This is a genomic window from Modestobacter sp. SYSU DS0657 (genome assembly GCF_054050925.1).
Window position 1 is genome coordinate 1 of sequence record NZ_JBJHAG010000002.1, and the last position, 57671, is coordinate 57671.

General features: G+C 74.4%; 52 protein-coding genes and 1 rRNA gene (1 of these 53 running past the window's edge). 27 read left to right on the plus strand and 26 right to left on the minus strand.

Going from position 1 to position 57671, the window contains the following annotated elements:
* The first annotated feature begins 167 nt into the window (after positions 1-167).
* Positions 168-284: ribosomal RNA gene (gene rrf / locus ACI79A_RS01525) — 5S ribosomal RNA — on the plus strand.
* A 619-nt stretch (positions 285-903) separates the two neighbouring features.
* Here rrf and ACI79A_RS01530 read toward each other — a convergent pair.
* From ACI79A_RS01530 to ACI79A_RS01540, 3 genes are read right to left on the minus strand one after another with little or no spacing between them, the layout of a single operon-like run.
* The gene (locus ACI79A_RS01530) at positions 904-1605 is read right to left on the minus strand and encodes a hypothetical protein (protein WP_457079196.1); all 702 of its coding nucleotides are present in this window, start codon (positions 1603-1605) and stop codon (positions 904-906) included.
* Positions 1602-2519 carry an ABC transporter ATP-binding protein gene (locus tag ACI79A_RS01535; RefSeq protein WP_457079198.1) on the minus strand — a complete coding sequence of 306 codons (918 nt, stop codon included), beginning with the start codon at positions 2517-2519 and terminating at the stop codon, positions 1602-1604. The genes ACI79A_RS01530 and ACI79A_RS01535 overlap by 4 nt, the downstream gene beginning before the upstream one ends.
* Positions 2516-2878, minus strand: a complete 363-nt coding sequence (locus tag ACI79A_RS01540; RefSeq protein ID WP_457079200.1) for a GntR family transcriptional regulator — start codon at positions 2876-2878, stop codon at positions 2516-2518. The genes ACI79A_RS01535 and ACI79A_RS01540 overlap by 4 nt, the downstream gene beginning before the upstream one ends.
* A 396-nt stretch (positions 2879-3274) precedes the next feature.
* Here ACI79A_RS01540 and ACI79A_RS01545 point away from each other — a divergent pair, with 396 nt between their 5' ends.
* Positions 3275-4873 carry a methyl-accepting chemotaxis protein gene (locus ACI79A_RS01545; RefSeq protein WP_457079202.1) on the plus strand — a complete coding sequence of 533 codons (1599 nt, stop codon included), beginning with the start codon at positions 3275-3277 and terminating at the stop codon, positions 4871-4873.
* A gap of 146 nt (positions 4874-5019) precedes the next feature.
* Here ACI79A_RS01545 and egtE read toward each other — a convergent pair whose 3' ends face one another.
* The 5 genes from egtE to egtA form a co-directional block, all read right to left on the minus strand.
* The gene (egtE, locus tag ACI79A_RS01550; RefSeq protein WP_457079204.1) at positions 5020-6174 is read right to left on the minus strand and encodes an ergothioneine biosynthesis PLP-dependent enzyme EgtE; all 1155 of its coding nucleotides are present in this window, start codon (positions 6172-6174) and stop codon (positions 5020-5022) included.
* Positions 6175-6284: 110 nt separating this feature from the next.
* Positions 6285-7253 (minus strand): L-histidine N(alpha)-methyltransferase, encoded by a 969-nt coding sequence (egtD, locus tag ACI79A_RS01555; RefSeq protein WP_457079206.1) that lies wholly within the window; start codon positions 7251-7253, stop codon positions 6285-6287.
* The gene (egtC, locus tag ACI79A_RS01560; protein ID WP_457079208.1) at positions 7238-7957 is read right to left on the minus strand and encodes an ergothioneine biosynthesis protein EgtC; all 720 of its coding nucleotides are present in this window, start codon (positions 7955-7957) and stop codon (positions 7238-7240) included. The genes egtD and egtC overlap by 16 nt, the downstream gene beginning before the upstream one ends.
* 13 nt (positions 7958-7970) lie before the next feature.
* A complete protein-coding gene (gene egtB / locus ACI79A_RS01565) occupies positions 7971-9248 on the minus strand; it encodes an ergothioneine biosynthesis protein EgtB (protein WP_457079210.1) in 1278 nt (425 codons plus the stop codon).
* A complete protein-coding gene (gene egtA, locus ACI79A_RS01570) occupies positions 9245-10540 on the minus strand; it encodes an ergothioneine biosynthesis glutamate--cysteine ligase EgtA (RefSeq protein WP_457079212.1) in 1296 nt (431 codons plus the stop codon). The genes egtB and egtA overlap by 4 nt, the downstream gene beginning before the upstream one ends.
* Before the next feature lie 280 nt (positions 10541-10820).
* Here egtA and ACI79A_RS01575 point away from each other — a divergent pair, with 280 nt between their 5' ends.
* From ACI79A_RS01575 to ACI79A_RS01595, 5 genes are all read left to right on the plus strand, one after another.
* Positions 10821-11792: an anti-sigma factor RsbA family regulatory protein gene (locus tag ACI79A_RS01575; RefSeq protein ID WP_457079214.1), complete on the plus strand. Its 972-nt coding sequence runs from the start codon at positions 10821-10823 to the stop codon at positions 11790-11792.
* Positions 11789-12271 carry a DUF309 domain-containing protein gene (locus ACI79A_RS01580; RefSeq protein ID WP_457079216.1) on the plus strand — a complete coding sequence of 161 codons (483 nt, stop codon included), beginning with the start codon at positions 11789-11791 and terminating at the stop codon, positions 12269-12271. Before ACI79A_RS01575 ends, ACI79A_RS01580 begins: the two co-directional genes overlap by 4 nt.
* A 10-nt stretch (positions 12272-12281) precedes the next feature.
* A complete protein-coding gene (locus tag ACI79A_RS01585) occupies positions 12282-13493 on the plus strand; it encodes a MalY/PatB family protein (RefSeq protein WP_457079218.1) in 1212 nt (403 codons plus the stop codon).
* Between the two features lie 107 nt (positions 13494-13600).
* A complete protein-coding gene (locus tag ACI79A_RS01590) occupies positions 13601-14455 on the plus strand; it encodes an Fpg/Nei family DNA glycosylase (protein WP_457079220.1) in 855 nt (284 codons plus the stop codon).
* A gap of 78 nt (positions 14456-14533) precedes the next feature.
* Positions 14534-15193 (plus strand): haloacid dehalogenase, encoded by a 660-nt coding sequence (locus ACI79A_RS01595; RefSeq protein ID WP_457079222.1) that lies wholly within the window; start codon positions 14534-14536, stop codon positions 15191-15193.
* Here the strand turns inward: ACI79A_RS01595 and ACI79A_RS01600 are convergent.
* The 9 genes from ACI79A_RS01600 to ACI79A_RS01640 form a co-directional block, all read right to left on the minus strand.
* Positions 15177-16379: an MBL fold metallo-hydrolase gene (locus ACI79A_RS01600; protein WP_457079224.1), complete on the minus strand. Its 1203-nt coding sequence runs from the start codon at positions 16377-16379 to the stop codon at positions 15177-15179. The genes ACI79A_RS01595 and ACI79A_RS01600 overlap by 17 nt on opposite strands.
* A gap of 155 nt (positions 16380-16534) precedes the next feature.
* On the minus strand, positions 16535-18997 hold the full coding sequence (locus ACI79A_RS01605) for an FtsX-like permease family protein (RefSeq protein ID WP_457079226.1): 2463 nt from the start codon (positions 18995-18997) through the stop codon (positions 16535-16537).
* A gap of 19 nt (positions 18998-19016) precedes the next feature.
* The gene (locus ACI79A_RS01610; protein WP_457079228.1) at positions 19017-19790 is read right to left on the minus strand and encodes an ABC transporter ATP-binding protein; all 774 of its coding nucleotides are present in this window, start codon (positions 19788-19790) and stop codon (positions 19017-19019) included.
* 194 nt (positions 19791-19984) lie between these two features.
* Complete coding sequence (locus tag ACI79A_RS01615; protein WP_457079230.1) at positions 19985-20707, minus strand: response regulator; 723 nt, start codon at positions 20705-20707, stop codon at positions 19985-19987.
* Complete coding sequence (locus ACI79A_RS01620) at positions 20704-21885, minus strand: sensor histidine kinase (protein WP_457079232.1); 1182 nt, start codon at positions 21883-21885, stop codon at positions 20704-20706. The genes ACI79A_RS01615 and ACI79A_RS01620 overlap by 4 nt, the downstream gene beginning before the upstream one ends.
* 82 nt (positions 21886-21967) lie before the next feature.
* Positions 21968-22657: an HAD-IA family hydrolase gene (locus tag ACI79A_RS01625; protein ID WP_457079234.1), complete on the minus strand. Its 690-nt coding sequence runs from the start codon at positions 22655-22657 to the stop codon at positions 21968-21970.
* Positions 22658-22749: 92 nt separating this feature from the next.
* On the minus strand, positions 22750-24033 hold the full coding sequence (locus ACI79A_RS01630; RefSeq protein WP_457079236.1) for a DUF222 domain-containing protein: 1284 nt from the start codon (positions 24031-24033) through the stop codon (positions 22750-22752).
* A gap of 410 nt (positions 24034-24443) precedes the next feature.
* Positions 24444-24899: a universal stress protein gene (locus tag ACI79A_RS01635; protein ID WP_457079239.1), complete on the minus strand. Its 456-nt coding sequence runs from the start codon at positions 24897-24899 to the stop codon at positions 24444-24446.
* Positions 24900-24936: 37 nt separating this feature from the next.
* The gene (locus tag ACI79A_RS01640; RefSeq protein WP_457079241.1) at positions 24937-26193 is read right to left on the minus strand and encodes a Rieske 2Fe-2S domain-containing protein; all 1257 of its coding nucleotides are present in this window, start codon (positions 26191-26193) and stop codon (positions 24937-24939) included.
* Positions 26194-26460: 267 nt separating this feature from the next.
* Between ACI79A_RS01640 and ACI79A_RS01645 the strand changes: the two genes are divergently transcribed.
* Together ACI79A_RS01645 and ACI79A_RS01650 are read left to right on the plus strand one after the other, a co-directional pair.
* Complete coding sequence (locus ACI79A_RS01645; RefSeq protein WP_457079243.1) at positions 26461-26835, plus strand: DUF485 domain-containing protein; 375 nt, start codon at positions 26461-26463, stop codon at positions 26833-26835.
* On the plus strand, positions 26828-28441 hold the full coding sequence (locus ACI79A_RS01650; protein ID WP_457079245.1) for a solute symporter family protein: 1614 nt from the start codon (positions 26828-26830) through the stop codon (positions 28439-28441). The genes ACI79A_RS01645 and ACI79A_RS01650 overlap by 8 nt, the downstream gene beginning before the upstream one ends.
* A 113-nt stretch (positions 28442-28554) precedes the next feature.
* On the opposite strand, the gene ACI79A_RS01655 is transcribed toward ACI79A_RS01650, so the two are convergent.
* The 3 genes from ACI79A_RS01655 to ACI79A_RS01665 form a co-directional block, all read right to left on the minus strand.
* Positions 28555-28875 (minus strand): hypothetical protein, encoded by a 321-nt coding sequence (locus ACI79A_RS01655; RefSeq protein WP_457079247.1) that lies wholly within the window; start codon positions 28873-28875, stop codon positions 28555-28557.
* A gap of 127 nt (positions 28876-29002) precedes the next feature.
* Positions 29003-29866, minus strand: a complete 864-nt coding sequence (locus ACI79A_RS01660; RefSeq protein WP_457079249.1) for a manganese catalase family protein — start codon at positions 29864-29866, stop codon at positions 29003-29005.
* A 116-nt stretch (positions 29867-29982) separates the two neighbouring features.
* Entirely contained in the window at positions 29983-30699 is a 717-nt protein-coding gene (locus ACI79A_RS01665) for an ATP-binding protein (protein WP_457079251.1), read from the minus strand.
* A gap of 100 nt (positions 30700-30799) precedes the next feature.
* Between ACI79A_RS01665 and ACI79A_RS01670 the strand changes: the two genes are divergently transcribed.
* The 3 genes from ACI79A_RS01670 to ACI79A_RS01680 all read left to right on the plus strand — a co-directional run bounded on the left by ACI79A_RS01670 (position 30800) and on the right by ACI79A_RS01680 (position 33984).
* Positions 30800-31447 carry a response regulator gene (locus tag ACI79A_RS01670; protein WP_457079253.1) on the plus strand — a complete coding sequence of 216 codons (648 nt, stop codon included), beginning with the start codon at positions 30800-30802 and terminating at the stop codon, positions 31445-31447.
* A 129-nt stretch (positions 31448-31576) separates the two neighbouring features.
* Complete coding sequence (locus ACI79A_RS01675) at positions 31577-32683, plus strand: saccharopine dehydrogenase family protein (RefSeq protein ID WP_457079255.1); 1107 nt, start codon at positions 31577-31579, stop codon at positions 32681-32683.
* Positions 32680-33984, plus strand: coding sequence for a glutamate mutase L (locus tag ACI79A_RS01680; protein WP_457079257.1), 1305 nt, complete (start codon positions 32680-32682; stop codon positions 33982-33984). Before ACI79A_RS01675 ends, ACI79A_RS01680 begins: the two co-directional genes overlap by 4 nt.
* Positions 33985-33991: 7 nt before the next feature.
* Here ACI79A_RS01680 and ACI79A_RS01685 read toward each other — a convergent pair whose 3' ends face one another.
* On the minus strand, positions 33992-35479 hold the full coding sequence (locus ACI79A_RS01685; RefSeq protein WP_457079259.1) for a PH domain-containing protein: 1488 nt from the start codon (positions 35477-35479) through the stop codon (positions 33992-33994).
* Positions 35476-35985, minus strand: a complete 510-nt coding sequence (locus ACI79A_RS01690; RefSeq protein WP_457079261.1) for a PH domain-containing protein — start codon at positions 35983-35985, stop codon at positions 35476-35478. Before ACI79A_RS01690 ends, ACI79A_RS01685 begins: the two co-directional genes overlap by 4 nt.
* A gap of 96 nt (positions 35986-36081) precedes the next feature.
* Here ACI79A_RS01690 and ACI79A_RS01695 point away from each other — a divergent pair, with 96 nt between their 5' ends.
* A complete protein-coding gene (locus tag ACI79A_RS01695) occupies positions 36082-36411 on the plus strand; it encodes a rhodanese-like domain-containing protein (RefSeq protein WP_457079263.1) in 330 nt (109 codons plus the stop codon).
* 153 nt (positions 36412-36564) lie between these two features.
* On the opposite strand, the gene ACI79A_RS01700 is transcribed toward ACI79A_RS01695, so the two are convergent.
* A complete protein-coding gene (locus tag ACI79A_RS01700) occupies positions 36565-38181 on the minus strand; it encodes a long-chain fatty acid--CoA ligase (RefSeq protein ID WP_457079265.1) in 1617 nt (538 codons plus the stop codon).
* 53 nt (positions 38182-38234) lie between these two features.
* Between ACI79A_RS01700 and ACI79A_RS01705 the strand changes: the two genes are divergently transcribed.
* From ACI79A_RS01705 to ACI79A_RS01745, 9 genes are all read left to right on the plus strand, one after another.
* Complete coding sequence (locus ACI79A_RS01705) at positions 38235-39623, plus strand: glycoside hydrolase family 5 protein (protein ID WP_457079267.1); 1389 nt, start codon at positions 38235-38237, stop codon at positions 39621-39623.
* 197 nt (positions 39624-39820) lie between these two features.
* The gene (gene chvE / locus ACI79A_RS01710; RefSeq protein WP_457079269.1) at positions 39821-40972 is read left to right on the plus strand and encodes a multiple monosaccharide ABC transporter substrate-binding protein; all 1152 of its coding nucleotides are present in this window, start codon (positions 39821-39823) and stop codon (positions 40970-40972) included.
* 165 nt (positions 40973-41137) lie between these two features.
* Positions 41138-42697 (plus strand): multiple monosaccharide ABC transporter ATP-binding protein, encoded by a 1560-nt coding sequence (gene mmsA / locus ACI79A_RS01715; RefSeq protein WP_457079271.1) that lies wholly within the window; start codon positions 41138-41140, stop codon positions 42695-42697.
* Positions 42694-43959, plus strand: coding sequence for a multiple monosaccharide ABC transporter permease (mmsB, locus tag ACI79A_RS01720; RefSeq protein WP_457079273.1), 1266 nt, complete (start codon positions 42694-42696; stop codon positions 43957-43959). Before mmsA ends, mmsB begins: the two co-directional genes overlap by 4 nt.
* 120 nt (positions 43960-44079) lie before the next feature.
* A complete protein-coding gene (locus ACI79A_RS01725; RefSeq protein ID WP_457079275.1) occupies positions 44080-45075 on the plus strand; it encodes a LacI family DNA-binding transcriptional regulator in 996 nt (331 codons plus the stop codon).
* A 169-nt stretch (positions 45076-45244) separates the two neighbouring features.
* Positions 45245-46909, plus strand: a complete 1665-nt coding sequence (locus ACI79A_RS01730; protein ID WP_457079277.1) for a xylulokinase — start codon at positions 45245-45247, stop codon at positions 46907-46909.
* Positions 46906-47598, plus strand: coding sequence for an L-ribulose-5-phosphate 4-epimerase (locus ACI79A_RS01735; protein ID WP_457076124.1), 693 nt, complete (start codon positions 46906-46908; stop codon positions 47596-47598). Before ACI79A_RS01730 ends, ACI79A_RS01735 begins: the two co-directional genes overlap by 4 nt.
* Before the next feature lie 29 nt (positions 47599-47627).
* On the plus strand, positions 47628-49130 hold the full coding sequence (araA, locus tag ACI79A_RS01740) for an L-arabinose isomerase (RefSeq protein WP_457079279.1): 1503 nt from the start codon (positions 47628-47630) through the stop codon (positions 49128-49130).
* Positions 49131-49412: 282 nt separating this feature from the next.
* Positions 49413-50630 (plus strand): DUF3500 domain-containing protein, encoded by a 1218-nt coding sequence (locus ACI79A_RS01745; protein WP_457079281.1) that lies wholly within the window; start codon positions 49413-49415, stop codon positions 50628-50630.
* A 266-nt stretch (positions 50631-50896) separates the two neighbouring features.
* On the opposite strand, the gene ACI79A_RS01750 is transcribed toward ACI79A_RS01745, so the two are convergent.
* Complete coding sequence (locus ACI79A_RS01750) at positions 50897-51166, minus strand: helix-turn-helix domain-containing protein (protein ID WP_457079641.1); 270 nt, start codon at positions 51164-51166, stop codon at positions 50897-50899.
* 200 nt (positions 51167-51366) lie between these two features.
* On the opposite strand from ACI79A_RS01750, the gene ACI79A_RS01755 reads away from it, so the two are divergent.
* Positions 51367-52290 carry an SDR family NAD(P)-dependent oxidoreductase gene (locus ACI79A_RS01755; RefSeq protein ID WP_457079283.1) on the plus strand — a complete coding sequence of 308 codons (924 nt, stop codon included), beginning with the start codon at positions 51367-51369 and terminating at the stop codon, positions 52288-52290.
* A gap of 115 nt (positions 52291-52405) precedes the next feature.
* On the opposite strand, the gene ACI79A_RS01760 is transcribed toward ACI79A_RS01755, so the two are convergent.
* The gene (locus tag ACI79A_RS01760) at positions 52406-53617 is read right to left on the minus strand and encodes a cytochrome P450 (RefSeq protein WP_457079285.1); all 1212 of its coding nucleotides are present in this window, start codon (positions 53615-53617) and stop codon (positions 52406-52408) included.
* Positions 53618-53667: 50 nt separating this feature from the next.
* Between ACI79A_RS01760 and ACI79A_RS01765 the strand changes: the two genes are divergently transcribed.
* A complete protein-coding gene (locus tag ACI79A_RS01765; protein ID WP_457079287.1) occupies positions 53668-54603 on the plus strand; it encodes a DUF5926 family protein in 936 nt (311 codons plus the stop codon).
* A gap of 85 nt (positions 54604-54688) precedes the next feature.
* Complete coding sequence (locus ACI79A_RS01770; protein ID WP_457079289.1) at positions 54689-55666, plus strand: cytochrome c oxidase assembly protein; 978 nt, start codon at positions 54689-54691, stop codon at positions 55664-55666.
* A gap of 71 nt (positions 55667-55737) precedes the next feature.
* Here ACI79A_RS01770 and ACI79A_RS01775 read toward each other — a convergent pair whose 3' ends face one another.
* Positions 55738-56292: a sigma-70 family RNA polymerase sigma factor gene (locus tag ACI79A_RS01775; RefSeq protein WP_457079292.1), complete on the minus strand. Its 555-nt coding sequence runs from the start codon at positions 56290-56292 to the stop codon at positions 55738-55740.
* Positions 56293-56331: 39 nt separating this feature from the next.
* On the opposite strand from ACI79A_RS01775, the gene ACI79A_RS01780 reads away from it, so the two are divergent.
* Both ACI79A_RS01780 and ACI79A_RS01785 read left to right on the plus strand, forming a co-directional pair.
* Positions 56332-57063 (plus strand): zf-HC2 domain-containing protein, encoded by a 732-nt coding sequence (locus tag ACI79A_RS01780; RefSeq protein WP_457079294.1) that lies wholly within the window; start codon positions 56332-56334, stop codon positions 57061-57063.
* Between the two features lie 119 nt (positions 57064-57182).
* Positions 57183-57671, plus strand: the start of a protein-coding gene (locus ACI79A_RS01785; RefSeq protein ID WP_457079296.1) for an APC family permease. 795 nt of this gene lie beyond the right edge of the window; the window shows 489 of its 1284 coding nt (coding positions 1-489); it begins with the start codon at positions 57183-57185; its stop codon lies off the right edge, out of view.

Sequence of the window (57671 nt, forward strand, 5' to 3'; positions counted from 1 at the left end):
CCGGAAGTGGAAGCGGCGTGAGTCGTGGAGCTGACCGGTACTAATAGGCCGAGGGCTTGATCACACACACCATCCAGCCTTCTAGCAAGTGATGTGTCGCGTCCACTGTGCAGCTCTGAAACGACGAGCACCCCCTGTTGGTGGGGGTGTCGACGGTTTCACAGTGTTACGGCGGTCATGGCGAAAGGGAAACGCCCGGTCTCATTCCGAACCCGGAAGCTAAGCCTTTCAGCGCCGATGGTACTGCCCGGGGGACCGGGTGGGAGAGTAGGACGCCGCCGGACAATCTTTCCCGGAACGGGGTCGCAGCCACAGGCTGCGGCCCCGTTCCGGCGTTTCCGGGGTCGGTCACCGGCCGCACGGACTCCCGGGTTGGTCCCGGCCGCGCGAGGCCCGGCGTCCGCGCCAGGAGCACAGCCAGGATCACAGCGCGGCGGTGGGGCTCACGCGCCTTCCACGCGGCAGCCCGGGCCCCGGCGTCGACGGTGGAGTCCACGCGGACAGCCCCCGCCCGCGTTCGGCGCCGAGAAGGGGGCGCGACGGTCCCGGGCCCGCGGGCACCCGCTGATCGGCGTCACGTGACGGAAGAACCCCCGGACACGCGGTGGCGCCGCATCCCTCAACGGCGACGATCCGGTGGCGCCGGCGGGCGGGCTCGTGAACGTGGTTCACGGGTGGGGTCCCGTTGACGACCGGCAGGGCATCGGCGCGACTGGCGCGTCGGCGATGTTCTCTCGGTGGCTCTGTTCTCTCGGTGGCTCTGGTGTCTCCGCACTGGAAGGACCGGCACCCCGCTGCAGGGAGCCCGATGCGCGTCGCGTGACGTTGATCGGGCGTCGCCCCCCGGGCAGCCGAGTGGCCGGCCACCTCGGGTGACCGGCCACTCGCCTCGCCGTCCTCAGGTCAGGGCACTGCGCGGCGCAACCCGGCCCAGGACAAGCCGGCGAGCACCACCCCGGCAACGGTGGGCAGCAGCAACGTGTAGGTGTGCACGGTCTGGTCGCCCAGCCAGCGGCCGACGGTCGCCCACGCGTCCAAGCCGGTGATGAGGATGGTCAGTCCGCCGAACAGGAGGAGCGCGCCGATGCCCAGCGCCCACATGCCGGCCGTCCCCCACCTCTTGTAGACGACGCCTATCGCCATGCCGAGGAACGCGCAGGCGAGCATGGGGAGGCCGTACACCAGGGCCTGCAGCGCCGGATTGCCCACGTTCAGCGGGCCAGGGGCCCAGAAGCGCAGTCCGACGCCCCAACCACCGGTGGCGCTCTCGACGGCCTGCAGCACCGTCAGGGCGATGCCGTACCCCAGGGACTGGACGGCGGCGACCAGGGCGGTCCCCAGGTAGAACGTCCGCCGGCTGAGGCTCACGCCCATGGCGAAGGGGAACATCTGGGTCACCGCCTGGATGAAGACGATGAGCACGGTGATGTAGAGCGAGGCGAGCCCGCCGGTGGTCCCGCCGCCGGGCTCCCGCGCGGCGACGTCGCCCAGTCCCCAGATGCCCAGGTTGATCACGAAGCTGATGGTGACGACCATCCACGGAACGCCCAGGATCACCAGCGGGTGCGCCAGGTGCATGCGGGCGGTGGCCAGGACGCGGTTCATCGGGAGACCTCCTCGAGGGCCCGGTCGCCGGGGGCTCCCGGCCCGCCGGTCGCGGCCTGGCTCAGCGCGACCACCAGTTGCTGGATCGGCGTCGGTTCGACGGTGAGGCCTGCTCGGGTGGCGGCTTCGCGGTCGGCGAGCGAGCCGGCCCGGACGATCGCGCGTGCGTGCCCGGCCAGGGACTCGGTGCGCAGCACCTGGTGTCCGGCGCCGAACGCGGCCACCGCGGGTGCGGAGCCGGACACCGTGAGCGCGGTGGCCCGCAGGGTCTCCGCGTCCGAGTCGAGCAGTACCCGGCCCCGGTCGATCAGGACGACGTGCTCGAGCAGGTCGCTGATCTCCTCGATCAGGTGCGTGGAGAGCACGACGGTCCGCGGGTGCTCGGCATAGTCGGCCAGCAGGCGGTCGTAGAACAGCTGCCGGGCGACGGCGTCCAGTCCGAGGTACGGCTCGTCGAAGAGGGTCAGCGGCGCGCGTGAAGCCAGTCCGAGCACGACGCCGACGGCGGAGGTCATGCCGCGGGAGAGCTTCTTGATCGCCCGCTTGCGGGGGAGGTCGAAGTCGTCCAGCAGCTGCTCGGCCAGGTCCCGGTCCCAGCGGGGGTACAGCGTCGCGGCCACGTTGACGGCGTCCCGCACCCGGAAGTGGTCGGGATAGCGCTGGCTCTCCTTGATGAAGCAGACCTGGCTGAGCACGGAGTCGTTCTCGTAGGGGCGACCGCCCAGCACCTCGACCCGACCGGACGTCGGCACGCGGTGCCCGGTGAGCAGCTGCATCAGGGTCGTCTTGCCCGCGCCGTTGCGCCCGAGCAGCCCGGTGATGGTGTCGGCCTGGAATCCGACGGAGACGTCGGTCAGGGCGGTGTGGCCCCGGAACCGCATGGTGACCCGGTCGAGGGTGGCGGCGGTGCTCATGGCCGGCCCGTCCGTTCCCGGAGCATGGCGGCGATCTCGGGCACGCTGATCCCGACCTTCTCGGCCTCGACCAGCAACGGCGTCAGGTACTGGTCGGCGAACTCGCTGCGCCGCCGCTTCAGCAGCTGCTCGCGGGCGCCGGTGGCGACGAACATCCCCACTCCTCGTCTCTTGTAGAGGACCCCGTCCGCGACCAGTTGGTTCAGGCCCTTGGCGGCGGTTGCGGGGTTGATGCGGTGGAACGCGGCCAGCTCGTTGGACGAGGGGGCCTGGCTCTCCTCCGGGAGGGAGCCGTCGACGATCGCGTCCTCGAGCTGGGTCGCGACCTGCCGGAAGATCGGGCCGGCGTCCTCGTTCACGTCGCCCCGGCACCAACGAGACGAGCCTGGCGGCCCGTTGGTTCACTACTCATGTAATGAACCATAGATCTCGCCGTGCCGCGGGCACAAGGGACCTGCGCCGGCGGCCGGCGCGGAGGGGCGCCCCTCGGCCGCGGTGGACCGAGGGGGCGGAGTGGGTCGGCTCTGCTGCTCGTCCTCGTTGCCGGCGGCCTGGTCGAGCACCTGGGGGTCGTCGTCGGGACTGGTCGTGCGGACCTCCTGGACGGTGGGCGTTGCGAGCGGGCCCTGCCCGGCAGTGTCCCGGTGACCCCTTCGGTGGAGATCACACGGTCGTAGTCGCAGCTCGACTCCAGTCCGGTACGAGATCGGCCGATGACGGGAGGACCAACTGATCTCATCTCGGGAGCCACCTCGGTGTCGTCGCTCACCCCCTCCTTCCTGCGCCGCAGCGTGCGCACGAAGCTCATCGCCGCCTTCCTCGGCGTCGCTGCCCTGTTGGTCGCGCTCGGTCTGACCAACGTCGGTCAGATGAACTCCATCCACGGGCAGGTGGAGGACCTCTCGGCCCGGGACGTCACCCCGCTGGCGCACCTCCAGCAGCTGACCGACGACTACCAGTCCTACTCGGTGCACGGCCTGGTCGCCGGTCTGAGCGCCGCCACGGGCGACCTGGCCACCGCCCAGCTGCAGGGCGGGCTGCAGGTCGAGTCGAAGGCCGCCACCGACGCCTCGGTCGCCGCCGTCGTCGACACGGTCCCCGCGGAGTTCCGGGCGCAGGCCGAGGCGCTGCGCGACCAGTGGGTCGAGATGGTCGACACCGACGTCGCCTACCAGGCCGGGCTGCAGGCCGGGCTCCCCAACGCCAAGGAGCTCGGCGACATCGCCACGGCGGCGTACCTGGACCTGCAGCAGCAGGTCGGCGAGCTCGCCGACGCGCTGGTCGCCGACGAGGAGGCCAGCCGGGAGACGATCGGCGACAGCTTCTCCTCCGCGGAGACCCTCACCCTGATCCTGCTGGCCGCCGGCGTCCTGCTCGCGGTCGGACTGGGCTGGTTCATCGCCCGCGACATCCGCAGCCGCATCGAGCCGGTCCGCGCGGCCGCCGACGCCCTGGCTCGCGGCGACCTGACCTACCAGATCGACCGCACGTCCGAGGACGAGCTCGGTCAGCTGAGCGGTGCGCTGTCCCAGGGCGTGTCCCGGATCCGCGAGATGGTCGCCGACGTGATCGGCTCGGCCGGCTCGATGACCGGCCTGGTCCACGAGCTCACGACCGCCACCGCGGACGTCGTCGATGCCTCCCGCACCGGCGTCGACCACGCGCACACGGTCTCCGGGACCGCTCAGTCGGTCTCCGGCAACGTCGCGCAGCTGGCCACCGGCGCCGAGGAGATGACCGCCTCCATCCGCGACATCTCCCGCTCCGCCCAGCAGGCCGCGGCCGTCGCCGACGACGCCGTCCGGATCGTCGCCAGCACCAACGACACGCTCAACCAGCTCGGCAACTCCTCCGCCGAGATCGGCAACGTCATCAAGGTGATCACCGGCATCGCCGAGCAGACCAACCTGCTGGCGCTCAACGCCACCATCGAGGCGGCTCGCGCCGGGGAGCTCGGCAAGGGCTTCGCCGTCGTCGCCACCGAGGTCAAGGAGCTGGCCCAGGAGACCGCGAAGGCCACCGAGGACGTCTCGATGCGGATCCAGGCGATCCAGGCCGACTCCGGTCAGGCGGTGCAGGCGATCGCCCAGATCGGTGAGACCGTCGGGCAAATCAACGAGCTGCAGGCGACCATCGCCGCGGCGGTGGAGCAGCAGACCGCCGCGGCGGCGGAGATCGACCGGAACATCGGCGTCGCAGCCGAGGGCAGCCGGGACATCGCCTCGGGCGCGGAGGCGGTCACCGGTTCGGCCGAGACCAGCGCCGAGCGCGTCGAGGCCACCCGCAGCATCGCCGACCAGCTGGCCGGCCGGGCCGCGGACCTGGAGAGCCGGGTCGCGCAGTTCGTCGTCTGACGCTCCGCCCGGCACGGGGTCCCGGCGCTGCCGGGATCCCGTGCCGCGGCCGTCAGCGGCTCAGCTCACCCCGGGCGACGGAGACGCCGGAGTGGGTTCTTCCGGCCCAACCCCGGTCCTGGATGCAGCGCTGGTCGGATCCGGGTTCAGCCGGCCAGCGCGCGGGCCAGCACCTCGAGATCCGCCGGTGCCGCGTCCAGGTGCGGTGACACCCGCAGCACCGGGCCGCTCAGCTCCGCCCGGGCCCGCTCCCGGCCGACGGCGGTGACGACGACGCCGTGCTCGACCCGCAGCCGCTGCACGGTCCCGCGGACGTCGACACCGGCCGGTGGGCGCAGGGTGGTGATCGCCGTCGGCTCCTCGGGTGGCTCGACCACCGCCCAGCCGCCGCACCCGTCCAGCAGGTCGCGGGTGGCGCGGCCCAACGCGGCCAGCCGGGCCCGCACCCGGTCCGGCCCGGCGGCCAGGTGCTCACCGACGGCCAGCACCAGCCCGACCCGGCCGGCGATGTGCGCCTCCCGGGCCTCGTACCAGCGGGCGTGGTCGACGCCCGCGCCGCCGTCGTCGTACAGCCCCGGGTCGGTCTGCGGTGCCATCCGCGCGGTGACCGACGGCCGCACCGCCAGGAACCCCACGCCCCGGGGGCCGGCCAGCCACTTGCGCGAGGTGCCGTACGCGGCGTCGGCGGGCAGGTCGCAGTCGACCTGGCCCAGCGCCTGTGCCAGGTCGAGCACCACCGGGACGCCGAGGGCCCGGCAGACCGCCGCGACCTCCCGGGCCGGCTGGACGACGCCCCGGTGGCTGGCCACGACGGTGAGGTGCACCAGCGCGGGTGGGTCCGCGCGGAGCGCCCGCTCGACCCCCTCGACGTCGGCCCGGCCCAGGTCGTCGGTGGGCAGCAGCACCGGGGTCAGGCCGGCCGCGGTGAACGCGGTGACGTTGTGCCAGTACTCGTTGGGGAGCAGCGCGACGGTGCTGCCGGCGGGCAGCCGCCACCCGGCGAGCAGCGTGCGCAGCGAGTCCTGCGCACTGGTGGTGAAGGCGACGTCGGCGGCGGCCATCCCGACCAGCCCGCCGATGACCGACCGGCCCTGCTGCAGCAGCCCCTCGGCGGCGGCCTCGGCGACGTAGCCGCCGAGCTCCGCCTCGTGCCGGGCGTGCCGGGCCACCGCGTCCAGCACCGCGGTGCTCTGCCGGCTGCACGCCGCGGTGTCCAGGTGGGTGCCGGCCGCGCGGGGGCGGGCCGCGCGCCAGGAGTCGCCCAGGTCGTCGTGGGGGAGGCGGGAGGGGTGGTCGCTCACCCGCACGACGCTAGGTCAGCGGGGTCCGCGGGCGACCGGTCCACCGCAAGGCCACTCCCCGACGGGAGCCGGCGGCGCACGCCTCCGCGGGAGGAGCAGGGCGGACCGGGTCAGGCGGGGGTGGCGAGGGAGAGGGCGAAGTCGCCGGCGGGGTCGGTCCACCAGTGCGTGACCCGCAGACCCGCGGCGGTGAGCTCGGACTCCACCCGCTCGCGGCGGAACTTCGCCGAGATCTCGGTGCGCAGCTCCTCCCCGGCGACGAAGGGCACCTCCAGGTCGAGGGCGGCCACGCGCACCACCTGGTCCCGCACCGAGCGCAGCCGCATCTCGATCCACTCCCGCTCGGCGTCCCAGACCGCGACATGGGCGAACGCGTCGAGGTCGAAGTCGGCCCCGAGCTCCCGGTCGAGCACCGCCAGCACGTTGCGGTTGAACGCGGCGGTGACCCCGGTCGCGTCGTCGTAGGCGCGCACCAGCCGGTCGGGGTCCTTGACCAGGTCGGTGCCGAGCAGGAAGGCGTCGCCGGGCTGCAGGGTGGCGGCGAGCGCGCGCAGGAAGGCGGCGCGGTCGGCCGGCTCCAGGTTGCCGATGGTGGAGCCGAGGAACGCGACCAGCCGGCGGCCCTGCCGCGGCAGCTCGGCCAGGCCGGTGGTGAAGTCGGCGACGACGGCATCCACGGCCAGCCCTGGGCGTTCGGCGGCCAGCGCCGTGCCGGCCGCCCGCAGCACCGACGGGTCGACGTCGACCGGCACGAACCGGCGCAGGGTGCCCGCCCGAGCCAGGGCGTCGAGCAGCAGCCGGGTCTTCTCCGACGTCCCGCTGCCCAGCTCGACCAGCGTGTCGGCGCCGGTGGCCGTGGCGATCTCCCCGGCGTGGTCCGCCAGCAGCGCCCGTTCGGTGCGGGTCGGGTAGTACTCGGGCAGCCGGGTGATCTCGTCGAACAGCTCGCTGCCGCGCTCGTCGTAGAACCACCGCGGCGGCAGCGTCCTCGGCGTCGAGGTGAGGCCGGCCAGCGCGTCGGCGCGCAGCGCGGCGCCGGTGTCGACCGGGCCGAGGTGGTCGGTCAGCGAGAAGGGCACGGGGCGGGCTCCGATCCGTCCAGCGGGGTGAGCGTGAGGCCGTCGGGGGTGACCTCGACGAGGGTCCGGTCGGGGACGCACGCCCACCGGGGGTCGTCGTCCCAGGGTTCGCTGGCCAGGGCCGTCCCCTCGTCGGTGACCAGGACCGACAGGGTGTCGCCCCAGGTGGTGGCCAGCAGCCGGGCGCCGTCGGCGGCGAGCAGGTTCAGCCGGGCGCCGGGGTCGGCGGCGCCGACCTCGCGGACGGTGTCGGCGAGGGCGGCCAGGCCCCGGCGGAACACCAGCGCGGCCAGCAGCGCGCTGTCCACGGTGGACTCGGCGTCGGCCGTGGGCGGCAGCACGGCGCGGTCGACCCGGCCGTTGTGCGACAGCAGCCACCGGCCGTCGGTGAACGGCGCGACCGCGCTCTCCTCGATCGGCATGCCCACCGTCGCGGACCGGACGGCGGCCAGCACGCAGCCGGCGGAGACGGCCGGGGCGACCGAGGCGAACGACGCGTCGCCCCACAGGGGGCGGGCCGAACGCCAGCGGGCCGGCTCTACCCGGCCCGGCGCCCAGAAGCCCACGCCCCAGCCGTCGGCGTTGACCGTGCCGTACCGCTGCCGGCGTGGGGCGTAGGACTGCACCAGCAGCGACGACGGCGGCTCCAGCGTGAGCGACGCCAGCGTCCGCGGACGACCCAGCCAGGCGAGGTGACGGCACATCAGGCGGCTCCGGTCATGCGTCGAAGGCCAGCCGGAACCCGCTGAACACCTGCCGCCGCACCGGGTGGTCCCAGTTGCGGAAGCTCGGCCGCACGACCGAGGGGCCCACGGCCCAGGAGCCACCGCGCAGCACCTTGTAGTCACCGCCGAAGAAGGGAGCCGAGTAGTCGGCGTACAGCATCGGGGTGAAACCGGGCCACGGGGTGAAGTCGGAGGAGGTCCACTCCCACACGTCGCCCATCAGCTGCTCCGCGCCGTAGGCCGAGGCGCCGGCGGGGTAGGCCCCCACCGGCGCCGGGCGCAGCGCCTGCCCGCCGAGGTTGGCCAGCCCCGGGGTGGGGTCGGTGTCGCCCCACGGGAAGCGGCGGCGCCGGTGGCGCACCGGGTCCCAGACCGCGGCCTTCTCCCACTCCACCTCCGTCGGCAGCCGGCCGCCGGCCCAGGCGGCGTAGGCCTCCGCCTCGAAGAAGGTGACGTGCTGGACCGGTTCGTCCGCGGGCACCTCCTCGACCAGCCCGAACCGGGTGCGGGTGCCGTCGCGCCCCCAGAACTGCGGTGCGCTCAGCCCGGCCGCGCACCGGTGCTCCCAGCCGCGGGCCGACCACCAGCGCGGCTGCTCGTACCCGCCGTCGGCGACGAACGCGGCGAACTCGGCGTTGGTCACCGGCACCCGCCCGATCCGGAAGGCCGGGACCTCGACCGGGTGCGCGGGCCGCTCGTTGTCCAGCGAGAACGGCTCGGTGGCGCCGTCCACCCCGAGGGTGAACTCCCCGCCGGGCACCAGCACCGTCGTCCCGGCCAGGCCCGGCCGGCCCGGTGGCAGCGGGGTGCCCGGGCCGAGCGCCGCCGGGCCGGTGCGCAGCTGCAGCGTCTGCAGCATGGTCTCGTCGTGCTGCTGCTCGTGGCTGACCACCATCGCCACGTCGAACGGGTCGTCCTCGGCGGTGAACCGGTCGAGCCGGTCCAGCACCCGCCCGCGGACCTCCCGGCAGAAGGCGCGGGCCTCCACCGGCGGCAGCAGCGGCAGCCGGTCCCGGGTCGCCCGCGGGTGGGTGAACGCGTCGTAGAGCTGCTCGACGTCGGGCGGCAGCAGGCCGCGGCACGCGGCGTCGCCGCCGCGCAGCAGCCACAGGTCCTCCTGCTGGCCGACGTGGGCGAGGTCCCAGACCAGCGGGCTCATCAGCGGGGAGTGCTGACGCAGCAGCTCCGGCTCGTCGAGGTCGGTCAGGTGCAGGGTGCGGTCCCGGGCAGCGGTGAGCTCCCGGGCCAGCTGCTCGCGCAGGTCGGTCACGTCTCCTCCTCGGAGGTGTCGTCGGCGGCCGCCCGGAGCGCGGCCGCCGGGCCGCGGGCTCGGGCGGTGGACAGCAGGGCGTCGCCGGGGGAGCCGTGCTCGTCGACGAGGTCGGCCAGCGCCTCCACCTCGCGGCGCAGGTCGAGCGGGGCCCGCCCGGCCGCGGCGGCCAGGCAGGCCCGGGCGGCGCGGTGCAACGCGGGATCGGCCAGCCCGAGCCGGGCCGCCCGGGTCCAGGCACCGGCCACCGGCTCGGTCGCGGCGGCGGCCGTGGCGGCGGCGACCGGGTCGTCCAGCAGGACCGCGGTCACCGCGGCCAGCGCCGGCCACCAGCGGGCCGGGGCGGCGTCCAGGTAGCGGATCTCCAGGAACCCGCGCAGCCGGACCGGCGGGAAGAGCGTGGTCAGGTGGTAGTCGAGGTCATCGGCCGTCGGGGCCCGGCGGTCGAGCGGCGCGCCGGCCAGCCAGTCGGCGAACGGCACCCGGGCGCGCACCGGGACCGCCCCGCCGCCGGCGTCACGGACCAGCATCACCGGCGCGGCCATCGCGTACGCGGCCCACTCGGCCGACGGGTCGGTGCGGCCCAGCAGCGGACCGCAGCGCGCCTGGTCGAGGTCGCCCCAGACCTGCTGCCGGCCGGAACGCCATCCGGTCTCCCGCCCGGCCAGCAGCGGCGAGCACGCCGAGACCGCCACCAGCACCGGACCGAGCGCGTGCGCCAGCCGCACCCGGTCGGCCCATCCCCGTTCCGGCCCGGCCTCCAGGTTGACCTGCAGCGAGGCGGTCGCCGTCATCATCGCCAGGCCGGCCCGGCCGCAGCCGACAGCGCCGAAGTGCTTGGCCATCGCGACGTAGCGGGGCCCCGGGGACACCCGCCCGGGCGGCCGGCAGGGATCGGCGCCCAGCGCCGCCAGCCCGAGTCCGGCCCGGCGCAGTCCCGCCCGGACGACGGCGTGGTCGCGGCGCAGCGCGCCGATCGCGGCGGAGACGTCCGGGAGCGGCGGACCGGACAGCTCGACCTGGCCGCCCGGTTCGAGGGTGACCAGGCTGGCACCCGGCAGCGGGGGCAGGTCCGCGACGGCGCGGCGCACCCGCGCCCAGGGCACCCGGCGGGCCGGCTCGGCCAGGTCGACGGCGTGGGCCTCCAGCTCCAGCCCGACCCGGCCGGGAGGGGAGGCCCGCAGGGCGGTACCGGCGATCCGGGCCCGCGCAGCGTCGGCGTCGAGCGCGTACCCGCTGTGCGGCGCCGCGGACGCTCGTGCCGGTGGAGCCGGCTGTGCTGGTGCGGCCACGGCCACCCCCTCCAGGTCCGGACCGGTCGCTGACGACCGCGGGTCTTTGCGGGGGCGGGTCGCCGGGATGGCGCCGTCCTCGTCGTCCATCTTGCACGGACGACTCCGATCCGCAACCCGTTCCGGGGCCGGCGTCCCAGGGGGTGGCGGGCCCCCTGGCCACCCGTCCGGGGGCGTGGCCGGGCCGAGGACTGGCTGCGCCGCGGCCGGGTAGGGAGCCCGGGGACACGCTGCCGATACACGGGGTGGCAGACGATCGGCAGGACGGAGAACCGCACGCATGGACGAGGCAGCAGGGCCCGGGGTGCACCGTGCGCTCGTCGCCTCCTCCGATGCCCAGCTGGTCGACGGTGCGGTCGCCTTCGTCGACGCCGGGCTGGCGGCCGGGCAGCCGGTCGTGGTGGTCAGCACCGAGCCCACCGCGGCGCTGCTGCGGGAGCGGCTCGGCGACCGGCCGGAGATCACCTGGGCCGCCTGGGCCGACGTGTACGGGAACGGGCCTGCCGCGGCCATCACCGCCGTCCGCCGGCTCGGTGAGCAGCACCGCGGCGACAGCGGCGTCGTCCGGGTGGTGCTCGAGCCGCGGCCCGGTCCCGACCCGGACACCTGGCGGGAGTGGCAGCGCTACGACGCGGTGCTCGACCACTCGCTGACCGAGGCCGCCGAGCTGGGCGAGGACGCGCTGGTCGTGCTCTGCCTGGTCGACACCCGGCGGGTGCCCGAGCCGCTCGTGGTCGCCGCCGTCGCGACCCACCCGTTCGTCGTCGTCGACGGCGAGCTCCGGCCCAACCCCGACCACGTCGACCCCGCCGAGTACCTGACCGCGCTGCCGATCCCGCCCGAGCCGCTGGAGCAGACCGAGCCGCTGGTTCGCGCCGACGGCGTGCGCGACCTGCGTGGACTGCGTCGCGACCTGGCCGCCCGCGCCGCCGCGGTCGGCCTGCCGCCGGGGTCGGCGCCGGCGCTGGAGGACTTCCTGCTCGCCGTCGACGAGATGACCACCAACGCGCTGCGGCACGGGCGCCCACCGGTCGACCTGCGGCTGTGGATCGACGCCGACCGCCTGGTGTGCACCGTCACCGACCGCGGCGCCGGGCTGCAGGACCCGTTCATCGGCTACGGGCCGGCGCACGGCGACGACCTCTCCCTCGGCGGCATGGGGCTGTGGCTGGCCCGGCAGCTCTGCGACCACGTCGACATCACCCCCACCGACGAGGGTGTGCGGGTCCGGCTGACCACCGTCCTGCGATGAGCACCGGCCGGGACCGCGACGCGGCGGGCCGGGCGCGCAACGCCCGGCCCCGGGACGCCCTCGGCCGGCCGCTGCCCCACGGCGCGGTCGGGGAGCCGCGGGCTCCGGAGGGCGTCGTCCGGGAGCCGGCGGAGTCGCTGGCCGAGGCCCAGCAGCTGCTGGACGCCGGCCGCCCCTTCCACGCCCACGAGGTGCTGGAGGACGCCTGGAAGTCCGGCCCGGACGACGAGCGCGACCTGTGGCGCGGGCTGGCCCAGCTGGCCGTCGGGCTGACCCACGCCGCCCGGGGCAACGCCGCCGGCGCGGCCGCCCTGCTCGCCCGGGGGGTGCGCTCGCTGTCCACCGCTGGGGTGGCGGCGCGCCGGCACGGGGTGGACGACACCGGTCTGGCCGCCTGGGGCAGCCGGCTCGCGGACGACGCCGCGACCGGCCGCCCCCTGGACCTCACCCCGCCCCGGCTCCGCGTGGGCCCGGGGTGAGACTGGCCCGGTGACCGACGACCTCGCTGGTTCCTTCGACGCTGGTTCCTTCGACGCTGGGTCCTTCGACGCGGCCTCCTTCGACGCGCTGAGCGAGGACTCGCTGCGCGCCGCCGGCAGCCTGAAGTGGACGAAGTACGGGACCGCGATCGGCGCGTTCGTCGCCGAGATGGACTTCGGCACCGCGCCGGTGGTGACCCGGGCGCTGCACGAGGCGGTCGACGCCGCCGCGTTCGGGTACCTGCCGGCCGCCGTCCAGCAGGACCTGGCCGCGGCCTGCGCCCGGTGGCAGGCCGAGCGGTACGGCTGGACGGTGCCCGCCGAGCGGGTGGCGCCGCTGGCCGACGTCGTCGCGGGGCTCACCGCCGCGATCGACCACTTCACCCCGCCCGGCGCGCCGGTGGTGCTGCCCACCCCGGCCTACATGCCGTTCCTGCGGGTGCCCGGGGAGCGCGGGCGCGAGGTCGTGCAGGTGCCGATGGTGCCCGGCGTCGACGGCCGGCCGACCCACGACCTGGCCGGCATCGACCGGGCGCTGGCCGGTGGTGGGCTGTTCGTGCACGTCAACCCGCACAACCCGCTCGGCCGGGTGTTCACCGAGGCCGAGCAGCTCGACCTGGCCGAGGTGGTGGCGCGGCGCGGGGCGCGGGTGTTCGCCGACGAGATCCACGCGCCGCTGGTGTACCCGGGGCAGGTGCACCGGCCCTACGCGTCGCTGTCGCCGCTCACCGCTGCGCACACGGTGACCGCGACGTCGGCGTCCAAGGCCTGGAACCTGCCCGGCCTCAAGTGCGCGCAACTGGTGCTCTCCAACGACGCCGACGCCGCGCACTGGGCCGAGGTGGGGGAGCGGCCCGAGCACGGCTGCTCCACCCCCGGCGCGATCGCGAACACGGTCGCCTACCGCGCGGGCGGGCCCTGGCTGGACGGCGTCCTCGGCTACCTCGACGGCAACCGCCGGCTGCTGGGCGAGCTGCTCGCCGAGCACCTGCCGCAGGTGCGGTACACCCCGCCGGAGGGCACGTACCTGGCCTGGCTGGACTGCCGGGAGCTGGGCGTCGCGGAACCGCTGGGGGAGTTCTTCCGCCGCGAGGCCGGGGTGGCGCTGATCGACGGCAGCGAGTGCGGCACGGCGGGCGCGGGGCACGTGCGGCTCACCCTGGCCACGCCGCGGCCGGTGCTCCGCACGATCGTCGAGCGCCTCGCCGCCGCTGTCGGCTGACCCCTCAGACCGCCCGAATGGCCATTGTGGCGGCCCGGGGTCACGCCGACATGGCCATTTCGGCGGAACGGGGGCGCTGGGGTGGCGGGAGTGTGGATCATGGACGCGTGCCCGAGTTGCCCGAGGTGGAGGCGCTGGCGGCGTTCCTGCGGGAGAACGCCGTCGGCCGGACCGTGACGCGCATCGACCTCGCGGCGGTCCAGGCGATCAAGACCTTCGACCCGCCGCTGTCCTCGCTGGCCGGGCTCGAGGTCACCGGCGCCGCGCGGCACGGCAAGTTCCTCGACCTCGACGTCTCCGGGCTGCACCTGGTGGTGCACCTGGCCCGGGCCGGTTGGCTGCACTGGCGGGAGGGGCTGCCCACCGCCCCGCCCAAGCCGGGCAAGGGCCCGCTCGCGCTGCGGACCCACCTCGATGACGGGAACGGCTTCGACCTCACCGAGCAGGGCACCCGCAAGGGCCTGGCGGTGTACGTCGTCCGCTCGCCGGCCGAGGTGCCCGGGATCGCCCGCCTCGGGCCGGACGCCCTCGCGCTGGACACCGAGCAGCTCGGCGCGCTGCTGGCCGGCAAGCACGCGCAGCTCAAGGGCACGCTCACCGACCAGACGGTGCTCGCCGGCGTCGGCAACGCCTACTCCGACGAGATCCTGCACGCCGCCCGGCTCTCCCCGTTCAAGATGGCCGACAAGCTGACCGACGACGAACTCCTCCGGCTGCACGCCGCGCTGCGGGAGGTGCTCACCGGCGCCCTGGACCGCCAGCTCGGGCAGCGCGCGGCCACCATGAAGGGGGAGAAGCGGGCCGGGCTGCGGGTGCACGCCCGCACCGGGCTGCCCTGCCCGGTGTGCGGGGACGCCGTCCGCGAGGTCTCCTTCGCCGACACCTCGCTGCAGTACTGCCCCACCTGCCAGACCGGCGGCAAGCCGCTGGCCGACCGGCGGATGTCCAAGCTGCTGCGCTGACGAAGGACCCCGTTGCCCCCCCGCCACGCGCAGGCTCGCGGCGGGACCCTGCAACGGGGCCATACTGACGCTGTGCTGGTGACGTTCGACCTGTTCAGTGCGCTGATCGACTCCCGGACCGGTGGGTCGGCGGCGTTCGCCGCGCTCGCCGCCGGCCACGGCTGGGACGTCGACGGCGGCGACCTCTACGACGACTGGGACGCCCGGAACAAGGCCTCGCAGCAGGACACCGCCGAGTGGGTGCCCTTCGCCGAGCACTGCCGCCGGGCGCTGACCGCCACCTACGCCGCGCGCGGGCTGGACGCCGACCCGACGACCGACGTCCTCGCCCTGCTCGACTCGCTGCCGGACTGGCCGCTGTGGCCCGACGTCGGCCGGGCGCTGCCGCTGGTGGCCGAGCGGCACACGGTCGGGGTGCTCTCCAACGTGGACGACGTGCTGTTCCGCCGCACCCGGGCCGCCGCGCTCGTCGCCGACGACGCCGTGCTCACCAGCGAGCGGCTCAGCGCCTACAAGCCGCACCCGGAGATCTACCGGCGGGCGGCCGCCGCCGGCGTCGAGGTGCACGTGCCCGCCTCGGCCCGGGACACCCGCGGCGCCCTGGAGGCCGGGCTGGCCGTCGTGCGGGTGGCCCGCCCCGGGCACCGGGTCGACCCGGCGGGCCCGCAGCCGGAGCACGAGGTCGAGGACCTGACGGGGCTCCCCGCGGTCCTCGCCCGGCTCACCGGCGGGAGCTGAGCCGGCCCCGCCGCGCCCGCGCGGCCACCGTGCCGACCAGCCCGCTCTCCGGGCCGGACTCGGTGTTGGCCGAGCCGACCGCGCTCCACCAGTCGGTCGGCGGGGGCGGGGCGAGCACGTCGACCCGCTCGCCGGGCCGCGGGACGACGACCTGCACGTCGCGCTCGCCGGCCGCGACCAGCAGGCGTTGCACCGGCTCGGCCCAGCGGTGGAAGGCCAGGTTGAAGGTCGCCCAGTGGATGGGCAGCAGCACCCGGCCGCCCAGGTCGCCGTGCGCCCGGACCGCCTCCTCCGGGTCCATGTGGATGGCGTGCCAGGCGTCGTTGTAGGCGCCGATCGGCTGCAGGGTGAGGTCGAAGGGCCCCAGCCGGGCGCCGATGCCGGCGAAGGCCGGGGTGTAGCCGGTGTCGCCGCCGAAGAAGACCCGTCGCTGCGGCCCGGTGACCACCCAGGAGGACCACAGCGTGGTGTCCCGGGCGAAGAAGCGGCCGGAGAAGTGCCGGGCCTCGGTGCAGGTGAGGGTCAGCCCGGCGACCGTCGTCGCCTGGTCCCAGTCCAGCTCCACCACCCGGTCCTCGGGCACGCCCCAGCGGCGCAGGTGGGCGCCGATGCCCAGCGGGACGACGAAGGGCGCGGACTGGGTGCGCACCAGCGCGCGCACCGAGGGCAGGTCGAGGTGGTCGTAGTGGTCGTGGCTGATCAGGATCGCGTCGACCGCGGGCAGGCTGGCGATCGGCGCCGGCGCCGGGTGCAGCCGGGCCGGTCCGAACACCGGGGACGGCGAGACCCGCTCGCCCCAGACCGGGTCGAGCAGCACCCGCCGGCCGTCGATCTCCAGCAGTGCGCTCGAGTGGCCGTACCAGGTGACCGCGAGGTCGCCGGCCTCCTCGGGCACCTCCGGCGTGGCCAGCGGGATCGGCGCGCCGGGCAGGCCCTTGTGCCGGTCCTGGTGCCACTGGCGGAGCAGGCCGTTGCGGGCGTTGGCCGGCTCCAGCGCGGGGGTCGGCATGCTGTTGTGGAACTTCCCGTCGGCGTACTGCGGGGAGCCGGTCACGGTCGGGCGGAGCCGGCGCTGGCTCGCGCCGAGCGCCGTCGGCAGGCCCCAGGCGGCCCGGGCCAGCCAGGTCACGCCACCGGCGAGGGCAGCGGCGGCGGTGAGGGAAGCGGTGCGGCGGGAAACGGGCACGCCCTCCAGCATCCCCGACTCGGCTGTGTGCTGCCCGGGAAGGTGGCGCAGCCGACCCCCGGGCCCCGCCCACCGGAGTGGACGGGGCCCGGGGGGCCTCCTCCGGGGCCCGCCCCGAGCGTGCGTGCGAGGGGTGGGGAGGAGGAGGTCCTTCCTCAGCCGGCGATCGCGGCCACCGGCGGGGTCTTCGCCGCGCGCCGGGCGGGGAGGACCGAGGCGAGCAGCCCGGCCACCGTGGCGACGACGACGATCGCCGCCACCTGCAGCCACGGCACGCTGACCACGACCTCGCCCACCTCGCCGAGCGCCGAGGCCGCGCCGGCCGCGCCGTAGGCGCCACCGACCAGCACCCCGATCACCGCGGCCACCCCGGCGACGAGCACCGCCTCCCAGGCCAGCAGGGCGCGCAGCTGGCGGCGGGTGAGGCCCAGTGCCCGCAGCAGCCCGCTCTCCTGGCGCCGCTCGACCACCGAGAGGGCGAGGGTGTTGCCCACGCCGATCAGCGCGATGAGCACGGCGACCCCGAGCAGCCCGGTGACGACCAGCAGCAGCACGTCGACCACCTGGTCGATCGCCGCCCGCTCGCTGGCCAGGCCGGTGACCCACGCGGTGGGGACGGCAGCACCGGCCAGGTCGGTCACGTCGTCGATGGCCGCGGTCTGGTCCGCGTCGTCGGCCAGCCGCAGCCAGACGGTGTCCTCGGCCGCGTCCGGCACCAGGGCGCGCAGGTCCGCGTCGTTGAGCAGCGGGTTGTCGCCGTTGCCGGCCACCACCGCCAGCTCCCGCGACCGGTCGCCGGCGGTCAGGGTCACGCGGTCGCCCACACCCGTGCCCCAGCTCTCCCGGGTCCAGCGGGACAGGGCGACCTCACCCAGGGCGGGCAGCGTCGTGTCCGCGGTGGAGCGCAGCACCGGCAGCGCCTGCTCGGGGTCGACCCCGAGGGCCCAGGTCTCCCAGCCGTCCGGGCCGGTGACCGTGCCCCCGGCCAGGGTGGTCGTGGCGACCACGCCGTCCACCGACTCCAGCTGCCCCGACAGCGACGCGGGCAGCTCGGTGCCGCCGCCCTGGACGATCACGTCGGTGGGGTAGGCCGCTGCCAGGCCCGCCTGCGCCGTCGCCCGGGTGGACGAGGCGCCGACCACCATCGCCGTGGTCAGCGTGACGCCGATGATCAGCGCGGTGGCGGTGGCCGCCGTCCGGCGCGGGTTGCGGGAGGCGTTGCCGGCGGCGAGCCGGCCGGGCAGCCCGCCGGCGCGGCCGAGCAGCCGGCCGGCCGCCGCGACCACCGGCGGCACCGCCCGCTGGGCCAGCAGCAGCCCGCCGAGCGCGCTGAGCACCCCGCCGGGCAGCGTGATCATGATCTCCGCGTCGCTGACGCCGTAGACCATGAGCGCCACACCCGGCACGACCAGCAGCAGCCCGAGGACCAGGCGCAGCACCCCGACGCGGGAGCGCAGCGGCGCCGGGTCGGTGGGCCGCAGCGCGGCCAGCGGCGCCACCCGGGTGGCGGCCCGCGCGGGGGCGATGGCGGCCAGCAGGGTGGTCAGGGTGCCGACGGCGAGGCCGGCGAGCACCGCGTAGAGCGGCACGGACACCCCGGACAGCGGGATGGGCGAGTCGGTGGAGCCGACGATCGCCGAGACCAGTGCGGCGAGCCCGATGCCGGCGAGCACCCCGAGCACCGAGGCGGCCAGGCCGGTCACCGCTGCCTCGCCGAGCACGCTGCGGCGGATCTGCCGCGCGGTGGCGCCGACGCAGCGCAGCAGCGCCAGGTCACGGGTGCGCTGGGCCAGCAGGACGGCGAAGGTGTTGGCGATGACCAGCCCGGCCACCAGCACGGCCACGGTGCCGAAGACCAGCAGGATCGTGGTGAGGAAACTGGCGTCGCCGGTGATGGCCGCGGCGGCGTGCTCGGCCTGCTCGGTGCCGGTGCGGACGATCAGCTCCTCGCCGGTCAGCGTGGCGCGGACGCTGTCGGCCAGGGCGGCGGGGTCGGTCCCGGTGGTGGCGGCGACCCGCAGCTCGGTCGGCTCGACGGCACCCCACGCCTGCGTCTGGTCCGGGGTGGCCCACAGCCGCCCGTACAGGCCGGCGGTCGGGTCACCGCGCAGGTCGACGACGCCGGTGACGGTGGCGTCGACGGTCGTCGCGGTGCCCTCGTCGTCGTAGACGGTGACCGGCAGGACGTCGCCGACCTCGGCGCCCACCCGCTCGCTCACCGCGATCTCGCCCGGGCGGACCGGCAGGGCGCCGGAGGCCAGGTGCTGCCAGCGCAGCGACGGCTCACCGGCGACCGACTCGACCTGCGCGTACTGGGCGCCGGTGCGCCCCGGTGGGACGATCTGCGCCGAGGTCTCCCAGGTGGGGTCGACCGCCTGCACCCCGTCGACGGCGGCGATCCGGTCGGTGGCGTCGGCCAGCCCCTCGTACGTGTCGGTGGTGACGACGACGGCGGTGTCCACGTACTGCGCGCCGGCCGCCTCCAGCACGGTGGCGCGGGTGGTCTCGTTGAGCACCAGGGTGGCCACGACGAAGCCGACGGCGATGACGATCGCCAGCGTCGAGGCGACCAACCGGCCCGCGTGGGCGCGGATGCTCGCCCTGGTGACTGTGGACATGGCCCCGGTGCGCACGTCGTCAGCCCCCCAGCCCGCGGAGCGCGCTGATGACCGAGTCGACGGTGGGCTGCTGCAGCTCGCCGGCCAGCCGGCCGTCGGCGAGCAGCACGACGCGGTCGGCGTAGGAGGCGGCCACCGGGTCGTGGGTGACCATGACGACGGTCTGCCCGGTCTCCCGCACGCTGGAGCGCAGCAGGTCGAGCACCTCGGCGCCGGAGCGGGAGTCCAGGTTCCCGGTCGGCTCGTCGGCGAAGACGACGTCGGGGCGGGGGAGCAGCGCCCGGGCGACGGCGACCCGCTGCTGCTGGCCACCGGAGAGCTCGTGCGGGCGGTGGTGCAGGCGGTCGCGCAGGCCCAGCCGCTCCACGACGTCGTCCATCCAGGCCCGGTCGGGGCGCTGCCCGGCCAGCTGCATCGGCAGCAGCATGTTCTCCTGCGCGTCGAGCACCGGCAGCAGGTTGAACGCCTGGAAGACGAAGCCGATCCGCTCGCGGCGCAGCTTGGTGAGCTGCTCGTCGCGCAGGCCGGTCAGCTCGGTGTCGCCCAGCCAGACCTGGCCACCGGTGGCGGCGTCGAGCCCGGCCAGGCAGTGCATGAGCGTGGACTTGCCCGAGCCCGAGGGGCCCATGATCGCGGAGAAGGCGCCGCGCTCGAAGTCGACGTCGACCCCGCCGAGTGCGTGCACCGCGGTCTCGCCGGCGCCGTAGGTCTTGCGCAGCCCGCGGGCGCGGGCGGCGGCGGAGTGGCCGGCGGCCGGCGGCTCGCCGGGGACGGACAGGACGGGAACGGACACTTCGGGCCTCCGGACGGACGCGGTTGCTGACGGTGACCACGTTCTCGCCCGGTGACGTCGTCGCGCGTCGGCGCCGGGGCTGGTATCTGCGGGCGCGCCGCTGCCCCCGCAGGAGGACCCGCCGTCATCCTGCGGGTTGATCGTCGGCGCCGTGCAGGAGCACAGCGGCGACGACCGGTGCCCCGGCGGGTGACTCAGGCCGGGGCGTCGCGGAGCAGGTCGGCGGGGGCGACCAGGCCGGTGCGGTAGGCGAGCACCACGGCCTGCACCCGGTCGCGGCTGCCGGTCTTGGCCAGCACCCGGCCCACGTGCGTCTTCACCGTCGCCTCGCTGACGAACAGCCGCTCGGCGACCTCGGTGTTGGTGGCGCCGTAGGCCATCAGCACCAGCACCTCCTTCTCCCGCGGCGTCAGCTCGGCCAGCGCCCGGTCGTCGTGCGGCTGGGCGGCGCCGGTCGGTTCGGCCCCGCGCAGCATGGGGGCGACGTGCTGCAGCAGCCGCCGGGTGGAGCTGGCCGCGATCACCGAGTCACCGGCGTGCACGGTGCGGACCGCGGTGAGCATCTCCTCCGGCGGCGCGTCCTTGAGCAGGAAGCCGCTGGCCCCGGCGCCGATCGCCGACATCACGTACTCGTCGAGGTCGAAGGTGGTCAGCACGACCACCTTCGGTGGGTCGGGGAGGGCGGTCACCTGCTGGGTCGCCGCGATCCCGTCGGTGCCCGGCATGCGGATGTCCATCAGGACGACGTCGGCCGCCGTGGACCGCAGCAGCTCCACCGCCGCGGCGCCGTCGCCGGCCTCGCCCACCACCGTGAGGTCGGGCTGGGAGTCGATCACCATGCGGAAGCCGGCGCGCACCAGCTGCTGGTCGTCGACGAGGACGACGCGGATGGGGCCGGCGGCAGATGTGCTGCTCATCGGGCCGAACGGTAGGGCAGGACGGCGTGCACGCCGAACCCCCCGCCGTGTCGCGGCCCAGCGGTCAGCCGGCCACCGTGCAGCTCGGCGCGCTCGCGCATGCCCAGCAGGCCCTGGCCCTGGCCGTCGGAGTCGGCGATCGCCGCCGCGGCGCCGCGCCCGTCGTCCAGCACGGACAGCTCCAGGCAGTCCGGCCGCCAGTGCAGCCGTACCCAGGCCTTTCCGGCCGGGCCGGCGTGCTTGAGCACGTTGGTCAGCGACTCCTGCACGATCCGGTAGGCGGCCAGCTGCGCGCCGGCGGACATCGGCTGCGGGGAGCCCTCGACCAGCAGGTCGACGTCCAGCCCGCTGGCCGCCACGTCGGTCACCAGGTGGTCGATCGCCGCGATGTCGGGCTGCGGGGCGAACTCCTGCCCGTCGCCCTCGCGGAGCACGCCGAGCAGCGAGCGCATGTCGGTGAGCGCCTGCCGGCCGGTCGCCGAGATCTGCTCCAGCGCATCGGTGGCCGCTGCCGGGTCGGTCTGCCCGGCGTACCGCCCGCCGTCGGCCTGGGCGATCACCACCGACAGCGAATGGGCGACGACGTCGTGCATCTCCCGGGCGATCCTGGCGCGCTCGGCCTGCGCGGCCAGCCGCATCTCCTGCTGGTGCTCCAGCTCCAGCAGCCGGGCGCGCTCCTCCAGGCCGGCGATCCGGAGCACCCGCGCCCGGCGCAGGTCGCCCAGCGCCCAGGCGGCGACCACGGAGACGCCGATGGCTCCGGAGACGATGATCAGGGACTGCGGGTCGAACGAACCGGTGTAGTAGGTGAGGGCGGCGAGCACCGCACCGACCAGGCCGGTGGCCAGGCCGGCCTTCGACGCCCAGCGGGGGGCGTAGGCAGCCAGTGCGTAGACCATCACCAGCGCGGCGAAGTTCGCGGGGAGCAGGTCGGTGGAGTAGGTCAGCAGCTGGATCAGGCAGAGGACGACCACGGCGGCGGCCGCAGGCACCGGTGCCCGGCGCCGCCAGGCCAGGGGAACGCTCAGCAGGAAGCTGAGGACCAGCCCCGCGTCGCCCACGTACCCCGCACCGAACACCGTGGCGAAGAGGAAGAACAGCACCGCGAGCGCGCTGTCGACGGCGAACGGGTGCCGGCGGAGCCCGGCCGCGAGGCGCTCGAGGGCCGTGGGGTCCATGCTGCCGACAGTAGGCAGCGGACGGCGTGCCGTCGTCGTCCTGCGGGGTGAGCCGCGCGTCCGCCCGTGGTGGGACCGGGGCTCAGGCGGGTGAGACGGAGATCCCGGCCGGGCCGACGGTGAACCGGACGTGTGCCAGGTCGGGTGCGTGGGCGTCGGCGTCCAGCTCGTGGTGCGGGTGGGTGTCGCCCACGGCGAGCGTGGTGCACCCGGCGGCACGGGCGGAGGCGAGCCCGGCGGGGGCGTCCTCGACCGCGAGGCAGCGGGCCGGGTCGAACCCGAGCCGCTGGGCGCCGAGCAGGAACGGGTCGGGGGCGGGCTTGCCGTGCTGGACGTCGTCGAAGGTGACGACCTCCCGGGGCCGGGGCAGCCCGGAGCCGGACAGCCGGGCAGCGAGCAGGGTCCGGGTGCACGAGGTCACGATCGCCACGCGCTCCGGAGGCAGGGCGGTCAGCGCGTCGACGGTGCCGGGCAGCACGGCGATGCCCTCCGCGGCCGCCTCGATCTCCAGGTGCTCGATGCGGGCCAGCGCGTCGGCGACCCGCTCGGCGGCCAGCAGCTGCCCGATCACCTGAACGGCCGGGCGGCCGCCCATGCCCAGCTCGCTGAGCACCGCCGGGTCGACGTCGTGCTCCCGGGCCCAGGTGTCCCAGGCGGCCAGCGCACCGCTCATCGAGTCGATCAGCGTGCCGTCCATGTCGAACAGGACGGCGTCGAACGTCCGCCCGGCCAGCGCGTCGATGTCGAGGGAGGTGGTGGTCGGCTCGGGCACGCGGTGATCCTCGCAGTCGCAGTGTGCGTCCTGGCGGTGGGCAGCGCGGTGCCGGGTCGGTGAGGACCGACCCGGCCGCAGTGCTGCGTGCATCAGGTGAGCAGGGGTCCGATGAGGATCTCGGTGCCGTCGGGCCGGAAGGTGCGCCATCGGCCGTCGGGTTGTCGGACGACTGAGAACCCGTGGTGCACCTTGGTGTGGTGGCGTTCGCACAGCAGTGCGGAGTTGCTCAACGACGTCTCACCACCGTGCAGCCAGTGGATCAGGTGGTGGACGTCGCACCACCAGGTCGGGGCACCGCAGCCGGCGAACACGCATCCCTTGTCCCGGCGCTCGACCGCTTTCCGTAGGCCGGGGGTGACCACCCGGTGGTCGCGGCCCAGGTCCAACGGGGTTCCGTCGGGGCCCATCACGATCCGGGAGATGCTCCCGTCGCAGGCCAGGAACCGGACCCGGGCGGCGGAGATCGTGGCGCCGAAGCCCATCTCCGCCGCGCCAGCGCCGGTCGCTGGGTCCACCAGGTCGTCGAGATCGATCCCGACCACCACGTGCGGCTTCACCGTCCGCAGCGTCGGTAGGCTCCCCGACGCGAGCTGGTTGTCACACAACTGCACCAGCGCATCGGCCTGCTGCTGCGACCGCGTCCGGGTGTCACCCTTCGGCCGGTTCGCCTGCACCAGCGACTCCACCGCCGCCTGCAGCTTCTCCCCACCCACCGCATCCAGGTCGAACCGGCCCGTGACGCTCCCATCGGAGTGCTTGGCCAACGTGAACCGCCGCCCCTCCGTCGGGTCCGGCTCCGCCCCGTCCGGGTCGAGCGCCTCGATGAACGCCCGCACCGCCACACCGAGCGAGGCATGCGGCGCCTCCTGCGCCACATCCGCCCACGCGGTGTCGAACGCGCCCAGGTCGATCCCCTGCTCCGCGGCCTGCGCACGCTCGTGGTCGCCCACCGTGCCGGCGACCACGGCGAACTGCGCCGCGGTCACGTGCCCCGCGGCGAACCCCTCGGCCAGCGCCGGGAAGTGCGCCAACGCCCGCCCCGACCGCACCACCCGCGACGCCTCCAACGGCGACAACCGTGCGTGCCCGATCAGCCACGACCGCATCGACGTCAACCCGTCGTGCTCCGTGGCCTGCGTGAGCTCGGCGTGCCGCACCGTGCGGGTCAGCTCCGCGTCCAACCGGTTCCGCGCCGACACCAGCAACGCCGTCCGATCGAGGGTCTGACCGTTCGTCAGGCCATGCAGGTCATCCGCCGCCAACGCGTCCAGCGCCGCCGACAACGGCGACCCGAACAACCCCTCCAGATCACCGGCGGGCAACTCCGCGACCACGTTCGGCGCAGGGGCGTCCAGCGTCAACACGTCGCTCACGGACACCCCTCCCGTCATTCGGATGTGTGTTCGAAGTCTACCGCTGGGGCGACCCGCTCACCAGGCGAATGCGCAGGTCAACCGCCTGTCCACAGATTGCGTCAGGAGGTTGACGAGAGAGCATCAGCGGTGTGCCTCGGCTCGCTGCGATGCTCACGCCCGCGTCACGGGACGACCGCTCTGGTCCCGTTCCGCGGTCGCTCCGCTCCTCACTCGCCGGCGCTCGCTGCGATGCTCACGCCCGCGTCACGGGACGACCGCTCTGGTCCCGTTCCGCGGTCGCTCCGCTCCTCACTCGCCGGCGCTCGCTGCGATGCTCACGCCCGCGTCACGGGACGACCGCTCTGGTCCCGTTCCGCGGTCGCTCCGCTCCTCACTCGCCGGCGCTCGCTGCGATGCTCACGCCCGCGTCACGGGACGACCGTCACCGGCCAGCGGCCCAGGCGCACGAGCCGCACCGCGACCGAGCCGACCACCCGGTGCCCGGCCTGCTCCGACGCGCCGACGACGACGGCGTCGGCCAACAGCTGGTCGGCGATCCGGGTCAGCTCGGTGACCGGGTCGCCGTGCGCGGTGCGGTACTCCGCGTCCACCCCCAGCTGCTCGGCCGCCCGCCCCAGCTCTGCTCGCAGCTCGGCGTCCACCTCCGCCGCCGCCTCCCGGACCAGCGCCTGCGCGGTCGGCACCCAGCCCGCCATCGACGGCACCGCCTCGGTCACGAAGACCGCGATGAGCCGAGACCGCTGCCGCCGGGCGAGGCCTGCTGCGTACGACGCGGCCCGCAGCGACGTCGGGGACCCGTCGACGCCGACCAGGATCACCCGCGGGCCATCGGTCCCCCGCTCGAACGGCCCCACCTCGGTCACGGCGTCATCCAAGCGCACCGGCGGGGGGCGGCGGAGGTCAAGCGCTCGCGCGGTGCTCCAGTTCGGCGGCCCGGTCCCGGGCGGCGCACTCGGCCACGAAGTCGGCCAGGACCCGGCGCAGCGCAACACCCAGCCGGTCGGAGCGCACGTGCAGCTCGTCGCGCAGCAGCAACGGCAGGCCCGTGGTGGCGGTGCCCGCCACCACGCCCAGGTCCTCGGCCAGCGCCGCCTGCTCGGCGGCCACCTCGGCCGCGACCACCTCGGCCGGCAGCGGCCGCCCGTCGGTGCCGGCGAGGAAGAGGCAGGTGAAGACCCGGGTCGAGTCGGCGTCCTCCGGCTGCAGCACCGTGAGGACGGTGGTCCCCGCGCCGTCGGGCGGGGTGAGCCGCAGCAGCAGCTGGAACGGGACCCGGTGCACGTAGGTGGCCTGCAGCACGCCGTCCGTGACGGCCCGCTCCTGACTGCTGCAGAACCCGCCGGGCTCCCGGACGACCGGCTGGTCGGGCACCTCCGCGTCGAGGCCGGCTGCCGTGGCGTGCACGAACGGCACGTGCGCGACGTCGACGAAGGCGTCGAGGAGCGGGCCGGCCGGCGCCGAGGCCCGGACCGGGGGGAGCCAGGCGGCGGTGAACCGTGGGTCGGTGGCCTCGGGCACGGGCAGTGGCCGGTCCAGCGGCTCGTCGGGGGCCAGCCAGATCAGCCCGAGGCGCTCGGCCACGCCCCACGCCGGTGGGTCGGCGTGCAGCTCCCCGCTGCGCCGGTGCACGGTCCAGTTCCGCCCCAGCAGCCGTACCTGCACGTACCCGCCGTCCCGCAGCTCGCCGGCCAGTGCGACCGGGTGCCAGGCGTGCTCCAGCGCCGGGTCGAGGTTGCCGAGCACCGGACCGGTCGGCTCGGGCAGCTCGGGCACCTGCTCCGGATCGGGCGCCGGGCGCGAGCCGCCGGCCCGGGGCGGTCGGGCGACCGGCGTGCGGTCGGGGGCCAGCCACACCCAGCCGTCGCGTTCCTCGACCGCCCACGGCACCGCCAGGTCCGCGCGCGGCGGGGGCGCGCCGTGCGGGCCGAGCGCGGGGATGAGGGTGCAGCGGCCCTCGGCGTTGAACTCCCAGCCGTGGTACCCGCACCGCAGTCGGCCGTCGACGACGGTCGCGGTGGTCAGCGGCACCAGGCGGTGCGGGCAGCGGGCGCCCACGGCGGTGACCTCCGCGCCGGGCGCCAGCCGGACGACGACGTACGGCCGGCCGCCCGCGCCCACCGGCAGCGGCGTCGTCCCGACGTCGGACGAGCGTGCCACCGGGTACCAGCCGGCGCCGTCTCCGGCCGACCCCGGCGCCGTCCGCGCGTCCGTGCCCCGAGTTCCGCCAGCCCAGGAGAACGCCATGTGCCCATGTCAGCAGGGGCGGGTTACCCCGGCGTTGCACCCGGGTGGAGTTCTGTGGCCTTTGCGGACGTTCTCGCAACTTTTCTGCAACGTGTCGCCACGTGATCTTTTCCATGCGGAGGGCGATCCGCCTATGGTGACCGCGATCACGACTCAGGCGATGCACAGAGAGGTGTGCCCGTGACCGCACCGAACGACCGCAGGTTGCTGACCGCGGAGGAGTACCGCCAAGCGCAGGACTCCCCGGAGTTCACCGAGCTACGGCGCCGCTTCCGCAGCTTCGCCGTCCCCATGACGGTCGCCTTCCTGGTCTGGTACGCCCTGTTCGTCCTGCTCTCCACGTACGCCGGTGACTTCATGTCCACCCAGGTGTTCGGCAACGTGAACCTCGGCATCCTGCTGGGGCTGGGCCAGTTCGTGAGCACCTTCCTGATCACCCAGCTCTACGTGCGGCACGCGAGCAAGAACACCGACCCCATCTCCGACGAGATGCGCACCCGTCTCGAGGCCCACGAGTTCGCCGCCCCCCGGACCGAGGAGACCCCCCGTGGCTGACGTGTTCGCCGCCGAGAGCGCGACGATCGGCGAGCCGGCGATCAACATCTCCATCTTCGGCGCGTTCGTGCTGGTGACCCTGTTCATCACCTTCCGCGCCAGCCGGACCAACAAGAGCGCGGCCGACTACTACGCCGCGGGCCGCAACATCACCGGCACCCAGAACGGCCTGGCGATCGCCGGTGACTACCTGTCGGCGGCCTCGTTCCTCGGCATCGCCGGCGCCATCGCCATCTACGGCTACGACGGCTTCCTCTACTCGATCGGCTTCCTCGTCGCCTGGCTGGTGGCGCTGCTGCTGGTCGCTGAGCTGATGCGCAACACGGCCCGGTTCACCATGGCCGACGTCCTGGCCTTCCGGATGCGGCAGGGGCCGGTGCGCACCGCCGCCGCCATCTCCACCCTGTTCGTCTCGCTCTTCTACCTGCTGGCCCAGATGGCCGGCGCCGGGGGCCTGGTCGCCCTGCTGCTGGGCGTCAGCGGCGCCGCCGCCGAGGCCCTGGTCGTGGTCGTCGTCGGCGCGTTGATGATCTTCTACGTGCTGGTCGGCGGCATGCGCGGCACCACCTACGTGCAGATGATCAAGGCGACGCTGCTCATCGCCGGTGCGCTCGTGATGACGATCTGGGTGCTCGCCGAGTACGGCTTCAACTTCTCCTCGCTGCTGGGCGGGGCGGTGTCCTCGGAGGGGCAGCAGGTGCTGGAGCCCGGAGCCCAGTACGGGGCGTCGAACGCCACCCGGCTGGACTTCATCAGCCTCGCGCTGGCCCTGGTGCTCGGCACCGCCGGCCTGCCGCACGTGCTGATGCGCTTCTACACGGTGCCCACCGCCAAGGACGCCCGGAAGTCCGTTGTCTGGGCCATCTGGCTGATCGGCGCCTTCTACCTGTTCAGCCTGGTCATCGGCTACGGCGCCGGCGCCCTCGTGGGCTCCGAGGCGATCCTCGCGGCGCCCGGCGGGGTGAACGCGGCGGCTCCGCTGCTCGCGTTCGAGCTCGGCGGCACGGTGCTGCTGGGCATCATCGCGGGCGTCGCCTTCGCCACGATCCTCGCGGTCGTGGCCGGGCTGACCATCACCGCGTCGGCCTCCTTCGCCCACGACGTCTACGCATCGGTGCTCAAGAAGGGCCAGGTGGCGGCGAACGCGGAGGTCCGGGTCGCCCGGATCACCGCCCTCGTCATCGGCGCGATCTCCATCGGGCTGGGCATCCTGGCGCTGCAGGCCGGGATCAACATCGCCTTCCTGGTGGCGCTGGCGTTCGCGGTGGCGGCCTCGGCCAACCTGCCGACCATCCTCTACACGCTCTTCTGGAAGAACTTCACCACCCAGGGCGCGCTGTGGTCGATCTACGGCGGGCTGATCGTCTGCATCGGCCTGATCATCTTCTCGCCGGTGGTCTCGGGGTCGGAGACGGCGATGTTCTCCAACTTCGACATCGCGTGGTTCCCGCTGCGGAACCCGGGTCTGGTCTCCATCCCGCTGTCGTTCTTCCTGGGCTGGCTGGGCACGAAGGTCTCGAAGGAGAAGCCGGACGTCGACAAGTACGCCGAGCTCGAGGTCCGGTCGCTGACCGGCATCGGCGCGGAGAAGGCGGTCGCGCACTGAGCCGGCACCGCTGAACGCCACACGAGGCCCGTCCCCGGCAGGGGGCGGGCCTCGTGTGGTCCCGCCCGGCGGTGCGGACGCCGGTGGGACGGCGGTGAGCCCGGACGACGGGCTCAGGCGGTGGCGCGGGCCGGTTCCTCGGCCAACGGGGACGCCGGCAGCACCGCGTCGACGGCGTCCGTGGCGAGGGCGCGCATCGGGGTGGGGACCGTCGCGGCCACGGACCGGCGCCGGCGGACGGCCCAGCGGCTGACCAGCCCGGCGAGGACGAGGCCGCCGGCGAGGGCCTGCTCGGCCGGGGCGGTCAGCGCCACGGCCAGGGCAGCGAGGTAGACGGCCGTCAGCAGCGCCGACGCGGCGGTCACCCGAGCGGGGACGCGGAGCGTGGGCAGGTGGACGGCCGGCAGGTGCGGGACGGGTGCGGACAGGTGCACGGAACCCTCCATGGGATCGGCGCCCGCCGGGCCGGCGCCCCGGGCCCGCTGGGAGCGGAACCGGGAGCGCCGGCACGGCGACGGCGCGACGAGCACGCTCACGCGCGGGGGCGCGCGAGCCCGCGGGTCACTTCAGGGCGTCCTTGGCCTTCTGCAGCAGGTTGTCCATCTTGGTCTGCGGCGAGCCGTACAGGCGCGGGTCACCCGGCGGCAGGATCGGTGCGTCGGCGCTGGCGGCGATCGGGGCGGCGCGCAAGGTGTTGTCCGTGCCGTCCAGTGCCGGGCCGTTGGCCCAGCGGCCGTTGGCGGCCTCGGGGCCGTCGGAGGCGTCGATGAAGGTGTAGGCGAACTCCGGGAGCTCCTCCTCCAGCGGGAAGGCCTCGGGGACGGGCAGGCCCTCGATGCCGTCCTCCTTCAGCTGCTCCATCGCGGCGAGCCACTGCTGCTGGTGGTAGTGGTCCCGGGTGAGCAGGAAGCGGAGCAGGTCCTTGACGCCGTGGTCGTCGGTCATGTTCCACAGCCGGGCGACCTGGAGGCGGCCCTGCATCTCGGCGGTGGCGTTGTAGGAGAAGTCCGCCATCAGGTTGCCGCTGGCGGTGACGTAGGCGCCCGTCCAGGGGTTGCCCATGCTGTCCATGTAGGACGCGCCGGCGCCGTTCTGGATGAGGTGCTGCGGGTTGTGCTGGCCGTACCCGGCGGCCGCCTCCTTGGTGCGGTCCGCGGAGTCCGGCTTCAGCGGCGCGTGGTCGAGCAGCCGGTCGATCATCGTCACGATCATCTCGACGTGCGCGAGCTCCTCGGTGCCGATGGCCAGGAGCAGGTCCTTGTACTTGCCGGGCAGCCGGCAGTTCCAGCCCTGCAGCAGGTACTGCGTCGCGACGGTCATCTCACCCCACTGACCGCCGAGCACCTCCTGCATCTTGCGGGCGAAGTCCGGGTCCGGGCCGTCGGGCTTGGCCTCGTACTGCAGGGCGTGGGTGTGCGTGAACACGGGCGTCTCCTCTGGTCGAGCCGTTCGCCGTCCGCCCCGTTCGGGGCGACACACTCCAGATGCCCCCGCCCGGTGACACCCCCGTGCCGTCCGGTGGCCCGCAGGGGCCGACCTGGTCAGCGGTCGGGGAGGCGCACCACCAGGGTGAAGGCGCCGTCCTCGGCGCGGCACCAGGCCAGCCGGCCACCCAGCTCCCGGGTCTGCCGCTGCACCGACCACAGCCCCAGTCCGGTCAGGTCGACCGGCGGGGTGGGCCGGCTGAGGTGCCCGAGCACCCGCTCGGCCGGCACGCCGTGCTGGGTCAGCGCCAGCTCGACCCAGCCGCGGCGACGGCGGACGACGAGCCGGACCTCCTCGCCCCCGCCGTGCCGGTGGGCGTTCTCGAGCAGGTTGGTGAGGATCCGCTGCACCCGGGCGTCGGCGACCGCGACGTCGGCGGCGTCCGGCGTCAGCTCCAGCCGCAACTGGTGCTCGGCCAGGCCGGAGGCGCCGACGGACGCCCGGATCACCTCGGCGAGCCGCCGCACCCCGCGCCGCTCGGGTGCCCCGGCGGTGGCGTTCGCGGTGCGCAGCATGGAGGACAGGTGGTGGGCCTGGTCCCGGGCCAGCTGGAGCAGCTCCGGGCGGCCGGCGGCGTCGCCGTCCAGCCGGTCGAGCACCGACTCCAGCGCGGCCAGGGGGCTGCGCATGTCGTGGCAGAGCGCGCGCACCAGCGCGTCGCCGGTGCTCACCGCCTCCTGGCCGGGCGTGGGCAGGTGGCTGCGCACCACCCGGACCAGGTCGGTGACCAGGGCGGGGAGTGACGCGGGTCGTGTGTCGGCAGCGAGGGTCACGGGCACCTCCGGGGTTGCCCCCGGTCAGCCGCGCGGGCGCGGTCGACCAGAGGGGAGTGACGTGGAGGGACCCGGAGCCGGAGCTGAGCACCGTCCCCCCGTGGACGTGGTCGTCATCGACGACCACCCGTTGTTCAGCCGGGGCCTGGAGCTGCTGCTCCCCCCGGAGAGCGGTGGCCGGGTCCGCGTCGTGGGCACGACGGACGACGCCTCCGCCGGTGCGGCGCTGGTGCGCCGGCACCACGCGGACGTCGCCGTCGTCGACCTGCACATGCCGCCGCCCGGCGGCGCCCGGGCGATCGCGGCGATCCGCCGGGCCGACCCGATGGTGCGCGTCGTCGCGCTGTCCGGGCTGGCCGAGGCCGACGCCGCCCTGGAGGCGCTGCGCGCCGGGGCCAGCGGCTTCCTGCCCAAGACGGCCAGCCCGGAGGCGCTGGTGCGGCCGCTGCTGGCCGTGCTCGACGGCTGGTCGGTGATCCCCGAGTCGCTGCTGCGCCAGCTGCTCGACGACGCGGCCCCCGTGGCCGACCAGGGCATCGCGGCTCAGCTCAGCGCCGACGACCGGCGGCTGTGGCGGCTGATCGCCGCCGGCACGAGCACCGTCGACATCGCCACGACCCTGCACGTCTCCGAGCGCACGGTGAAGCGGTTGGTGGCCAACCTGCTGCGCCAGCTGAAGGTGTCCACCCGGGTGGAGGCCGCTGCGCTGGCCGGCCGCATCGGGCTCGGGCAGGACGGCGCGGCCTGACACCCCGGGGGTCACGGCGCTGGTCTCCATCGCCCGCGCCCTACCCGGCGCGCTCGGTCGCACGCGCGGACCGGACAGTTCCGTTGTGCGCGAGCTGACGGTGCTCGGCCGGTCGCCTACCGTTCCCGCATGGCTTCCCGGATCGTGCTCCTCGGCGCCACCGGCCACACCGGCGGCCGGACGGCGGCGGCGCTGGTCGCCCGCGGCGCCCGCCCGGTGCTCGCCGGTCGCGACCCCCACCGCCTGGCGGACCTGGCCGGCCGGCTCGGAACCGGCGACGGCCCGCTGGAGACCGCGGTGGTCGACGTCGGTGACGCCCCTTCGGTCCGCGCTCTGCTGACGGCCGGGGACGTGCTGGTCAGCACGGTGGGCCCGTTCCTCCGGCTCGGCGAGCCGGTGGTCACCGCCGCGGTCGAGGCCGGCGCGGTCTACCTGGACTCCACCGGTGAGCCCCCCTTCCTCCGCCGGGTGTTCGAGCGGCACGGCCCCCGCGCCGCGGTGACCGGTGCCGCCCTGCTCACCGCCTTCGGGCACGACTACGTGCCCGGCAACCTCGCCGCCGCGCTGGCCCTGGCCGACGCCGGGTCGCGGGCGCACCGGGTCGACGTGGGCTACGCCCTGGACGGGGTGCGCGGCCAGGCCTTCTCCCGGGGGACGTTCAGCTCGCTGGCCGGGGTGGTGCTCGAGGAGGGGCACGCCTTCACCGACGGCCGGCTGGTCGACGAGCCGGCCGGCGCGCGCACCTGGGTGTTCGATGCGGCCGGGCGCCGTCGCGAAGGGCTGTCGGTCGGCGGGTCGGAGCACCTGGCGCTGCCCGGGCTCGCCCCGACGCTGCGGGAGGTCGGCGTCTGCCTGGACTGGTTCGGGCCGGCGACCCCGGTCGCCCATCGGCTCGCGCCGCTGGCCCCCTGGGTGCGGCGGGTGCCCGGCGCGCAGACCGGCCTGACCCGGCTCGCCGACCTGGTCGCCGGCCGGCTCGCCGAGGCGCCGTCGGACCGCGGCGACGTGCGCACCGCGGTCGTCGCGGAGGTGCGCGATCCGCGGGGCGTGCGGGTCGCCCGCGTCGAGCTCGGCGGCCCCGACCCGTACGCGATGACCGCCGACCTGCTCGCCTGGGGCGCGGTGCGCGCCGCTGCCGGTGGCGTGACCGGGGTCGGCGCCCTCGGGCCGGTGCAGGCGTTCGGGCTGGCGGAGCTCACCGCCGGTGCCGCCACGGCCGGTCTCGTCCGGCGGTGACCGACCGCCTGGCCTGCGTCGACATCGGTTCCACGTGGACCAAGGCGGCGCTGGTCGAGCTGCCGGGCGGGCGGCTGCTGGCCACCCGGCAGGCACCGACCACCCCGGACGACGTCGTCGCCGGGGTGCTCGCCGCGACCGCGGGGTGGGACGCCGAGGTGCGGGCCTGCTCCAGCGCCGGCGGTGGGCTGCGGCTGGCGGTGGCCGGCTACGAGGAGCTGATCAGCGCCGAGGCCGGGCACCGGGCTGCCCTCTCCGCCGGCGCCCGGGTGGTGCACGTGACCGCCGGCCGGCTGGACAGCGCCGCCCTGGCCGCCCTGGCCGCGGCCGGGCCCGACGTCGTCCTGCTGGTCGGCGGCACCGACGGCGGCGACGCCGCGGTGCTCCGGCACAACGCGGCAGCCCTGGCAGGGTCGGCCGCGCTGCAGGGGCCCGGTGCGAGCGTGCGAGTGCCGGGAGGCAGCGGGGTCCTGCCGAGGTTCGTCCCGGTGGTGCTGGCCGGCAACGCGGCGGTGCGGGACGAGGTGGCCGCGGTGCTCACCGCCGCCGGCACCCCGGTCACCGTGGCCGACAACGTGCTGCCCGACATCGGCGTGCTGGCCCCGGACTCGGCCCGCGCCGCGATCCGGGAGGTGTTCCTGACCCACGTCATCGGCGGCGACCGGCTCTCCGCCGACCGGCGGCTGCGCCGGTGGGTGCGGGCGGTCACCCCGGACGCGGTCCTGGACGGGGTCGCCGCGCTGGCCGCGCAGCGCGCCGGGCACGGGCGTCCCGGGGTGCTGGTGCTCGACGTGGGCGGGGCGACCACCGACGTGCACTGCGTGCCCGCGGTCGACGCCGAGCAGGCGGCGCTGCAGCGCGCGGCGGTCGGCGTGCCGGCCCGGCGGCGCACCGTGGAGGGCGACCTCGGGGTGCACGCCAGCGCCGGCGCGCTGCGGGCCGCCGCCCGTGCGGAGGGGCTGGCCGACCCGGGGGAGGAGCCGCTGGCCCTGGGCGAGACCGCCGCCGTCGTGGCGCTGCGCCGGCACCTGCGCGCCGAGGCCGCCTACGGGCCCGGCGGGGCCAGCGCCCGCGGGGTGGGGCTCGTCGTCCTCTCCGGCGGGGTGTTCCGGCACGCCGCGCCGGCCGACGTCGCCGCGGTGGTCGACCGGGTGGCCGCGGACCGGGGTGGCGCGGGTGGCGTGCTGGCGGAGGCCGACGTCGTCGTCGACACCCGGTACGTGCTGGGCGCGGCCGGGCTGCTCGCCGGTGACGAACCCGCGGCGGCGGCCGGACTGCTCGGCGCGCTGCTGCCCGGCTGAGCGCCGGTCAGCGGGAGAGGGTGCCCGCCCAGGGGCCGGAGGCGACGACGGCGAAGCCCGCCGCCTCGTCGGCGGCCATGTCCACCGCGGCGTAGCCGCCGCTGCCCGCGCCCACGCAGGCCTGCACGGTGGCCAGCCCGGCCCGCCGCTGGAAGAAGGTCTGCCGGACCTGCCAGCCCACGACGGCCCGCCGCTGCAGCACGACGTGCTCGCGGACCAGCCAGCCCGACCGCACCGCCAGGGTCGGGCCGCCGACCGCGTGCCCGAGCGAGGCGTACCGCGCCCGGGCGACCGGGAAGGCCAGCACGGTCAGCACCCCGCCGACGGCAACCAGCGGCCACCAGTCCGACGACCGCGCTGAGAGCACCACCCCGGCCAGCAGGACGACGACGCCGGGCACGAGCGCGCGCAGCACCCGGCGGCGCAGCGCGGCCTTCGGGTGGGGGTGGAGCGGCCCGGGGCTGGGCACCAGCGAGTCGCTCAGCAGCCAGGCCTGCGCGCGCGGCCCGAGCGGGAGCAGCTGTCCGCGCCGGGTGGCGTCGCCCAGGCCGGTGACCAGGGCGGTCGCCCGTGCGGCGCCGACCAGCCGCATCCCCAGCCCGTCGCTCACCGCGCAGCCGCGGATCCGGTCGACCTCCAGGTCGGTGTGCCGGCGGGTGAGCAGGCCACGCTCGGCCACCAGCGACCCACCGCGGCGGACCAGCCGGAACCGCCAGTTGACCACCGCGGCGCCGAGCACCGACGCGACCGCCAGGAGCAGCAGCGCACCGGCCACCACGGCGGCGATGAACCAGCCGTCGACGACGTCCAGCTGCTCGACGTCGGGGGTGAGCTCGGGCAGGTAGTCGTCGGGCAGCTCGTCGACGAGCCGGAACAGCGCGCCGACCGCGGCCAGCGGAACCACCAGGTAGGTGCCGATCAGCGGGGCGTACAGCAGCCACCGGGGGCGCAGCCGCAGCAGCTCCTCCTCGGCCGGCTCCGGTGCGGAGTGCCGCCCGGTCGCCACCGCCGGGGCCGCGTGCCGGTGGGAGAGCAGGTGCTCCCGGAGCCGGTCGCCCTCGGCGCTGGGCACGCCGTCGACGACGAGCTCCTCGTCGTTCCCGGCGGCGCCGGCGGCGGCGTCGATCCGCACCCGCACCAGGCCGAACAGCCGGTGCAGCGGCGGGGTCTCGATCTCCACGCCACGGATCCGGTCGATCGGCACCGTGCGGGTGGAGCGGGAGACCAGCCCGCGGGTGACCACCACCGAGGTCTCACCTGCGGTGTAGGTGAACCGCCACCAGGTGAGCGCGGCCCACACCAGGGACAGCACGGTGACCCCGACGACCAGCACGACGGCCGCCCGGGGGCCGCCCTCCAGCCCCCGCCCGGCGGCGATCGCCAGCGCGACCGGCACCAGCGAGCGAGCCTGCTTGAAGGTGATCGTGTGCACCAGCAGCACCCGCGGGGAGGTGCGCCGGCCCACCGGCGCCTCCGGCTGGGGCGGCGCGGTCACGTCGCGACGTCCCGCACCTGCTCGGCCCGGCGGGCGAGGTCCTCGGCGACCTGCCGGGCGACGTCGACCTCCAGGTGCCAGATCCGCACCGTGCCCTGCGAGGAGGCGGTGAGCACCGCCACCGTGGCCAGCCCGAACATCGTCTGCAGCAGGCCGCGGTTGACGTCGACGGTCTGGATGCGGGAGATCGGCACCAGCGTCCAGGTGCGGTTCAGCCAGCCGGTGAGGGTGTAGACCGCCTCCCCGGTGACCTCCCAGCGGTGCACCCGCCAGCGAAGCCGCGGCTGCACGCCGATGGCGAGGACGGCGTCGACGGCGAGCAGGGCGACCCCGAGCCAGCGCACGACCTGCACCCAGCCGCCGGCGTCCGGGGGCACGGACAGCCAGAAGGCGGTGACCGCGAGCGCCCAGAAGAGGGTGCTGAGCGCGCCCTGCACCGTCCACAGGCCGATGGCCGAACGGGACAGCGGCCAGGCGGGGTCCCGGGCCGGTGGGGGAGCGGACATCGCCGCCCATCCTCGCAGGGTGGGGCGCCCGGACCGCGTTCCGGCGCCCGGGACGGGCGGCGGACCCGCGGCACGCCGTGCCACGATGGAGTGATGATGCCTCAGCAGGTCCCGACCGTGCCGGCTGCCGAGGTCCCCGAGGACGCCGTCGTGCTGGACGTCCGCGAGGACGACGAGTGGGCCGCCGGCCACATCGACGGGGCCACCCACATCCGGATGGGCGACGTGCCGGCGCGGCTGGACGAGGTGCCCGAGGGCGACCCGGTGTACGTCACCTGCCGCAGCGGGGGGCGCTCGGCCCGGGTGACGGCGTGGCTGAACCAGAACGGCTACGACGCGGTGAACGTCGGCGGCGGGATGGGCGAGTGGGACGCCGCAGGCCGCCCGATGGTCAGCGAGACCGGCCGCCCGCCCTACGTCGTCTGACGCCCGCGGGAGCATCGCAGGGAGCGCCAGCGACCGAGGAGCGGACCGTGGGCGGAGGGCGACCGGCGTGCGACGTCGTCTGACGCCCGCGGGAGCATCGCAGGGAGCGCCAGCGACCGAGGAGCGGACCGTGGGCGGAGGACGACCGGGGTGCTACGTCGTCTGAGGGAACTCCGCGAAGCGGGCGCGCAGGTCCTTCTTGGAGAACTTGCCGACGCTGGTCTTGGGCACCTCGTCGATGAACTCGACCGCGTCGGGCAGCCACCAGCTGGCCACCTGCGGCCGCACGTGGTCGAGGATCTCCTGCTCGCCGGCGGTCTCGCCCGGCTTGAGCACGACGCAGGCCAGCGGTCGCTCGCCCCACTTCGGGCTGGGGACGGCGACCACCGCGGCCTCGGCCACCGCCGGGTGGCTCATGATCGCGTTCTCCAGCTCGACCGAGGAGATCCACTCGCCACCGGACTTGATCAGGTCCTTGGTGCGGTCGGCGATCCGGATGCTGCCGAAGGCGTCCATCGCCGCGACGTCGCCGGTCCTCATCCACCCGTCGGGCGTGGTCAGCTCGGTGCCGGGGTCGGCGGCGTAGTACTCCTGCGCGCACCACGGCCCGCGCACCTGCAGCTCGCCGGTGGTGACGTCGTCCCAGGGCAGCTCGTCGGTGGTGCCGGCCTCGACGATGCGGGCCTCGACGCCGAACAGCGGGATGCCCTGCCGGGCTCGCTGGGCGGTGACGGTCTCCGGGTCGGCGTCGGCGTACCGCCGGGCCAGGACGCCGCCGGAGGCGACCGGGTGGGTCTCGGTCATGCCCCAGGCCTGGTAGATGGGCAGCCCGACCTGCTCCTCGTAGGCCTGCGACAGCGCGGCCGGCACGGCCGAGCCGCCGCAGCCGATCTTGCGCAGCCGGTGCGGGCGGCCGGCCAGGTGCGGCAGCATCCCCTGCCAGATCGTGGGCACCCCGGCGGTGAAGGTGACGCCCTCGTCGACGATCAGGTCGGCCAGCGCCTGCGGCTGCATCATCGCCCCGGGGAACACCATCGCCGCCCCGGCCGCGGGAGCCGCCTGCGCGATGCCCCAGGCGTTGGCGTGGAACATCGGGACGACGGGCATCGCGACGTCGTCGACGCCGATGCCGAAGCCGTTCGGGGCGATCACCGCCATCGTGTGCAGCACCGTCGAGCGGTGCGAGTAGACGACGCCCTTCGGGTTGCCGGTGGTGCCGCTCGTGTAGCACATGGCCGCGGCGGACCGCTCGTCCCGGACCTCGAACTCGACCGGATCCGCGGCGGCCAGCAGCTCCTCGTAGTCGTGCACCCGCGGGTCGTCGGGCACCTCGGCGTCCCCGCCGTCGTCCATCACGACCACGTGCCGGACGGTGGTCATGGTGTCGACCAGCGGCCACAGCAGCGGCAGCACCGTGCGGTCGACGAAGACGACCTCGTCCTCCGCGTGGTTGGCGATGTAGGTCAGCTGCTCGGGGAACAGGCGCACGTTGAGGGTGTGCAGCACCCGCCCGGTGCAGGGCGCGGCGAAGTAGAGCTCCAGGTGGCGGGCGGAGTTCCAGGCGAAGGTGCCCACCCGGCCGTCGGCGCTGACTCCGAGGGCGTCGAGCACGCCGCCGAGCCGCCGGGTGCGCCGGGCCCACTCGGCGTAGGTGGTGCGAACCTTCCCCGCGGGGCCGTTGGTGATGATCGGGACGTCACCGTGGTGCTGCTCGGCGTGCCGGAAGATCGTGTCGATCGTGAGGGGGACGTCCTGCATCAGCCCGCGCATGGCGGCATGGTGCCAGTGACGCCGCTCACGATCCACTGGGGCAGGATCGGCCCGTGACGGAATCCCCGCAGCAGGTCATCCGCGTCGACGGCGACCGGCTCGTCGGGCCCGGCGGTGGCACCGTGGTGCTCCGCGGCCTGGGCCTGGGCGGCTGGCTGAACATGGAGAACTTCATCACCGGCTACCCGGGGACGGAGTCCCAGCAGCGCCGCGCGCTGCGGGCGGCGCTGGGCGAGGAGGGGTACCGGCGCTTCTTCGACCGGTTCCTCGACGACTTCTTCACCGACGCCGACGCCGCGTACCTGGCCTCCCTCGGCCTGAACTGCGTGCGGATCCCGTTCAACTACCGGCACTTCGAGGACGACATGCGCCCCGGCGAGTTCAAGGCCGAGGGCTTCCGCCGGCTGGACCAGGCCGTGGACGCCTGCGCCCGCGCCGGGATCCACGCGATCCTCGACCTGCACGCCCTGCCCGGCGCGCAGAACCAGCACTGGCACAGCGACAACCCCACCCACTGGGCCCACTTCTGGACCCACCGGCACTTCCAGGACCGCGTCGTCGGGCTCTGGGAGGCGCTCGCCGAGCACTACCGCGGCAATCCGTGGGTGGCCGGCTACAACCCGGTCAACGAGCCCGGCGACGCCGTCGGCGAGGCGATCGGCCCGTTCTACCGGCGGCTGGAGTCCGCGATCCGCGCCGTCGACCCCGACCACGTGCTGTTCCTGGACGGCAACCGCTACTCCACCCAGTTCGACCAGCTGGGCGACCCGCTGCCCAACACGGTCTACACCGCGCACGACTACGCGCTGCCCGGCTTCGTCGACGGCGGCCCCTACCCGGGGGTGAGCCGCGGGAGGTTCGTCGACCGCGCGGTGGTCGAGCAGACGTTCCTGGAGCGGACGGCGTACATGCGCGAGACCGGGACGCCGATCTGGGTCGGTGAGTTCGGGCCGGTCTACACCGGCGACCCGGAGCGCGACGCCCAGCGGTACCAGCTGCTGCGCGACCAGCTGGAGATCTACCGCGAGCACGGGGCGAGCTGGGCGCTGTGGACCTACAAGGACATCGGCCTGCAGGGCCTGGTCACCGTTCCGCCCTCCTCGCCCTACCTGCAGCGGATCGCGCCGGTGCTGGCGAAGAAGGCCCGCCTGGGCGTGGACTCGTGGGGCTCGACGGACGCCGGCGTGCGGGACGTCCTGGAGCCGATCGAGCAGCTGGTCGCCCGGGAGTTCCCCGACTTCCAGCCCTATCCGTGGGGTCAGCACCGGTGGCTGCACGGGATCATCCGGCACGTGGTGCTCGCCGAGGCCATGGCCGGTGACTTCGGGCGGGCGTTCGAGGGCGTGCCGCCGGAGGAGGCCGAGGAGCTGGCCGGGGCGTTCGCGTTCGACCGGTGCTCCGTCCGGGAACCGCTGGCCGAGCTGCTGCGCACCTCCGCCTGAGCCGGCACGTCGTCCGGGACGGGCTGGGGCGGCTTCCCTGCCCGAACCGCGATGAACCCGTCGTTACGGGAACGTGACCACCGATCGGGTCACCGAACTTGACGCACCAGGGTTGTTAGCGCTCACACTGTCTCGGCTCGCACAGGCGCGGGCCTGCCGCCCCACGGGTGCTGGCAGCGTCTCGAGGAGGAGATGTAGTGCGCAAGGAGCTCAAGCTGACCGCCCTGGGGGCGGCGCTGGCCATTGGTCTGACCGCCTGCGGTGGCGGCGGCGCCGGCAGCAACTCGGACACCGCGGAGGCGGACCCGGGCGACCTCACCATCGGCGTCGCGATGCCGACGGAGACCTCGGAGCGGTGGATCGCCGACGGCGACAACGTCCGGTCCCAGCTCCAGGACGCCGGTTACAAGGTCGAGCTGCAGTACGCCGGGGACGACATCCCCACCCAGTCCCGCCAGATCGACCAGATGATCACCGAGGGCGTGGACGTCCTGATCGTCGCCGCGATCGACGGCACCGCGCTGGCCCCGCAGCTGGAGGCCGCAGCGGCCGAGGGCATCGAGGTCATCGCGTACGACCGGCTGATCCGCGACACCGAGAACGTCGACTTCTACGTGACGTTCGACAACGAGGCCGTCGGCGAGGCGCAGGCCAACGCGCTGCTCGTCGGCCTGGGCCTGCAGAACCCCGACGGCTCGCCCGGCGAGGCCACCGGCCCGTTCAACATCGAGCTGTTCGCCGGCTCGCTGGACGACAACAACGCGTTCTTCTTCTGGGAGGGCGCCATGTCGGTCCTCCAGCCGCTCATCGACGACGGCACGCTGGTCGTCCCCTCGGGGCAGACCACCATCGAGCAGGCCGCCACGCTCCGCTGGCAGCAGGAGACCGCGCAGTCGCGCATGGAGACCCTGCTGACCTCGAACTACAGCGGTGACACCCAGCTCAACGGCGTGCTGTCCCCCTACGACGGCATCTCGCGCGGCATCATCACCGCCCTGCAGAACGCCGGCTACGGCCCGGCCCTGGACTCGCAGCCGCGGCCGCTGCCCGTCGTCACCGGTCAGGACGCCGAGATCGCCTCGGTCAAGCTGATCGCCGACGGCGTGCAGCACTCGACCATCTTCAAGGACACCCGACTGCTGGCCGAGCAGGCCGTGGCCGCCGCCGAGGCGTTCCTGGAGGGCGAGGAGCCCGAGGCCAACGACACCGAGACCTACGACAACGGCATGAAGGTCGTGCCGTCGTACCTGCTCCCGGTCGAGACGGTCTACGCCGACAACATCCAGTCGGTGCTCGTCGACTCCGGTTACTACACCCAGTCCGAGGTGGAGTCCGGTCAGGCCGACTGACCTGCTGGGTGCGGGAGGCCGTCGACCCGGCCTCCCGCACCACGCGGTCGGGCCGGCCCCGGCCGGTCCGACCGCGGTCGGACCCGGTGGCGCACGCCGCCGGGCCCGACCGTCCCAGCGGCACGCCTGCCCGGGCGCGCCCGCACCACCGGCACACCAGCACCAGTGAATGAGACGACGGAGTCCATGGCCGACCACATCCTCGAGATGCGCAGCATCACCAAGACGTTCCCGGGCGTGAAGGCGCTCTCGGACGTGACGCTGGCCGTGCAGCGCGGTGAGGTGCACGCGATCTGCGGCGAGAACGGCGCCGGCAAGTCCACCCTGATGAAGGTGCTGTCCGGGGTGTACCCGGCCGGCACCTACGAGGGCGAGATCGTCTTCGACGGGCAGCCCTGCTCGTTCGGGGGCATCCGCGACTCCGAGCACGCGGGGATCGTGATCATCCACCAGGAGCTCGCCCTGGTGCCCTACCTGTCGATCGCGGAGAACATCTTCCTCGGCAACGAGCGACGGGGTCGCGGTGGCCTGATCGACTGGAACAAGGCCAACGCCGAGGCCGCCGACCTGCTCCGCCAGGTGGGCCTGGACGAGAACCCGGCCACCCCGGTCGGCCAGCTCGGCGTCGGCAAGCAGCAGCTGGTGGAGATCGCCAAGGCGCTGTCCAAGGACGTGAAGCTGCTGATCCTGGACGAGCCGACCGCAGCGCTCAACGACACCGACTCCGCGCACCTGCTCGGCCTGATCCGCGGTCTGCGCGAGCGCGGGATCACCTCGATCATCATCTCGCACAAGCTCAACGAGATCGACGCGATCGCCGACCACACCACGATCATCCGGGACGGCCAGACCGTCGAGACGCTGGACATGGCCGACCCGGCCGTGACCGTCGACCGGATCATCAGCGGCATGGTGGGCCGCACCCTGGACTCCTACTACCCCACGCGCGAGTCGCACCCGGGGGAGGAGGTGCTCCGGGTCGAGGACTGGACGGTCAAGCACCCGACCCAGGACCGGCTCGTCGTCGACCACGCCTCCTTCGACGTGCGCGCCGGGGAGGTGGTCGGCATCGCCGGGCTGATGGGTGCTGGGCGGACCGAGCTCGCCATGAGCATCTTCGGCCGCTCCTACGGCACCTACGTCGGGGGCCGCCTGTTCCTGCACGGCCGGGAGGTCACGGCCCGCAACGTGGCCGAGGCGATCGACGCCGGCATCGCCTACGCGACCGAGGACCGGAAGAAGTACGGCCTCAACCTCATCGACGACATCACGCGCAACGTCTCGGCCGCGGCGCTCGGCAAGCTCTCCAGCCGCGGTTTCGTCGACGCCAACGAGGAGACGAAGGCGGCGGAGGAGTCGCGGACGTCGATGAACATCAAGGCGCCGTCCGTGCTGTCCGTCGTCGGCAAGCTCTCCGGGGGCAACCAGCAGAAGGTCGTGCTGAGCAAGTGGCTGCTCACCGACCCCGACGTGCTGATCCTCGACGAGCCGACCCGCGGCATCGACGTCGGCGCCAAGTACGAGATCTACACGATCATCAACCGGCTCGTGGCCGCCGGGAAGGCAGTCGTGGTGATCAGCTCCGAGCTGCCCGAGCTGCTCGGCATCTGCGACCGCGTCTACACCCTCTCGGCCGGCCGCATCACCGGTCAGCTCCCCGTGCGGGAAGCAACCCAGGAACGCCTCATGACCCTCATGACCCAGGAGAAGGAGCCGGTCGGATGACCCACACCGTCGGTCCGACGTCGGAGCCCGAGGCCGAGTCGGCCACCGCGCCCAAGGACGTCGCCCCCGCCGCCGCGCGCACCGCTGGCACCAGCGACGTGCGCTCGCTGTTCACCCGCAACCTGCGGACCAGCGGCATCTACATCGCCTTCGTGGCGATCGTGGTGCTGTTCACGGTCCTGACCGACGGTCGGCTGCTGTCGTCGGGCAACGTCACGAACATCGTCCTGCAGTACTCCTACATCCTGATTCTGGCGATCGGGATGGTCATCGTGATCATCGCGGGGCACATCGACCTGTCGGTCGGGTCGGTGGTCGCGGTCACCGGTGCGGTCTCCGCGGTCCTGGTGATCCGCGAGGGGCTCCCGTGGTGGGTCGGCGTGCTGGCCGCGCTGGCCACCGGGCTGGCGATCGGGGCCTGGCAGGGCTTCTGGGTGGCCTACGTCGGCATCCCGGCCTTCATCGTGACGCTCGCCGGCATGCTGCTGTTCCGCGGCCTGACCCTGCAGGTGCTCGACAACGTCTCGCTGTCGCCGTTCCCCCGCGAGTACGGCCAGATCGCCTCCGGCTTCAGCAACGGGCTGATCGGCGGCAACGGCTACGACGCGTTCACGCTGCTGATCTTCGGCGTCGCAGTGGTCGTCTACGCCTACACCCAGTTCCGCAACCGGCAGACGCAGCTGCGCTACGACCAGCAGGTCGAGTCGTTCCCGCTGTTCGTCGCGAAGATCGTCGCCGTCGCCGCTGTGGTCATGGCCTTCGCCTGGAAGCTGGCCACCGCCCGCGGGCTGCCCTACGTGCTGATCATCCTGGCGGTGCTCATCCTCGTCTACGGCGTGGTCACCAAGCGGACCGTGTTCGGTCGCCAGGTCTACGCCATCGGCGGCAACCTCGCCGCGGCGACGCTGTCCGGGGTGAAGGTCAAGACGGTCAACTTCTGGATCTTCGTGAACATGGGCTTCCTGGCCGCCGTGGCCGGGGTCGTGTTCTCCTCCCGGTCGAACGGGGCCCAGCCGAGCGCCGGCCAGATGTTCGAGCTCGACGCCATCGCGGCGGCGTTCATCGGCGGCGCCGCCGTCACCGGCGGCGTGGGCACGGTGGTGGGGGCCATGGTCGGCGGTCTGATCATGGCCGTGATGACCAACGGCATGACCATCATGGGCGTCGACCAGTCGCTGCAGTCGGTGGTCAAGGGGCTGGTGCTGTTGCTGGCGGTGGCCTTCGACGTCTACAACAAGCGGCGGGCAGGCGCCTCGCGCTGACGCCGGGGTCCTCGCGCCGACGCCGTCGGCGCGAGGACGACCGCGACCGGGGGTGGCAGCGGAGCCACCTCCACGGGAGGGGAGACGGTGCTGACGCAGGGGCCGGCACGAGCGCGGGCGATGTCCGACGTGGCAGCGCACGCGGGGGTCTCCCACCAGACGGTGTCCCGGGTGGTCAACGGCCACCCCAACGTCGCCCCCGGCACCAGGGCGCGGGTGCTGCAGGCGATCGCGGAGCTGGGCTACCGGCCCAACACCGCCGCCCGCGCCCTGGTGACCGGATCGACCCGCACCCTGGGTCTGGTCACCTCGCACATCAACCAGTACGGCCCGGCGCAGACGCTGCTGGGCCTGGAGAAGGCCGCGCGTGCGGCGGGGTACTCGCTGGGCGTCGCGATCCTCGACGAGGACAGCGAGGCGGCGATGCGCGAGGCGGTCGACCGCTTCGTGGCCCAGTCGGTCGACGCCGTCGTCGCGCTGTCCACCTACGGGCAGGCGGTCGACGCGCTCCGGCGTTTCGAGTCGCCGGTGCCGCTGATCGCGGTGCAGGTCGGCCGGGACGAGAGTCGGCCCACCGTCTGGGTCGACCAGCAGGTCGGTGCGGCGCTGGCCACCCGGCACCTGCTCTCGCTGGGGCACCGCACGGTGCACCACGTGACCGGCCCGGGTGACTCGCTGGAGGCCCGCGGGCGGGTGATCGGCTGGCAGGCGGAGCTGGCGAAGGTGGGCGCCCCGGTGCCGGCCCTGCTGCACGGCAACTGGCTGGCGTCCTCCGGGCACGCCGCCGGGCTGGAGCTGGCCCGACGGGCGCGCTCCGGGGAGGACGTGACCGCCGTCTTCGTGGCCAACGACCAGATGGCGCTCGGGCTGCTCAACGCCCTGCACGGGGCGGGGCTGTCGGTGCCCGGCGACGTGAGCGTCGTCGGCTTCGACGACATCCCGGAGGCGGCGTACTTCACCCCGCCGCTGACGACGGTGCGCCAGGACTTCGCCGAGCTGGGCCGGCGGGGGGTGCAGCTGGTGCTCTCCCGGCTGCGGGGCGAGCAGAGCGAGTCCCAGCCGGTGCTGCCCGCCCTCGTCGTCCGGGAGACGACCGGCCCCGCACCCCTCCGCTGAGCGTCCGGCGCGTGGTCCACCGTCCCACCCACGGGGAGCGAGGACAGCTTGACCGGACTGTTGTTAGCGCTAACAATCCACTCACGTTCCGCGGCCCACGGTCGACCGGATCACCGGCACCAGACCACGGGACCAGGCCTGTCACCGATGGGCGGAAGGGACTCCTGACATGACGACCGACGCTGTCGCAGCGATCACCTCGGGCCGCACGGCGCTGGGCATCGAGCTCGGCTCCACCCGGATCAAGGCGGTGCTGATCGGCCCCGACCACGCGCCGCTCGCCGTCGGGGCCTCCGACTGGGAGAACCAGCTGGTCGACGGGTTGTGGACCTACTCGCTGGACGCCGTCTGGGCCGGCGTGCAGCAGAGCTTCTCGGCCCTCGCCGACGACGTGCGGCAGCGCCACGGGGTGGAGCTCGCCGGAGTCGGTGCCCTCGGGGTGTCGGCGATGATGCACGGCTACCTGCCGTTCGACGCCGAGGGCCGGCTCCTCACCCCCTTCCGCACCTGGCGGAACACCAACACCGGCCGGGCGACCGAGCGGCTCAGCGCGGAGTTCGGGGTCAACATCCCGCACCGGTGGAGCGTCGCGCACCTCTACCAGGCCGTCCTGGACGGCGAGGACCACCTCGGCCGGCTCGACCACCTGACGACCCTCGCCGGGTACGTGCACTGGCAGCTCACCGGCGAGCAGGTGCTCGGCATCGGGGACGCCAGCGGCATGTTCCCGATCGACCCCGCCACCGGCGGCTACGACGCCGCCATGCTGGCCCGGTTCGACCAGCTGGCCGCCGAGGCCGGGGTGGAGCTCACCCTCGCCGAGCTGCTGCCGGCCATCGCCGTCGCCGGGCAGCCGGCCGGCACGCTCACCGCGGCGGGCGCGGAGCTGCTCGACCCGACCGGCCGGCTGCGCCCCGGCGTCCCGCTCTGCCCGCCCGAGGGCGACGCGGGCACCGGCATGGTCGCCACCAACTCGGTGGCGCCCCGCACCGGCAACGTCTCCGCCGGGACGTCGATCTTCGCGATGGTCGTGCTCGAGGGTGAGCTCGCCGGGGTGCACCGCGAGCTGGACCTGGTCACCACGCCGGCCGGCGACCCGGTGGCGATGGTGCACTGCAACAACGGAGCCAGCGAACTGGACGCCTGGGCCGGTCTGTTCGCCGAGTTCGCCCGGGCGCTGGGCTCTCCGGCCGACCCGTCGGAGGTCTTCGCGACCCTGTTCACGGCCGCGCTGGACGGGGCCGCCGACTGCGGAGGGATGCTCGCCTACAACTACCTCTCCGGCGAGCCGATCACCGACCTCGAGGAGGGCCGCCCGCTCTTCCTGCGGTCCCCCGACAGCCGGCTCGACCTCGGCACCTTCATGCGCACGCACCTGTTCTCCTCCCTGGCCACGCTGCGCATCGGCATGGACGTGCTGCAGAAGGCCGAGGGCGTGCGGCTGGACCGGATGTTCGCCCACGGCGGCATGTTCAAGACCGCAGGCGTGGCCCAGCGGTTCCTGGCCGCCGCGATCGACACGCCGGTCTCCGTCGGTGACGTCGCCGCGGAGGGGGGTGCCTGGGGCATCGCCGTCCTGGCCGCCTTCGCCACCGGGCGGGCGCCGGAGCAGAGCCTGCCCGACTACCTGGACACCGCGGTCTTCGCCGGCACGAGCCTGGTGACCGCCGAGCCCGACCCGGCCGACGTCGCGGGCTTCGACGCCTTCATGCAGCGGTACGTCGCCGGGCTCCCGGTCGAGCGCGCCGCCGTCCAGCACGTGGCCACCGGCTCCCAGCCGACCGAGCCGTCCGACCCCACCTCCGCAACCCTGACCGAGGAGCAGCCGGCATGACCGCCACCGCCGACCCGCAGGCCCGCACCGAGCGGGGCACCCACCGCGCGCAGCGCGAGCACGTCGCCCACCTGCACTCGTACCTCACCCGCTACGAGCTGGTCACCTGGACCTCCGGGAACGTCTCCGAGCGCGTGCCGGGCGAGGACCTGTTCGTCATCAAGGGCAGCGGCGTCGAGTACGACGAGCTGACCTGGGAGGGCATCACCGTCTGCGACCTCGACGGCAACGCCGTCGACGGGGTGAAGGCGCCGTCGTCGGACACCGACGCGCACGCCTACGTCTACCGGAACATGCCCGAGGTCAACGGCCAGGTGCACACGCACAGCACCTACGCCGCGGCCTGGGCGGCCCGGCACGAGGAGATCCCCTGCGTGCTCACCGCGATGGCCGACGAGTTCGGCGGTCCGATCCCGGTCGGGCCGTTCGCGCTGATCGGCGACGACTCCATCGGCCAGGGCATCGTCGCCACCCTGCAGGGGCACCGCTCGCCGGCGGTGCTGATGAAGAACCACGGCGTCTTCACCATCGGCCCCTCGGCGAAGGCGGCGGTGAAGGCCGCCGTCATGACCGAGGACGTCGCCCGCACCGTGCACCTCTCCCGTCAGCTGGGGGAGCCCGTCCCGATCGCGCAGGCGGACATCGACTCGCTCTACGCGCGCTACCAGAACGTCTACGGCCAGCGCTGACGCGCCGGCCCCGAGGTAAGGACCTGTACGTGGCATTCGAGGACAACGAGGTCTGGTTCCTCACCGGCAGCCAGGGGCTGTACGGCGAGGAGACCCTGCAGCAGGTGGCCGAGCAGTCCCAGCGGGTGGCGGCCGCCCTCGACGGGTCGTCCGACGTCCCGGTCCGGGTGGTCTGGAAGCCGGTGCTCACCGACGCCGGCGCCATCCGCCGGCTGATGGGCGAGGCCAACGAGACGCCGTCCTGCATCGGCGTCATCACCTGGATGCACACCTTCTCCCCGGCGAAGATGTGGATCTCCGGGCTGGACGCGCTGCGCAAGCCGCTGCTGCACCTGCACACCCAGGCCGACGCCGCCCTGCCGTGGGCGACGATCGACATGGACTTCATGAACCTCAACCAGGCCGCCCACGGCGACCGGGAGTACGGGTTCATGCTCACCCGGCTGCGCACGCCGCGGACCACGGTCGCCGGCCACGTCAGCAACCCGCGGGTCGCCCGGCGGGTGGGCTCCTGGGTGCGGGCCGCCGCCGGTGCGGCCGAGGCCCGCGGGCTGAAGCTCGCCCGGTTCGGCGACAACATGCGGGACGTCGCGGTGACCGAGGGCGACAAGGTCGAGGCGGAGATCCGCTTCGGCATGTCGGTGAACACCTGGGGCGTCAACGACCTGGTGGCCGCGGTGGAGCGGGTGGCCGAGCCGGCCGTCGACGCGGTGATCGCCGAGTACGCCGACCTGTACGAGATGGACGCCGACCTGCGCCCCGGCGGCGACCGGCACCACAGCGTCCGCTACCAGGCGCGGATCGAGGTGGCGCTGCGCCAGTTCCTGACCGAGGGCGGCTTCGGCGCGTTCACCACCAACTTCGAGGACCTCGGCGGCCTGCGCCAGCTGCCCGGCCTCGCCGTCCAGCGGCTGATGGCCGACGGGTACGGGTTCGGAGGTGAGGGCGACTGGAAGACCTCCGCCCTGCTGCGGGTGCTCAAGGTCGCCGGCGCCGGGCTGCCCGGCGGCACCTCCTTCATGGAGGACTACACCTACGACCTGGCGGCCGACCGGCCGACGATCCTCGGCGCCCACATGCTCGAGGTGTGCCCGACGATCACCGGGGAGAAGCCGCGCCTGGAGGTGCACCCGCTCGGGATCGGCGGCCGCGAGGACCCGGCCCGGCTGGTGTTCACCGCCGCGCCCGGCGCCGGGGTCACCATCGGCTGGTCGGACCTGGGCGACCGGTTCCGCTGGGTGGCCAACGAGATCGACGTCGTCGAGCCCGCCGAGGCGCTGCCCAACCTGCCCGTCGCCCGGGCCGTCTGGGCACCGCGGCCGGACTTCGAGACGGCGACCGAGGGCTGGCTCACCGCCGGCGGCCCGCACCACACGGTGCTCTCGACCCAGCTGGGTGCCGAGGAGCTCACCGACCTGGCCGAGGTGTTCGACACCGAGCTGGTGCTCATCGACGCCGACACCACCCGTCGGAGCCTCGCCAAGGAGCTGCGCTGGTCCGCGGCCTACCACCGCCTCAACCAGCGCCTCTGAACTCCGGTCACCCGCGGCGGCATCCCCCGAGCGGTCGCGGGTGACCGGATCCCACCCCGACGCCCGGGCCAGGGACCCCTGGCCGGGGCGTCGTCGTTCGATCGGCGAGGCGAGACCGGGGTGGCCGCTCATCGATCGGCCGCGGCACATCGATGCACTCGCGGCCCATGGACTGCGCACAGCTCCTGCGAAGTACGGCTGCGCATCGTGAGTGCCATGACGGAGATCGCCACGACCACCGCCCCCGCCCGACGACGACCTGAGCGGCCCGCCACCAGATGGATGACCGCCATGCTGCTGGCCGGCAGTCTCGCCCTGGGCGGATGCAGCACCGCCACGGCCGACACTGCGACCAGCTCCTCGACGAGCAGCTCGACCACGGACGCAGCGGCGACCTCGACCGCCGACGCCACCACGACCGCGCAGACCATCAGCGACACCGCGGCCGCTGCCGAGGCCTTCCTCGCCACCCTGAGCGAAGAGCAGCGCGAGGCGGTGCTCTACGCCTACGACGACGAGACCAAGACCACCTCCTGGTCCAACTTCCCCGTCACCTTCGTCGAGCGCGCCGGCCTGAACCTCACCGACCTCACCGAGGAGCAGCAGACCGCCGCCCTGGCCGTGCTCGAGTCGCTGCTCAGCGAGGAGGCCTACCAGACCGTCACCGCCATCATGGGCGGGGACGAGTACCTGCTCGAGAACTCCAGTTCCACGGAGGAGAGCCTGGGCCAGTACTACATCGCCTTCTTCGGCGACCCGTCTGACACCAGCGCCTTCGAGGTGCAGTTCGGCGGCCACCACCTGGGCATCAACGCCACCCTCGACGGCGCCGCCGACACGCTCACGTTCGCCCCGACCCACCTCGGGGTGCAGCCGGCGGTCTACACCGACGCCGACGGCAACGAGGTGCAGCCGTTCGACGGCATCTACACCGACGCGTTCGCCTTCTTCGACAGCCTCACCGCTGAGCAGCAGGCGACCCTCACCTCGGGTGAGGTCAGCTCCTGCGCCCCCGGCGACACCTGTGACTTCGCCACCGGGGCCGGACTCACCGGCGCGGACCTGACCGAGGAGCAGAAGCAGCTGCTGCTCGAGCTCATCGCCAACTGGGCGGGGATGGCCGACGAGGAGAGCACCGCGACCACCCTCGCCGAGATCGAGGCCACCCTCGACGACACGGTCGTGGCCTGGTCGGGTGAGACCACCTACGACATGAGCACCGGCGACGGCATCTCGTTCTCGATCTCCGGGCCGAACGTGTACATCTCGTTCCAGGCGCAGGACGGGTCAGCCGGTGCGGACGTCGAAGGTGTCTCCACCAGCGGCTGGGGTCACGTCCACACCATCTACCGCGACCCGACGAACGACTACGCCGGCAGCGTGACGCAGCAGGCCGCCTCCGGCATGGGCGGTGGCGGAGCCCCCGGCGGCGGTGAAGCACCCGGCGGCGGAGCACCCGGCGGCGAAGCACCCGAGGGTGGCGCCCCGTCCGACGAGTGACGGCCACCCGACCACACCGGTCCTTCCACGAACGTCAGGGGTCCGTGAATCGGGCCGCGACCTCGGGCACGGGTCTCGGGCCAGTTGACCCGTTGGTCGACCTGCGCGAATGCACCGGAGGACCGGTGAGGTCGGATGCGGCCCATCAAAGGGTGGTCGTGGGCCGCCGTTCCGGGACCCCTCTCCGGTCACGCACTGCGAGACGGCCCTCCGCTGGTCGCTCTTCGTCTCCCGGGCCCGGAATCGGTCGGATGGTGGTCTGGTCGTCACGGGGCGGTTCGGCCAGCGTTCGATGAGCAGTGCCCCGGTACGGCTCGGGTGAGCAACGCCGTGCTCAGCCGATCCGGCGCTTGTTCCCCCGCGAGCGCGGTGACCACCTGGGCCGAGGGGGACGTGGCGCGTCCTTGCTCCAGGCGCAGCACGTAGTCGACCGACAGGCCGGCGAGCTGGGCGAGCTCCTCGCGGCGCAGCCCGGTGCCCGCCGGTTGGTAGCCGGGGTGATGCCGGTGTCGGTGGGGGAGAGGCGGTCGCGCCAGGTGTGGAGCAGGGCCCCGAAGCTGAGGTCGTCCACGAGGCGCTTGTGCGGCATGAGCCCATCTTCTCCGCTGCGTCGCGGATCAGCCTGGGTACTGCTGTCCACCCGCCGGGCAGAGTACTGGTCCACTCCCTCCTCGGCGGCGAACGTGGTCGTTGCGCTGATCAACGGCGCATCGTCCACGTCGCGAGGAGCACCACCGTGCAGCACCACACCATCGTCATGACCGGCGCCAGCCGGGGGATCGGCAACCACGCAGCAGTGCAGATGCTGCGTCAGGCACCCGATCTGCACCTCCCGGTTACCGCCCGCGGATCGGGGGAGGACCTCGCCGCCCAGCTGGTGCGCGACAGCGGCAACCCCAACGTCAGCTGGGTGACCTGCGAGCTCTCCTCGCTGTCCTCCATCCGCTCGGCCGCCGCCGAGATCGGACGCCGCCTCGAGACGGGGGCGCTGCCTCCGCTGACCGGTTTCGTCGGCAACGCCGGGGTGCAGATGGCCAGCGCCAACCGGACCACCCCCGATGACCTCGAAACGACCTTCGCGGTCAACGTGCTGGCCAACCACCTCTTCCTCCGGCTGCTCGGTGACCGCCTCGTCCAGCCCGCCCGCGTGGTGATCACCACCTCCGACACCCACTTCGGGGACTTCCGGCACAACATGGGCATGGTCCCCGCGCCCCAGTGGCGCGCGCCGCGCCAGCTCGCCCGGGCTGGGAGCTCGGCGGCGACCGACACGGTGACCGCCGGGCGCACCACCTACTCCACCAGCAAGCTCGCCGTCATCCACCTCGTGCACGAGTTCAGCCGGCAGCTGCCGGCCGGGGTGGACATCTACTCCTGGAACCCCGGCTTCGTTCCCGGCACCGGCCTGGCCCGCGACGCCAACGCCGTGCACCGCTTCGCGATGAGGTACGTGATGCCGCTGATGGCGCTTACCCCGCTGTCGGTGAGCGCGAAGACGGCCGGACGGCGCCTGGCCGACGTCGTCCTGGGTGACCGCCTCGCCGATAGCGGCGCCTACATCAACCTCGACGAGCCCGAGTCCTCGTCCACCGAGTCCTACGACCCGGCCCGCGAGCGCGAGCTGTGGCAGGCCGCCGACGAGCTCTGCCGGCTCACCTGAACCCTGACCGGCGCTCAGTAGCGCAGGCTGGGGCACGACGGCCGAGTCCCTGCTCAGGAGGCGCATCGGCAACCCGGCCAGCCACCATGCCGGACGCTCACGACCCGGTGACGGGTCAGCGTGCGGTGAGCACCACCGGCAGGTCGTGCAGGCCGCGGATGACGAACTCGGGACGGCGGCGGGCGGGGGCGCCGAGCTCCAGCTGCGACGTCCGGGACAGCAGTGCACTGAAGGAGGCCTGCAGCTCGACCCGGGCCAGCGGCGCCCCGATGCAGAAGTGCACCCCGGCGCCGAAGGAGATGTGCGGGTTGTCGGTGCGTCCGACGTCCAGGGTGTCGGGGTCGGCGAACACCGCCGGGTCGCGGTTGGCGCTGCCCAGCAGGGCGGCGATCCGCTGCCCCTCGGCGACGGTGACCCCGCCGATCGCCACGTCGACGGTGGCGGTGCGCTCGAACAGCTGCAGCGGCGAGTCGAAGCGCATGAGCTCCTCGATCGCGGTGGGCAGCAGCGCCGGATCCTCGCGCAGCCGCCGCAGCTGGTCGGGGTGCTCCAGCAGGGCGAGCAGGCCGTTGCCGCTGACGTTCACCGTCGCCTCGTGGCCGGCGTTGAGCAGCAGGATGCAGGTGGTGACCAGCTCGTCCTCGGTCAGCCGGTCGCCCTCGGAGTCGCGCACCGTGACCAGGTGGGTGAGCAGGTCCTCACCCGGGGTGCGGCGGCGCTCGGCGGCCAGCTCGCGCAGGTAGGCGACGAACTCGGCGGCGGCCCGCTCGGCGTCGTCCTCGATGGCCGTCGTCCGGCCGTACTCGTACATCTTCACGATCGCGTTGGACCACGGTCGCAGCAGCGGCCGGTCGGCGGCCGGGACGCCGAGCAGCTCGGCGATCACCGCCACCGGCAGCTCCTCGCTCATCCCGGACAGGACGTCGACCGGTGCCGACCCGGCCGACCGCTCGACCAGCTCGTCGACCAGGGAGTCGGCCAGCTCCTGCACCCACGGGCGCAGCCGCTCGACGTGCCCGCGGGCGAACGCGGCGCTGATCAGCCGGCGCAGCCGGGTGTGCTCCGGCGGCTCCATCTCCAGGATCGCGTTGCGGTGGATCAGGTTGAACTGGTCGAACCGCTCGGCGGGCGCCTTGTCGCGCCAGATCCGGCCCAGCCGCCGGTCGCGCAGCACCGCGTTGGACTCGGCGTGGGTGAAGGCCAGCCACATGCCGAGGCCCGCGTCCCACTGCACCGGCGCGACGGCCCGCGCTCGCGCGAAGGTGGGGTACGGGTCGGCGACCACGGCCGGGTCGGCCAGGTCCAGGGGAGCAGCAGCCAGCGTCACTGGAGTGACTCTAGCGAGGTGGCGCCGGAGGAGTCTCCTACCCTCGCAGCATGGCCCGTTCCGCATCCCGCAGCCGTCCCGCCGCCCCGGCCGCCGACGGCGAGATCAACCCGAAGGCCCCGTGCCCGTGCGGCTCCGGCCGGCGGTACAAGCACTGCCACGGCTCCGGCTACGCGGCGCCGGTGCGCCGTCCCTTCGAGGGCCTGACGGGCGAGGCCGACTGGGTCGCGCTGCGCGAGCTGGTGCCGGCCGCCACCGCGAAGCTGCGCACCACCGACGGCCGGGAGGTGACGCTGGCCAGCGTGCTGCCCGGCGGCACGCCCGCGCTGGTGCGCGCCAACGGCGAGATCCTGCTCGGCGTCCAGCTGCCCACCTCCTCCGACGACGTCAGCCGCGACCTGGGGACGGCGCTGGCTGCCGCGCTGGAGGCCCCGGCGGGCGCACCGGTCGACCCGGGCCCGATCGGCGCCGCCGGGTCCGCCGGACCGCGGCTGCAGGAGCTGCTGGACACCAGCGCGCCGATGGAGGTCACCGTCCACGACGACTTCGGCTTCTGGCTCGAGGGCGCCGAGCCGAACCCGGCCGCCCAGGCCGGCCTGCAGCAGGCCAACGAGATGGTCATGCCGACCGTCCGGCTCGAGGGCCTGGAGGCCGCGTACTGGTGCCGTCCCTCGGTCGACCGGGCGCACGTGCGCTGGGCGCGGCCCGAGGCCGAGGAACCGCTGCTGGACGCCCTGGCCCGGCTGGCGGCCGCCGGCGAGCTGACGCTGGGGGAGGACACCCGGTACGCCGGCGCCTTCCGCGCTCTCGGCCTCGTCGTCCCGGTGTGGGACGTGCCCGCCGACGTCCCCGGTGCCGACTGGGCGGCCCCGGCTGCCGAGCTGCAGACCCGGCTGACGGCGGCGCTCGCCGTCGACACCCCGCTGACCGCCGACGAGCGGCGGGCCCGCGCGGGTCTTCTCTCCCGCCAGGTCACCCTCCGGTGAGCCCGGGTGCCGCCGTGGCCCGCGGCCGCGGCGGCACCCGGAGGCATACCGTGGTGCCCGCACGGCACGGCTGAGGAGGACGAACGTGGACCACGAGCACGGCGGGATGCACCTGCCGGAGCTGCCGCCGACCACCGGCCGGGTGCTGGCGCTGGACCTGGGCGGGGCCTCCCCGGTGGCCTGGCTGGCCGTGCTGCTCGCCCTGGTCTACGGCGTCGGTCTGTGGCGGCTGCACGCCCGCGGCGTCCGGTGGTCGCCGCTGCGCACCGCCTCCTGGTTCGCCGGCTGCGCCACCACGTTCTACGTCTGCGCCAGCGGGCTGCAGACCTACGGCATGGGGCTGTTCAGCCTGCACATGGTCCAGCACATGGTGCTGACCATGATCAGCCCGTTGCTGCTGCTCGGGGGTGCGCCGGTCACCCTCGCGCTGCGGGCCCTGTCGGCGTCCCCCGGCACCGCCGGGATGCCCCGGCGGCTGGTGCTCTCGGCGCTGCACAGCAGGCTGGGCCGCGCGGTGTCGCACCCGCTGTTCACCGTGCCGCTGTTCATCGTCAGCCTCTACGGCGTCTACTTCACGCCGGTCTTCGACGACCTGATGTCGACGGTGCCCGGGCACACCTTCATGCTGCTGCACTTCCTGGTCACCGGGTTGCTGTTCTTCGGCCCGATCCTGGCCATCGACCCGTGGCCGCGCCGGTCCGGCCACGGCGGCCGGATGCTGGAGCTGCTGCTGCCCGCGCCCTTCCACGCCTTCTTCGGTGTGATCGTGATGATGAGCAGCGGCCTGCTGCTGACCAGCTACGCGAACCCACCGGAGTCCTGGGGCGTCGACCCGCTCTACGACCAGGGCGCGGCCGGCGGCATCGCCTGGTCCTTCGGGGAGTTCCCGACCGTGCTGGTGCTCGCCGTGGTGTTCTTCCAGTGGACCCGGTCGGAGGAGCGGGCCAACCGGGCCGCCGACCGGGCCCGGGAGCGGGCCATCGCCCGGGGTGAGAGCGGCGACGACCCGGAGCTGGTCGCCTACAACGAGCGCCTGCGCCGCCTCGCCGCCCAGCGTCCCTGATCGCCCCTCGTCAGAATGGCCATGTCGGCGGCCCCCCGGGCCGCCAGAATGGCCATTTCGGCGGCCCGGGGTCAGGAGGGGCGGCGGGTGCGGGGGTGGTCGGCGGCGATGAGCGCCTCGACCAGGTCGGCGCGGGCCCGGGCCACCCGGGAGCGGATGGTGCCCACCGGGCAGCCGACGACCTCCGCGGCCTCGGCGTAGGGCAGCCCGATCAGCTGGGTGAGGACGAACGCCTCCCGCCGCTCGGGGTCGAGCCGGTCGAGCACGTCCTGCGCGGCGACCGCGCCGCCCACCTCGTCGGCCGGGGCGTCGCGCACCAGGTCGCCCAGGTCGGTGTCGTCGTCGACCAGCACCAGCCGGCGGCGCTTCCTCGAGCGCAGGTGGTCGGCGCACACCCGGCGGGCGATCGACAGCAGCCAGGTGCGCACGCTCGAGCGGCCCTCGAACCGGGCCAGCGCCGGCAGCGCCCGCAGGTAGGTCTCCTGGGTGAGGTCCTCGGCGACCTGCCGGTCGGCCAGGTGGGCGCACAGCCGCCACACCTCGGCCTGCGTCTCGCGCACGAACGCCGCCTGCGCGGCGCCGTCGCCCGCTGCCGCCCGGGCCGCGAGCCGTTCCAGCTGCTCCACGACCACCCTCCGGGAACCCTGCGACTGCCGGCGACGACTATGCCAGTCGTGCGGTGCGTTCCCTTTCGTGAGGCGATCTCGGCGGGTCTGGACGACGAGGACCCGGGCATGCCCCAGCGCTGGGTCGACGAGCATCTGGCCGGCTGCGCGGCCTGCCGCGGCTGGGCGGAGGCGGCCGCGGAGGTGACCCGCCGGGCCCGGCTCGCGCCGGCTGCCCCGGTGCCCGACGTGACCGCGGCGGTGCTCGGCCGGCTGCCGGCGGCCCGGGTGCGGCGGAGCTGGGTGGACGCCGCGCTGCGGCTGGCCCTGCTCGCGGTGGGCGCCGGTCAGCTGGCGGTCAGCCTGCCGGCGTTCCTCGGTGCGGGGTCGAGCGCACCGGTGCACCTGGCGCACGAGACCGGCGCGTGGAACCTGGGCCTGGCCGCCTGCTTCCTGGTGGTCGCCGCCCGGCCCCGGCTGGCCGCCGGCGCGCTGCCGTTCCTCCTCTCCTTCACCGCGGTGCTCGGGGTGGTGACCCTTGCCGATCTCGGCGCCGGCCACGTGCACGCCGGCCGGGCCGGGACGCACCTGCTGCTGGTCTTCGGCGCCGTCCTGGTCAGCGCGCTGGCGTGGCGCGCCCGCACCCCTGGCCGCGGGCCGGTGGGCGCCGTCCGCGAGTGGGCCGGCCGGCTTCCCACCCGGGGCGGGTCCGAAGGTGTCGGGACGACGGTGCACCGCGCTGCCGTCCGTTCGCTACCGACCGAGCCGGTGGCCGAGCAGCGCGCGGCCTGACGTCGCCGCCCATGATCACCTCGGGCTGAGCCGGGCCATTCGCTCCCGGTGGCCCCGCCGGACCCGAGGTGATCATGTGACACCCGGCGTTCACCTGCTCTCCCTACGCTTCCAGGGCCATGAGCACCCCCAGGGACTCGTCGCCGGGGACCGGCGCCCTCGCCCGCCGGCTGGGCACCGGCGACGCCGTCGTCATCGGCCTGGGCTCGATGATCGGGGCGGGGGTCTTCGCCGCGTTCGCGCCGGCGGCGCAGGCGGCCGGCGCCGGTCTGCTGATCGGCCTGCTGCTCGCCGGGCTGGTCGCCTACGCCAACGCGACCGCCTCGGCGCAGCTCGCCGCGCAGTACCCGGCCTCCGGTGGCACCTACGTGTACGGCCGGGAGCGGCTGGGGCCGTGGTGGGGGTTCCTCGCCGGCTGGGGCTTCGTCATCGGCAAGACGGCGAGCTGCGCGGCGATGGCGCTGACCTTCGCCGCCTACGCGGCGCCCGACGGATGGCAGCGCCCGGTGGCGGTGGCCGCCGTCGCCGCGCTGGCCGCGGTCAACTACCGCGGTGTCACCCGCACCGCCCGGCTGACCCGGGTGATCGTCACCGTGGTGCTGACCGCG

Excerpts from the sequence above, each read along its gene's own strand:
- ACI79A_RS01735 (WP_457076124.1), top strand. The coding sequence starts at position 46,906 with ATGACCGCCACCGCCGACCCGCAGGCCCGCACCGAGCGGGGCACCCAC.
- egtC (WP_457079208.1), bottom strand. The coding sequence starts at position 7,957 with ATGTGCCGTCACCTCGCCTGGCTGGGTCGTCCGCGGACGCTGGCGTCG.
- ACI79A_RS01745 (WP_457079281.1), top strand. The coding sequence starts at position 49,413 with ATGACCGCCATGCTGCTGGCCGGCAGTCTCGCCCTGGGCGGATGCAGC.
- ACI79A_RS01535 (WP_457079198.1), bottom strand. The coding sequence starts at position 2,519 with ATGAGCACCGCCGCCACCCTCGACCGGGTCACCATGCGGTTCCGGGGC.
- ACI79A_RS01620 (WP_457079232.1), bottom strand. The coding sequence starts at position 21,885 with ATGGACCCCACGGCCCTCGAGCGCCTCGCGGCCGGGCTCCGCCGGCAC.
- ACI79A_RS01765 (WP_457079287.1), top strand. The coding sequence starts at position 53,668 with ATGGCCCGTTCCGCATCCCGCAGCCGTCCCGCCGCCCCGGCCGCCGAC.
- ACI79A_RS01700 (WP_457079265.1), bottom strand. The coding sequence starts at position 38,181 with ATGCGCGGGCTGATGCAGGACGTCCCCCTCACGATCGACACGATCTTC.
- mmsB (WP_457079273.1), top strand. The coding sequence starts at position 42,694 with ATGACCCACACCGTCGGTCCGACGTCGGAGCCCGAGGCCGAGTCGGCC.
- ACI79A_RS01690 (WP_457079261.1), bottom strand. The coding sequence starts at position 35,985 with ATGTCCGCTCCCCCACCGGCCCGGGACCCCGCCTGGCCGCTGTCCCGT.
- ACI79A_RS01780 (WP_457079294.1), top strand. The coding sequence starts at position 56,332 with ATGCCAGTCGTGCGGTGCGTTCCCTTTCGTGAGGCGATCTCGGCGGGT.
- ACI79A_RS01575 (WP_457079214.1), top strand. The coding sequence starts at position 10,821 with ATGGACGAGGCAGCAGGGCCCGGGGTGCACCGTGCGCTCGTCGCCTCC.
- ACI79A_RS01730 (WP_457079277.1), top strand. The coding sequence starts at position 45,245 with ATGACGACCGACGCTGTCGCAGCGATCACCTCGGGCCGCACGGCGCTG.
- ACI79A_RS01615 (WP_457079230.1), bottom strand. The coding sequence starts at position 20,707 with ATGAGCAGCACATCTGCCGCCGGCCCCATCCGCGTCGTCCTCGTCGAC.
- ACI79A_RS01695 (WP_457079263.1), top strand. The coding sequence starts at position 36,082 with ATGCCTCAGCAGGTCCCGACCGTGCCGGCTGCCGAGGTCCCCGAGGAC.
- ACI79A_RS01675 (WP_457079255.1), top strand. The coding sequence starts at position 31,577 with ATGGCTTCCCGGATCGTGCTCCTCGGCGCCACCGGCCACACCGGCGGC.
- ACI79A_RS01580 (WP_457079216.1), top strand. The coding sequence starts at position 11,789 with ATGAGCACCGGCCGGGACCGCGACGCGGCGGGCCGGGCGCGCAACGCC.
- ACI79A_RS01530 (WP_457079196.1), bottom strand. The coding sequence starts at position 1,605 with ATGAACCGCGTCCTGGCCACCGCCCGCATGCACCTGGCGCACCCGCTG.
- ACI79A_RS01605 (WP_457079226.1), bottom strand. The coding sequence starts at position 18,997 with ATGTCCACAGTCACCAGGGCGAGCATCCGCGCCCACGCGGGCCGGTTG.
- ACI79A_RS01725 (WP_457079275.1), top strand. The coding sequence starts at position 44,080 with ATGTCCGACGTGGCAGCGCACGCGGGGGTCTCCCACCAGACGGTGTCC.